Raw genomic sequence first — 56441 nt, forward strand, 5'->3', positions numbered from 1 at the left:
ACTCTATCGTAATGCGTTACAAAACAAGAACAGTACGATTCATTAAAACGCATCACCATTTAGATCATAAGCCACACTTAAACTTAGATATTTAATAAAAGGAGCCATGTGTATGGAAGAACGTTTCTTTCTGTACGACGACACTGTCGCTACAAAAACTCGTTTCGTTAGCTTTATGGGAGAAAATGAGCGTCATGATTTAGCGCTATTATACTCCGATCGTCATTACGGTAAAACAATTGTCCTTGATATGCAGCGTAATAAATTCGCAATCATCGGCGCTGACGATTTAAACGAACCAGGCTACTTAGAGCACGCATTTTCTATGACTGAAGAAATTGCAGAAGAACTACGCTCATTTTTATTTGAACTTATATAATTTATCTTAGGCACCAGCTTTTTAGCTGGTGCTTTTCATCAATAGAGTTTTGAATTTTCAATCTTTTATGTTATAATGAAGAATAAATCTATTTGGATAGAAAGGACGTTATCTACGTATGCCAACATCTACTTTGTAATGGACCAGCAATTGGATAGCATTACTCTCAAAAAAGCACCGTGCTTTTTCAAGGGAGTAGTCTGCCCATTCCCATTACAAAGGAACGTATTGCATCTGTAGTATGATGTTTACGGAGGTTCCTAAGGGAACCTCCTTTTATTTTTGTCTTTTATTTTTGTCTTTTCCTCATGTCTTCATACTACAAGACATCCAAATAGCTGTATTACGTTCCTTTACCACTACTATAAGAGGTGAAGGAAAATGCAGAAAGTACAACTTTCTTGGAGCTTATATGAAAATGAACAAGGTACAATTGAAAAATATTGTAAAAATTGCAGACGCACTACCCTATTTACTGACACAAATATTCGTAGGCATAATGCCAACGGAAAAAACATATACCGCTTTGCCATTTATAAATGTCCGAAAGATCATACGTGGAATCAAAAACTTCGTATTTATAAAGCATTTACTGATCACGTTGAAACAGTCGATATGACGCAGCAGGATCAACCAGAAACAACTACTACCATTTCCATTACACAACATAAAGAAAACGGCATAGCCGAAATCACGATCGTACTAGATATCGTTTTCGGTTCACACCGAATCGATAAAGCCTTATCCACATATATTTCCGACTGGAGCCGTACACGCATTGTGGATAAAATTAAAAATGGGGATATTCAATTGAACGGACAACAAATGAAACCAAACGCAATACTTTCTGAAGGCGATTCTATTTCAATTTGTTTGTGAGCAAGTAAAAAAATCCTCTTACAATCGTAAGAGGATTTTTTTACTTCTTCACTTTTCGTAATACGAAGTGTGCACAACCAAAGTTACAGTACTCGTATAAATACTCCGTTAACGTACTAATTTTCGTATCATATGTCGCACGCTGGTTACTATCATCAAAGAATCCGCGCAATCTAAGTTGCTCATAACCCCAGTCCCCAACGATGTAATCATATTTATTTAAAATTTCTGCATAGCGCTCTTTAAATGCTTCTTCACTAAAACCGTCACGAAAGTTTTTAATTACTTCGTACTGAACATTATTAATGCTCACCGTAGCATGAATCTCTTGCTTTTGCTCCATCATTAACTTCCTCTCTAAGCATTCTTCTTTTTATCGTATCACAAAGCATACCAACCAACAATTTCAAATACAAAAAATTGAAAATTAGTGCATGCTATGGAGAAGGAGGTGATACATCGTGAAAAAACAAATTATACTTTCTCTTCTCACTCTTTCCTTATTTGCAGGCTGCCAATCAACGAATAAAGCCGAAATGGAACGTGAAGAAGGAAGTCGTGTTCTTGTTTCCAATAAAAACGACATGTATCATACGGAAAATACAAATACACGGCTTACAAGAGTCGGCTATTCATCTAAACAAAAGCATGAAGTATCTAACAAACAAGTAGGAGCCATTAACCGTGAGAAAGTCGCTGAAATGATTACAAGTATGACAGTCAAACTTCCTGACGTTACAAACGCTGCTACACTCGTTACCGATGATGAAGTATTTGTTGTATACCGTGCAAACACAACAGATCCAAAACTCGTAGCGGATCAAGTATATAGAGCTGCTTTGTCCATCGTCCCTCGCTATTATAAAGCATATGTATCAACAGACCAAAAGTTGATTTCTCAAATTCAAGGCCTTCAATCTGGTGCCTTAAATGATACAGAATATACACAGAGCCTCGATATGTTAAAACGTGAAATGAGCAAAAATCCTCATTTGAACAATACGGGGGATCAGACTTTGAATGATATGATAAAAAAATAAAGAAGGTGGAGAAAACCTCCATCTTCTTTATTTTTTTACTATTTCTTACGATTTGCGTAAACCTCCATCGCATCACACATAAACTGAGCTAATCCTTCACCAAACTTATCGATATTTTTCGTAAAGCGCTCATCAGCGACGTACATTTGACCAAGTCCTTTAAAAGCATCTAATGAATATTCACCGAAGTTTTGCAAGTAATTGTACCATACTCCAATTGCTTCTTGTGCCTCTTTAGAATCTGGTGCGCCGTGTCTAAGCGCCGCTAAGTTTCTGTAAATCGTATTAAACTCTTCTTGATTGTCTTTTGACATACCTTTCGCATATTCATTCGCTTTATCTACAGCTGCGTCTCCCCATCTTTCACGCGCTTCTTCTTCGTACGGATTATGGCTGAAATCGAAGCCTTCAAATTTCTCTTTGTTCGTCATTTCAATCTCTCCTTTTGTATGCTGAATTGTCTTATCAATCGTCGCAATCACTTTATCTAACCGAGCACGCTTTTCAAGAAGCATTTTTTTATGAAGCTGCAGTGCCTCTTTCCGGTCAAATGATGGACTCATGATAATGTCTTTAATTTTCTTCAAAGGGAAGCCTAGTTCTTTAAAAAATAAAATTTGCTGCAATGTCTCTAAATTTTCATTGGAATACAGACGATATCCAGACTCTGTCGTCTCGTCTGGGGTTAACAACCCAATTTCATCGTAATGATGCAGTGTGCGCACACTAATTCCAACTAAACTAGCTACTTCTTTTACCTTCATTGTCATGTGTATCTCCCCCTTAATACATACGATAAAGTATGACGCAACGTTAGAGTCAATAAGTAAATTCATTATTTGTTAAAAGTTTCATCTCCACTATATTTCATGCATAATAGATATGTACATATATTAGAAAGCGGTGAAAGTATGGTTTCAAATACTGTAATTGCCAGCATCATATTTCAACTCGTTGTTTCGATTCTGGTCCCAATTATTGTACTCGTTTATTTCCGTAAGAAATACAATATTAATTGGAAAGTAGTCGGCGTTGGTGTTCTTATCTTTATCGGATTTACCCAAATTCTCGAAACACCATTCCACCTATTTATGCGCGGTAATCCAGCAATCGCTCCAATTTTAGAAAATCCATTTGTCTTCGCACTTTATGGGGGACTAACTGCTGGTATATTTGAAGAATTAGGACGCTTCGTTTCCTTCTTCTTCCTACTAAAAAAATATCAAGAATATAAAGATGGCTTTGCTTACGGAATAGGTCACGGCGGCATTGAATCCATTTTAGTTGGCGGATTCTCTGCATTCCAAGCACTTATATTTGCGAATTCAATTAACAATGGTAGCTTCGCTCAAATGGTTGAAAAAATGCCGGAGCTAAGCCGCCTACAGGACATGTTAATTCAGCAACCTGCCTACTTATATTTCCTTGGTAGCTTAGAAAGAATTATGGCTCTCGTGCTGCAAATCGCCTTTACGATGCTTGTTTTATACGCAGTAAAACAGAAGAAGTATATCTTCCTTGTGTACGCTATACTATTCCACGCACTTGTAGACTTCTTCGCGGCACTTTATCAAACGAAAACAATTAACATCTTTGTTGTAGAAGGAATTACCCTTCTCTTCACAATCGGTGCTATCATTCTTATTCGTAAAATGAAAGAGAAATTAATGAGTGTGCCGGAATAAAAAATAACCCGCCAATTGGTGGGTTATTTTTTATATGGATTATCATAGTGATGATAACTTTTGCCACTTTGCAGCTCCTTCTTTGTTTCTGCATCTATAACGATGTACTTGTGTAACTCTTCTACTTCATTTTGAGAAAAGGAAGCGAAAAAATAAACTTGGCGATCAGGGTGAACAAAAGCATCTTGAAGCACCACTTCACTCCGACAACCCACGGCTGTTTTTTGTAGAAAAGAAAGTTCTTCATCAGGGACTTCTTTAAATAAGATCTTTTTTCGAACACTATACGCTGCATTATTGTATTCTTTATACATTTTCTTATCTAACTGTTCGTAAAACACATCTTCGCTCACAAATGACTTATTTCGATTACTTGGATAATCTATTTTTTGATTGGATTGTGCATATGTTGTGGACATTTGCGTAAGAAAACAAATAATGAATACGGTATATATCATTTTTTTCATCATTGCACCTCAATTTTTTATTATCCACATTACTTTTCCACATGCTTAGATCATTATGTCGTTTCCAATAAAAAGGAATTTTTTCCACATTTGTCGAAGTATATAGCGTCAACTTGAAAGATGGGGATGAATTATGAAGAAATTGATTGTAATACGACATTGTTCAGCAACTGGACAAGAACGTGATGCCGAATTAACGACCGATGGAAAAAAACAAGCAAACACCCTTGCTACATTCCTTTTAGAAAACCAACTACAAATAGATCATATTATTTCAAGCCCATTTGTGCGAGCTATCGATTCTATTCGGCCCTACGCGTTCCAAGCTAGCTTACCTATCCAAGAAGATGAAAGATTAGCTGAACGCATATTAAGCAACGTTCCAATGGACGATTGGATGCAAAAACTAGAATCTACTTTTACAAATATAGATATTGCCTTTTCAGGCGGAGAGTCGACAAAACAAGCAACGGACCGTGCTATATCGCTTATCCAAAACGTTTTAAAATTAAACCATACTACAACACTACTCGTTACACATGGAAACTTACTTACGCTCATTTTAAAGCACTTTGATCATACGATTGGTTTTCATGAATGGCGAGCTTTAACGAATCCTGATATGTACGAAATTACAATTGATGAACAATGTAGCCTAAAACGATTATGGACAGCACCGTCCAAGTAATATCTCTTTCCAACACATTCAGTTGACGCCACGAGAAGAAACTGTACTAATAATAGAAAGGGGTATCACTCCATATGTACGAAGATGTACTTGCTTTACTACATAAAACAAATGTTTCTTATGAAAAATTCGAACACGAACCAGTACTCGATTATGAGACAGACCGGATCGTACGCGAGAGGCTTGGCTTACAAGGTACTCCAAGTAAAAGCTTATTTTTAAAATCAAAATCCGGAAATTATTACGTCTTTTTTACGTTAGAAGGAACTCGGCTCAACCGAGGAGAGATGAAAGAAATAACGGGAGAAAGCTTATCCCTCTGTTCACCTAATGAGCTAAGGGAAGAAACTGGTTGTACGCCAGGATGTGTAGCTCCTTTCGGTTATTCACAACATGTAGCGATTATTGTGGATAGCGCTATTTATACGTACGATAAAATTTTAATTACACCCGGTGTACCTGAATTTACAATTGAATTATCCACAGAGGAATTAAAAAAAATTTTATTAACATGTTCAAACACTGTTTTAGAGTACAAACAAAAAGAGAGCTAATCATTAGCTCTCTTTTTTCATTATTTTGCTTCTGCTGTGTTTTCTTTCGCAGAACGAACTTGCTCGTCCGCATGATAAGAAGAACGCACAAGTGGGCCAGCTTCACAGTGGCTAAAGCCTTTGCTAAGTGCAATTTCTTTTAGCTCTGCAAATTCTGCTGGTGGGTAATATTTAAGAACTGGTAAATGCTTCTTAGATGGTTGTAGGTATTGTCCAAGAGTTAAAATATCCACATTGTTTGCACGTAAGTCATCCATTGCTTCAATTAAATCTTCTCTCGTTTCACCTAAGCCCACCATAATGCTCGATTTAGTTGGAATATCAGGCTGCATTTCTTTTGCTCGACGTAAAAACTCTAATGAACGATCATATTTTGCTCTAGCGCGAACTCGGTCAGATAATCGACGTACTGTTTCAATGTTATGGTTTAAAATATCTGGTTTTGCATCCATTAACATTTTTAAGTTTTCTTCTACTCCACCCATATCAGATGGTAATACTTCGATTGACGTAAATGGATTTTTACGACGTACAGCGCGTACTGTTTCAGCAAAAACAGCTGCTCCACCATCTTTTAAATCATCACGTGCAACCGCTGTTATAACAACGTGCTTTAAGCCCATTTGTACTACAGAATCTGCTACGCGTTCTGGCTCTTGTAAATCAAGCTCAGTTGGTAAGCCTGTTTTAACCGCACAAAAACGACAAGCACGTGTACAAACCGCACCTAAAATCATAAATGTTGCTGTTTTTCTTACAGCCCAGCATTCATGAATATTCGGACATTTTGCTTCCTCACAAACTGTATGAAGATTTTTAGAACGCATCATTTTCTTTAAGCCTGTATAGTTTTCATTCGTGTTTAACTTAATTTTCAACCATTCGGGCTTGCGCTTATATTCTGTTTGTTTTGTCATGGTTATCAACTCCGCACAATATGAAATAGTTTACCGTGTTCGCTTCTTTCAATGTAACATATCTATTCTAACGTATGAAAGCGATTTGCTCAAATGAAGATTCTAAGATTTTTTCCAATCGTTCCCTATAATGAAATACTCCGTATATCCCACACTAAAAAGAGTGATGATGTGAAAGGAGTCTATTTCATGCTTCGAAAAATTTCTCTTTTGCTTTCGATTTGCTTTCTTCTCCACCAAAACATCGCTTACGGTGAAGATAATCAGCAAAGCATATACGAAAAGCGCATGGCACTATATAAAGAAACCGAGCAATCTTCAGGCATTCCGTGGTATTACTTAGCTGCAATGGATCAATACGAAAGAAATATACGGAGCGTAAGAAAAGATATTCCGAAAAAACCAGATGCCATCATTTCCCTTTATTTCAAACCAGAAATATGGGCTGGACCTGTTAATGGTAGCGACACTCTCCCCCATACAATTGCTCTATTTGGCGGATTAGGTTTAGATGGTGACAAAGATGGATTTGCAAATGCAAATAACGACCGTGATCTTTTGCATACAGCAGCAACAATTTTAAAGAAACAAGGAACGTCAGAAGAACGTATTAAAATCATGCTCTGGGAATATTATAGACGTGCAAAAACAGTTGATTTAATTACCGAATACGCCCAAATCTATAAACATTATGGACGTATTAATTTAGAAGGAAATGCTTTCCCTCTCCCTATTCGCAGTGACCATAGCTACCGAAGTACTTTCGGCGCTGGAAGAAGTTTTGGAGGAAGAAGAGTTCATGAAGGAACTGATATCTTTGCAGGCTATGGCGTACCAGTAAGATCCACTTGCTATGGCATTATTGAAACAAAAGGCTGGAACCGCCTTGGCGGATGGCGCATCGGTATTCGTGACCTTCATAACAATTATCATTATTACGCTCACTTAGGCGGATTCTCAAAAGAAATACAGCTTGGACAAATTGTCGAGCCTGGAAAAGTAATCGGATTTGTTGGTAGCACCGGTTACGGTCCTCCCGGTACAGCTGGAAAATTCCCGCCTCACTTACATTTCGGCATCTATAAAGACAACGGTTATACAGAATGGGCTTTCGATCCATACATGCATTTAAGTCTATGGGAACGAAAAGAACGCGCGAATACAAAACGATAACCGTAGCACATTGCTACGGTTATTTTTTAACTATGGCTAACTACCCGTTTTCTTTTTATCAGGTACAAAAACACTTCCGCTTCCATAATACGTAGGCACTTCCCCTTGAACGATACGCGTCGCAATCGGAACATCTTGTTTTACTTTTATTTCTTTCGTATGAAATGGAATAATCACTTGCAACGTCACTTCCATCTCCATAATAATTTGAATCGCAGTCGTATTGATTCCGTGCGGCTCAATTTTTTGTTTAATATCCGTATTTACATGACCAATCGTTGTGAAATCAATTGGAATGTCGGGTCCTATATTTCCAAGAAGCGCATTATTTGTTACACGACCAAACGGAACTGCCATCGTTGCCCCAGTCTTTTCAGAAATACCTAGCCCCTTCAAATCACCTTGTTCTACTTGCTGTAAATATTTTTCTATGTATGTGGTCGTTGATGTTACAATTTCATTTACTTGTTTTGTATTCAAATTAATTGTGGATACTTTCCCGTTTTTATCATTTTGTACTTTCATTAATGAATCGACATCGAATCCTTCATCGATTCTATCTTTTAGCGCCTTCGTCATAACCGCTGTCGCCATTTTATGTGTCTCTACTTCTCCATATTTCATTAATGTCGGCTGAATGCTGCTATTCACAATCCATAATCCTTGCACGAGTAATATGACAAAAAGAATAAACGACATAAGCAGTATGTGCCGAAAGGAAATAGGTCCCCTTCGAAAACGCGAATTTTTCGAACGAAATATACTCATACAAAACCCTCCTTCTTATATCATTTCTATGCAAGAAGGAGGGACGATATATGCTTATCTCATTTTTAATAATGCTTCTTTTCCGATTGTGCCAGCCGTAATACCTAACGCTTCGGCTTCAATCGTTACTGATTCTAGCGGTGCTTCAAGAAGTTGTTCAATCGTTCTTACACCAACCGCGCGACCAGCAATAATACCTCGATCCCCTAACTTCTCATTTAAAAGACCTACATCTAATGCACCGCACATAATATATCCTTTATCGCTCATTACAGCTAGCAAGTTTGTCTTTGGAAGTTTGACGCTAACCGCAATAAACGTATAATTATCAATTATAATTGGCTCCACGTTAACCATAGTTCACACTCCTCTCTTTCTTATCTGTATGACAAGAGAAAAATGAGTGTTACAAGTTAACTAGCCTATAGTTTGACGGAAGATGTATGAGTTATTAACATGTCTGTTAACACATCTCTAAGTAGTTCTGGCATATAATATTGTTTGTCAGAAAGTGTGGATAGCTCTGGGTATAAGTAGCCGAATGTAAACATATCAATCGTTCCTACTGTATATATACGATCTAATTCCAGCGATTCCCCGTTAATTAATACATCTTCGAGTAAAATTTTATTCCCAGGAATCGTATCTGGAATGACTTCTATACCAGCGTAAATCATTTTCCCCATCACTTTCCCGCGGAATCCGAATCCTTTTACCTCAAGGTTCTCCATATTCGGGCGACGTGCTTTCAAGATCACTTCTCGTAACGTTTTCCCCGGCACTTTCAATAAACATGGATTAATGGGATGTGGACAAATTCTGTGAATATCTCCGCGCGTCACAACGCCTTCTTCTAATCCTTCAAGAAGTACACCAGCGTTCACCATGCCAATCTCTGCACCGCACCACGTTTTTAGCGCATTTGCTAACATGTGCGAAAATGCTGTCTCATGAAACCAATTAACCGGTAATGATTCCTTTAAATGAACGACAGGCTCTTCCATAATATGTTCACTTTCTTCCTGCAGCGCTTCAATTGTGGATAATGGTTTGTTATAAGCACCTAAACGTTCAGTCTTAATCGCTCTACCATCCTTTTTCAACAGCTTCTTCGTCTCTTTATCCACAGTAAGTTGAACGTGCCCAACGTAACGTCCCCACTTCTCACAACAGCATAGTAACGTATGATTCATAAGAACACCACGCTCAAATAAATGATGCGTATGTGCCCCTAAAATAACATCTATATCATACTGCTCCGCCATATGCTCATCCATGCTTTTTCCAAGGTGAGAAAGGACAACCGTTATATGAGCCTCATCTCTCACTTCTTCTAAAATAGACTCTAAATGCTCAATTGGATCTTCAATATGCCAATCTAACATTTGATAAAACTCTGGATACGCAACCGTTAATCCGATAAAAGCAATCGTAATCCCATCTGTCGTTGTATGTAATTTATAAGGCTTTGCCCACTCTGGACGTACCCCTTCTTTTTCAAATAAATTCGCGACAAGCACCTCAAATCCAGCATCATCATATAGACGATTCAAATGCTCCTTCGCTAACGTAATTCCTTCATTGTTTCCGATCGTTACATAATCATATAACGCCTCATTTAAAAGCTTCGTATTGCCAAGCCCATTCGTCGCTTCCGAAATACTATGAAAACGATCCACATGATCGCCGATATCTACAGTCAAAACGGTCTCTCCCGCTCCCTGTCTTCGCTTTTTCTCTCCTTGTACAAACCGAGAAATTTGCGGCCAATTTTCAAAATGACTATGTATATCGTTTGTATGATAAAGGTGGATAATTGTTTCTTTATTTATATTCAGAGAAAAAACCTCCTCTCAGTTCCTTACTGCCATTTACGCTACACGTACGCAATAATCCTGTAAATACTTTTCGTCTTTTCTTGCTATTTTACATTGTACTCGCATTGTGAGAAAAAGCAAAAGATTGCCCTTTTTCATATGAGAAACTTTCTTTTTTTAGTTGTTGGGTTAGTTGGTAGAACGGGGGGATTTGTCAGAAAGTTTGTTGAGTGTTTTACAAGGAGTTTGGTGGGGTTCCTTGTGGGGATTTGTCAGTATCTTAGCCTCAACTACTTCCATTCGGCCACTTCATGCATATCATCTAAATATTGAGGGGTATACGCCCGCTCTACTATGTCGTAATTTGTTGATAAATCGATATTCCTTGTCGAATCGTCGATATATTGAAATAATCGCCGATATATTCCGAGTTGTGATCGATATATTTGAAAAATCGCTGATATATTTCAATATATACTAGCAGGGGTATACTCATGCACATATACCTTGTAACACGACATATGTCGTGTTACAATCTCATTATAAGGTGGTGAACCATAAAATGGATAAAGAGATATTAAAAGGAAGTATTGATATTTTACTTCTCTCCATCATTAAACAGCATGATACGTACGGATATGAAATTATTCAAAAGCTAAAAGAAAACAGCAATGATTTATACACAATGAGCCAAGGTACACTCTATCCAGCACTCAAACGTCTGGAGCAAAAGGATTTAATCAATTCCTACTGGGGTGAATCTGAAACGGGTATGAAACGAAAATTTTATCGCATTACTACGAACGGAAAGAAAATTTTAGAAGAAAAACTAACAGCGTGGGATTCAGTTACAGCTCTTATTAAAACTTGTCAGAAAGGAGCTTTAAATTAATGACGATTGAAAAATACATAAAGAGTATCGTTCAAAAAACAAACCTATCCCAATCTGATAGAGACGAACTATACTTCGAAATTTACGATCATCTTACAAGTTTAAAACAAGAATTTCTCGATCAAGGAAAACCTGAAGAAGAAGCTACTGCATTAGCCATTCAAAATTTTGGAGAAGCCTCAACTTTAGGAACCGAAATTGAAAAAGCGATGCAATCTTCTACGCAAAAATATGTACAGTGGATTGGTTGGGGATTGTTTTTACCCTATTCATTTGTTTTATTATTTAAACTATTGCTCGGGAGGTCAGCTTTTTACTTTGGTAATCTGAAGTACTTCTTTGAAACAGGTGACTGGCATGCTATACACGGTGGGTTAATAAACTTAGTTCCTTTCAAAAGTACAATCCGCTATTTAACTGAATTTGATTCTTATAATCTAGACATCGTACTTATGAATACATTAGGAAACGTCATCATATTTATCCCATTCGGCTTCCTGCTACCTTTATTATTTAAACAAATTAACAATGTAAAAATAGCATCCAAAATTTTTATTAAGTTTATTTTATTAATTGAATCGTTACAACTCCTTACCTTTACTGGTGTTTTCGATATTGATGACATCATACTCAATATGCTAGGAGCTTTAATTGGGTATGGTTCTTTTGTTGGGATGAAGTATATTTGGGAACGTGTTAAATCTGTGGATAAGGTGGATACGATTTAGGTTCGGGGTATACGGCCTGTTCTTCCTGTCGTAATTTGTTGATAAGTCGATATTCCTTGTCGAATCGTCGATATATTGAAATAATCGCCGATATATTCCGAGTTGTGATCGATATATTTGAAAAATCGCTGATATAGTTAGCCAGAAACCCACCTAGGTATCTCGGCTAACCCCACCCCAAACCCAGCTCACACAACATAAAAAAGCGCCCTGCACAGCAGGGCGCTTCTACTTTATCTATTAACCAATAGAACCTTCCATCTCAAACTTGATTAGGCGGTTCATTTCAACTGCGTATTCCATTGGAAGTTCGCGAGTGAATGGCTCGATGAAGCCCATTACGATCATTTCTGTAGCTTCTTGCTCAGAAATACCGCGGCTCATTAGGTAGAATAATTGTTCTTCTGATACTTTTGATACTTTCGCTTCGTGCTCAAGTGAAACGTAATCGTTTTTGATTTCGTTGTAAGGAATTGTATCAGATGTAGATTGGTTATCCATGATTAACGTGTCACACTCGATGTTAGAGCGAGAGTTTTTCGCTTTTGGTCCGAAGTGTACGATACCACGGTAAGTTACTTTACCACCATGCTTCGCAATCGATTTAGAAACGATTGTTGAAGACGTGTTTGGTGCTAAGTGAATCATTTTTGCACCAGCATCTTGGTGTTGGCCTTTACCAGCAATCGCGATAGATAATGTTAAACCACGAGCGCCTTCGCCTTTTAAGATAACTGCTGGGTATTTCATCGTTAATTTAGATCCGATGTTACCGTCAATCCATTCCATCGTTGCGTTTTCTTCACAAACCGCACGTTTTGTAACTAGGTTGTATACGTTGTTCGCCCAGTTTTGGATTGTTGTATAACGGCAATAAGCATCTTTCTTAATGATGATTTCTACTACCGCACTATGAAGTGAGTTAGTCGTGTAAACAGGTGCTGTACAACCTTCTACGTAGTGTACGTGTGCGCCTTCGTCTACGATGATAAGCGTACGCTCGAATTGTCCCATATTTTCAGAGTTAATACGGAAATACGCTTGAAGTGGTGTATCAACTTTCACACCTTTTGGAACGTAGATGAATGATCCACCAGACCAAACTGCAGAGTTTAATGCAGAGAATTTGTTGTCTGTTGGTGGGATTACTTTTCCGAAATGCTCACGGAAAATATCTTCGTTCTCTTTTAATGCGCTATCTGTATCTTTGAAGACGATTCCTAGAGCTTCTAGGTCTTCTTTCATGTTGTGGTATACAACTTCAGATTCGTACTGTGCAGATACACCAGCTAAATATTTTTGCTCAGCTTCTGGAATACCTAATTTATCAAATGTTGCTTTAATTTCATCAGGTACTTCATCCCAAGACTTCTCAGATTTCTCAGATGGTTTTACGTAGTACGTAATTTCATCGAAATCTAAGTCGTTTAAGTCGCCGCCCCATTGTGGCATTGGCATTTCGTAGAACTTATCCAGTGATTTTAAACGGAAGTCTAACATCCACTGTGGTTCTTCTTTCATACGTGAAATCTCTTCAACGATCTCTTTTGTTAAACCGCGTCCAGCACGGAAAATCGAAACGTCTTTGTCTTTGAAACCATATTTATAATCGCCGATATCTGGCAGTTGCTTCGCCATGTTGGTGTGTCCCTCCTTAGATAACCTCGTTTTTAGGAACCTTTAACATTACTTATCTTCGTTTAAGCCCTTTTCTAACGCTTTCCACGCTAATGTTGCACATTTAATACGTGCAGGGAACTTGCATACGCCTTGTAATGCTTCAATATCTCCTAAATCGATGCTGTCATCGTACTCTTTTCCTAGCATCATGTCAGAGAAAATTTTCGAAAGCTGAAGTGCTTCTTCAATTTTCTTACCTTTTACTGCTTGTGTCATCATTGAAGCTGAAGACATTGAGATTGAACATCCTTCGCCTTCAAACTTCGCCTCTTGCACAATACCTTCTTCTACTTTCATCGTAAGTTGAATACGATCACCGCAAGTTGGATTGTTCAAGTTAACGGTAACACTATCTTCTAATACGCCATGGTTACGAGGATTTTTGTAATGATCCATAATAACTTGACGATATAACGTATCTAAATTATTAAATGACATTTGTGAAATACTCCTTTGTCTTGATTAGCGAGTCAACAAATGTATCAATTTCTTCTTTTGTATTATATAAATAGAAGCTCGCACGTGCTGTTGAAGAAGCTTTTAGCCACTTCATAAGCGGTTGTGCACAGTGATGTCCTGCGCGAACTGCAATGCCTTCTACATCTAATACAGTCGCAACATCGTGAGGATGTACGTCTTCAATATTAAATGTAACAAGACCTGCGCGATGCTTTGGACCATAAATTGTAACGCCATCTACTTCTGATAGTCTTTCTAAAGCGTATTGCGCTAATTCATGCTCATGCTTTTCAATATTATCAAGACCGATTTCTTCTAGGAAATCAATTGCCGCACCAAGTCCGATTGCATTACCGATAATCGGTGTACCTGCTTCAAACTTCCACGGAAGCTCTTTCCAAGTAGATTCTTGTAAATCTACGAAATCAATCATTTCACCACCAAATTCAATTGGCTCCATATTGTTTAGCAATTCTTTTTTACCATATAATACGCCGATACCTGTAGGTCCGCACATCTTATGAGCAGATAATGCGTAGAAATCACAGTTTAAATCTTGTACATCCACTTTCATGTGAGGTGTACTTTGTGCACCGTCAACGACCATAATTGCGCCATTTTCGTGTGCAATTGCTCCGATTTCTTTTACAGGGTTAATCGTTCCAAGTACGTTAGAAACATACATGATAGAAACGATTTTTGTATTCGGTGTAATTGTTTGACGAGCATCTTCTATTGAAATTGTCCCATCTGGTTGAAGCGGAAGATATTTTAAAGTTGCACCAGTTTTCTTCGCAACTTGTTGCCACGGAATAATATTACTATGGTGCTCCATGTAAGAAATAACGATTTCATCGCCCTCTTTTACATTTTCAAGACCATAGCTAGCTGCTACTGTATTTAATGCAGTTGTCGTTCCGCGTGTGAAAATAATCTCTTCCATTGATTTCGCATTGATAAACTTGCGAACTTTCTCACGTGCACCTTCATACGCGTCGGTAGCTTTCGTACCGAGCGTATGAACACCGCGATGCACGTTAGAATTGTATTCTTTATAGTAACGCTCTAACGTTTCAATGACTTGAATTGGTTTTTGAGAAGTTGCTGCACTATCGAAATAAACAAGTTGTTTGCCGTTCACTTTTTGATCAAGAATTGGAAACTGTTTGCGTATTTCATGAATATTCATTAGCGAACTTTCCTTTCAATTACTTCAACAAGCTGTGCTTTTACTCCTTCAATTGGAAGCTCATTAACTACAGGTGCTAAGAATCCATGGATGACTAAACGTTCTGCTTCGCGTTTTGGAATACCACGGCTCATTAAGTAGTATAGTTGAGTTGGATCTACGCGACCTACTGAAGCTGCGTGACCTGCCATTACATCATCTTCGTCAATTAAAAGAATTGGGTTTGCATCACCGCGTGCTTTCTCATCTAACATAAGAACGCGAGAAGATTGTTGTGCATTTGATTTAGATGCACCGTGTTCAATCTTACCAATTCCGTTAAAGATAGATGTTGCACTATCTTTTTGTACACCGTGTTTTAAAATCCAACCTTCAGAGTGTTTACCGAAGTGAACAACTTTAGTTGTAAAGTTTTGCGTTTGGTTACCACGGCCAATTGTTACTGTTTTTGTATCAGCATATGAACCGTCGCCCATTAAGTTTGTAACGTTCTCTGAAATTGTGTTTCCGTCATTCATAAGGCCTAGAGCCCAATCAACACGGCCGTCGCGTCCAACAATACCACGGCGGTTAACGTAAGTTGTTACGTCTTTTGCTAATAGATCAACCGCACCGAATTTCACTTGTGCGCCTTGTTCCACGATTACTTCTGCTACGATATTTGCAATACCTTTAGCATTTTCATTTGCAACGTAGTTTTCTACATAAGTTGCAGTACTGTTCGCATCAGCTACGAATAATACGTGGTTATATACGTTAGCTTCTTCGCCGTCTACTAAGAATACAGCTTGAAGTGGAGTTTCAAGAACAACGTTTTTCGGAACATATATGAATGCACCGCCGTTGATTAATGCAGCATGAAGTGCAGTTAGACGATGCTCGTCTACCTTCACGCCGTCTTTCATTAAGTACTTTTGTACTAGTTCAGCATGCTCTGTTGCAGCTGTTACGATGTCTGTAAAAATAACACCTTTTTCTTTTGCTTCGTCTGCTAAAGAAACGAATGCAGTTGTACCAGTACGTTGCACTAATACGCTGTTATTTTCATCGATTAAGTTTTTCACTGCTTCTGGAAGCTCTGTTAAAGAACTTACAGGCTCTTGCTTAGCAGCGTCGCCTTTTCCGATAAAGTCCCATTTGTCAATTTTCGTTTTATCAGGCGTTGGCATTGGAAGTTCAGTTGCTTGTGCAAGAGCTTGTAAGCGGAACTCAGTCAACCAAGCTGCTTCGTTTACTTCGCTTGCGCGTTGACGGATTGTTTCTTGATCGAAAGGTAATGTACCGATTGTCATGTTTATGCTCCTCTCTTACGCTTCTTGCTCTGTTGTTTCGTCTTCAATACCTAATTCTTTTTTAATCCAGTCGTAACCTTCCGCTTCTAGACGTTGTGCAAGCTCAGGGCCACCAGATTTAACGATGCGACCGTTCATCATAACGTGAACGAAGTCTGGAGTGATGTAGTTTAATAAACGTTGGTAATGCGTAATCATTAGGCAACCGAAGTCTTCGCCGCGCATTTCGTTAATACCTTTAGATACAACTTTTAATGCATCGATATCAAGACCTGAGTCAATTTCGTCTAAGATTGCGATTTTTGGCTCAATCATCATTAATTGAAGAATTTCGTTACGTTTTTTCTCACCGCCAGAGAAACCTTCGTTTAAGTAACGTTGTGCCATTTCTGGATCCATTTCTAGGAATTCCATGTTTTTATCTAATGTACGGATAAATTTCATAAGAGAAATTTCATCGCCTTCTTCACGACGTGCGTTAATTGCAGAACGTAAGAAGTCAGCGTTTGTTACTCCGCTAATTTCACTTGGATATTGCATTGCTAGGAATAGACCTGCTTGTGCGCGCTCGTCTACTTCCATTTCTAATACATCTTCACCGTCGATGATGATGCTACCTTCTGTTACTTCATATTTTGGGTGACCCATAATTGCAGAAGATAAAGTTGATTTACCTGTTCCGTTAGGTCCCATAATTGCGTGGATTTCTCCACCTTTTACTTCAAGGTTTACACCTTTTAAAATTTCTTTGCCATCAATTGATACGTGTAAGTCTTTAACCGTTAATGTAGAACCAGCCATCTCAATACCTCCATTAATCCTATATATACATTTTAAAAATTCCTAAAACGTTCATATTCTCATTTTATTCTCATTCTAATTTTATATCAAATAAAATGATATCGCAAACGACGAAAAAAAGTAACAATTTTTTCACAAATGTATATAAGTATTTCCTTCACATCTTTCTATGATACACCTTTCTTCTTATTTATATAAAGAAAAAAGGACTGGTAATTTTCCAGTCCTTTCCTTATATTTATTCACTTACCGGAAGTACCGCACCTTTATATTCTTTATTAATAAAATCTTGAATTTCTTTTGAATGCAGTACTTCTACTAGCTCTTTAATTTCTTTTTTCTTCTCGTCACCTTTACGAACTGCAATAATATTTGCATACGGAGAGTCTGATCCTTCAATGGCAATTGCATCCTTTGTTGGATTTAATTTCGCATCAATTGCATAGTTCGAATTAATAAATAAAGCATCGCCTTCATTATTTTCATATAACTTTGGTGAAAGACCAGGCTCTACATCTGTTTTAAACTTTAAGTGTTTCGGGTTTTCTACAACATCTTTTACTGTCGCCTTAACAACATCTACTCCGTCTTTAAGTTTAATAACGCCGCCTTTTTGTAACAATGCTAGCATACGGCCACGCTCCGCTACGTTATTACTCATAATCACTGTCCCGCCATCCGGCAAGTCTTTTAAGCTTTTATATTTCTTAGAATAAATGCCCATTGGCTCTAAATGGATTTTTCCTGCGTTTACAATTTTATATCCCTTTTCTTGAATTTCTTTATTTAAGTACGGAATGTGTTGGAAGTAGTTCGCATCAATTTCCTTATCCGCTAACGCTTTATTCGGCAACACATAATCTTGGAACTTTTTAATTTCTAATTTAATACCCTTTTTCTCTAATATTGGCTGTGCTTTTTCTAAAATAACAGCGTGCGGCACGTTAGAAGCTCCAACAACAAGCTTATTCTCATCTTTTCCCCCGCAAGCAGCTAATGTAAATACAGATAGTGCTGTAACAACTGACAGTAAAATCTTTTTCATATGATGTCCCCTTCTCCCCAATAGTTATGTAGTTATAAAAAGGGCCGGCATACACCAACCCTTTGCAGCAATTATTCTTTTACAGGAACAACCGCTCCTTTATATTCTTTGTTAATAAAGTCTTCAATTTCTTTAGAATGTAATACTTCTACAAGAGCCTTGATCTCTTTCTTATCTTTATCACCTTTACGAACAGCTACTACGTTTGCGTACGGTGAATCATTTCCTTCAATTGCAATTGCATCTTTTTCTGGGTTTAACTTCGCATCAATTGCATAGTTCGAGTTAATTAAAACAGCGTCGCCTTCTTTATTGTTATACACTTGTGGTAATAAACCAGGCTCGATATCTGTTTTGAATTTCAAGTTTTTCGGGTTATCCGCGATATCTTTTGGAGTTGCTTTAACTGGATCTACTCCGTCTTTAATTTTTAAAATACCTTCTTTTTGTAAAATTGCTAAACCACGTCCATGGTCAGCAACTGAATTACTCATAATAATTGTCGCTCCGTCTGGAAGTTCTTTTAAGCTCTTATATTTTTGAGAATATACACCAATCGGTTCTAAATGAATTTTTCCTGCTACTTCAAAATCATATTTTTTATCTTTCATTTCTTTTTCTAAATACGGAATGTGCTGGAAGTAGTTTGCATCTAATTCCTTATCCGCTAACGCTTTATTTGGTAAAACGTAATCTTGGAATTTTTTCACTTTTAATTCAATTCCTTTTTTCTCAAGTAACGGTTTTGCCTTCTCTAAAATTTCAGCGTGCGGTACGTTAGAAGCCCCCACAACAAGTTTCTTTTCATCTTTATCTTTTCCGCCACAAGCAGCTAACCCAAAAATTGAAGTTGAAATCAATGCTGTAAGTAATAATTTTTTCATTTGAAACATCCTCCCGTTTGTTTATTATCGTTTATCTATTCGAGTCGTTACACGATCACCAATCCACTGAATGAAAAATACAACTAGTAATACACAAATTGTCGCAACGATTGTTACATCGTTATTCCCTCGTTGGAATCCTTCTAAGTAAGCAAGTGTTCCAAGTCCACCAGCACCAACAACTCCCGCCATTGCTGTATAGCCCACTAAAGCAATTGTCGTAACCGTAATACCAGATACTAACGCTGGTAACGATTCTGGAATTAACACTTTCAAAATAATTGTGCTTGTTTTTGCTCCCATCGCCTTTGAAGCTTCAATTACCCCTTTATCAATTTCACGAAGTGCAATTTCAACCATTCTTGCATAAAATGGTGCCGCTCCAATAATTAAAGCTGGAAGCGCAGCACTCGCTCCAAGAATTGTTCCAAGCAAAATCTTTGTGAATGGAATTAATAAAATAATTAAAATGATGAACGGTATCGAGCGAAAAATGTTTACGAACGCTCCAATCGCTGTGTTAACCGCTTTGTTTTCCCATAAATTATCTTTCGCTGTCATAAAGAGTAACAATCCTAAAATGAGTCCTAAAACAAATGTGGCAAGAGCGGCGATTGCCGTCATATATAACGTTTCACCAGTTGCTTCTAACATTTGATTCCAATCAACATTTGTGAGTAACTTATCCATGTGCAATCACCTCCAGCTCTACTTGATCTTGATGTATTCCCTCTATTGCTTGCTGAATCGCTGTTTCCTCACCATTTAAATGAACAACTAAACTACCGTAAGAGCCGTTATTCGTTTGTGCGATATTTCCTTGCAAAATGCTAACTTCTATATCACTGCGTTGCATTAATCTTTGAAGTACTGGTCTTTCTACCGCTTCACCGATAAACTGCAAACGAACTACTTTTCCATCTGGATATTTTTCAATTAAACTTTCAATCGTTTCATTTGTATCTTCAGAATCCGTTAACTGCTGTACAAATCGTTTCGTCATGTCTTGCTGTGGATTACGGAACACATCAAGTACTGGACCTGTTTCTACAATTTTCCCTTTCTCCATTACTGCAACACGATTACAAATCTTTCGAATTACGTGCATCTCATGTGTAATAAGTACAATCGTTAAACCGAGACGTTTATTAATATCTAATAATAAATCTAAAATTTGATCTGTCGTTTCTGGATCAAGAGCTGACGTTGCTTCATCACATAAAAGTACTTGCGGATTGTTAGCTAACGCTCTTGCAATCCCAACACGTTGCTTTTGGCCTCCACTCAGCTGAGATGGGTACGCGTCTCCTCTCCCTTCTAATCCAACAAGATGAATTAGCTCATCCACGCGTTTTCTTCTCTTCGCCTTATCAACACCTGCAATTTCAAGTGGGAACTCGATATTTTCACGTACAGTTCGTGACCAAAGTAAGTTGAAGTGCTGAAAGATCATTCCGATTTCTTGCCTTGCCTTACGAAGTTCGCTTCCTGTAATTGCTGAAATGACACGATTTGCAATTGTAATTTGGCCAGAAGTTGGTTTCTCCAACTGATTGAATAATCGAATTAAAGAACTTTTTCCAGCGCCACTATATCCGATAACACCAAATATTTCACCTTTATCTATTTTTAAATTGGCATTATCTACAGCAGTGACATCACCGCTTTTTGCTTTATATATTTTCTTTACATTCTCTAATAGAATCATGGTGTATCACCCCTTTTTTTAATAAAAAGCGTAAGCGGCTCGCTTAGAACAAGAGGGCGCCCAAATCCCAGACGTAGAGGCGCTTTTTGCCTCATAGGAAGGGATGAAACGACCGACTGTTCTAGCCGCTGGAGCTAGATTTTTGGTCGACTCCGCAATTTTTTATGTTTAATGCGTGTAGTCCACCATTATCACTACTTTTATTATTTGAATGTCCTCCACATTCAAACAACAAAAAAACCTTTCCGCTTTAGAGAAGCAGAAAGGTTTATGTGCGTATATAACAACATTATCCCTCTCTCTCATCTCTCAAAGCATTTGCTTTGCAGGAATTGGCACCATTTCAACATAAGTTGACGGTTGCCGGGCTTCACAGGGCACAGTCCCTCCACCTCTCTTGATAAGAGAAATCAGATTACATTTTCGTCTGATTTGTAATTTATGAAATTGTCTATATTTTATGAATTGAATTGTATCAATATCCACACACCATGTCAACAGAAATTTTCGCAAAAAATGAAACTTCAGAATTTTAAGCACCTACTGACATCGGTTTACATATATGAAACATCGATTCAACTAATAGCATCGTTCGATACGTTCCCGAATATTGTACACGTCCATCATTCATTAACATTTGCAATCGTACATTACCATTCACTAATTGTTTTACATCTTCTTCATCTGCACAAACGATTTGCTCCGTTCCTCTTTCTTCTTTCAACAGCTCTATATAATCTCTTGAAATTTGTAATGAACAACTTTCATCTCCAAAGCGGAAATTAACAGTTTTTTCTCCTTGTCTTAAAAGCGGCTCTAAATGATATTGACCATTAGCGTAATTTACAAATGATTGCAGCAAAGAATATAATTCCACTCTAAATCACATCCTTCATATCACTTTCTATTACACATACCATTCCCTCTCACTAAAGAGCAATCCTGTTACTTTCGCTCGACAAATACTGTAACCACCCTGCATCTCGACATATTTCCCGAGAAATATGTCGAGGCGGCAAAAACTTTGCCGCCTACTTTAATTCCGTATATAAATATTCAACCGAATGAAATGCGTATATCTTCTTCATCAGTGTCCCATTTTCAAAAACAAGTAAACAAGGTACACTTTCGATTCCATACTCTTTCGCGAAATGCGGAGCATAATTTAAATCCAACATTCCAATTTTCAAATCTTCAATTGTCATCTCAACAACCGTTAACATCTTTTTTGCTAATTGGCATGTTCCACACATTGGAGTATATACATATAACACTGTTTTTTCTTCATTCTCTATTAGGGCTGTAGCTTCGGCTCCTGTCCAGTCAATCACTTCTATCATTCCTTACCGTAAATATTCTGTATAAACGTCAATGTCAGCTCCCCATAATACATTTGCTAAGTGTGAAGATGGCGCAGTTGCCACTTCTCTGTACGAGCGATCAATATAAATATGCTCTGCTTGCGGAAATTCTTTACGGAATTGTTTCCTTAACTTTTCTCCAGCATCATCAGCATCCACTAGTACATACACATCCTTATCAAAAAACTGATCAATGAGCTCATCCATTTTCGACAAACCAATTGTACCATTTGTACAAACAATTTCCACCGGTTCACGAATAATAGATTCAATCTTTCTTCTATCTGATGTACCTTCTACAATAATGACTTTTTCTACATAAACCATATGTCATCACCCGATCACCATATACTATACAACCTTTAACTTAGTATATAGTATATTCGTTATTTTCATGTTGTTTCCTGTTTATTTTTGCAAAAGAAAAGCGGAAGCGGCTCGTTCAGATTGTGAGGGGGATGGAGCTTCTGACGTAAAGGCGCTTTTTGCCTTGCAGGAAGAAGCGAAGCCACCGAACAATCTAGCCGCTGGAGCTGGATCATAAAGAAAAGCGAGACCGACTGCTTAGCCCTGTTGGCTAAGGTTCTTTCGCACAGAAGACGCTTTTTGTCTTCTCGTGCGGAAGGTTCTTAGACATGAAGGGCTAGGAGGTGGAGCTGGACAATGAAAAGCGCAAGCGGCTCTTTCAGGTTGTAAAGTTCCATAAAACCTTACCGAAAAACATTCATTCCTATAATAGCTTATTCATTTACACTCGATTTTAAATGTATTATGTAACACAAAATAAAAAAGGACAGCACAAAGGCTGTCCTTTAGTCGACTATGATTAGTCTTGGTTTGTCATTTCTGCATATTTTTCAGCAGTTAATAACTTCTCAACTTGGCTTGCATCAGAAAGTTCAACTTTAACCATCCATGCACCCTCGTATGGAGATTCGTTAACAAGTTCTGGTTGGTCACTTAATTCTTCGTTTACTGCTACAACTTTACCGCTTACAGGTGCGTATAATTCAGAAACTGTTTTAACAGATTCTACGCTTCCGAATGGCTCGTCAGCTTCGATTGTTGCACCTACTTCTGGAAGTTCAACGAATACGATATCGCCTAGCTCACTTTGTGCAAAGTGAGTAATACCGATAACAACTTCATTACCTTCAGTTTTTACCCATTCGTGTTCTTCAGAGTAACGTAAATTATTTGGAATGCTCATGACTGTACCTCCAGTGAATGTATTAATTATGTAAAAATACCTTATTGGTACTTTTTCCACACACTTTCAAACTGCTCTTCGTTAAAACCAAGTGTTACCTTCGTTCCATCTGTTACAATTGGACGTTTAATCAACATGCCATCAGATGCTAAAAGCTCGTACATTTCGTCTTCACTTGCATCTTTTAGCTTATCTTTCAGACCAAGTTCACGGTAACGCATTCCACTTGTATTAAAGAATTTTTTTAATGGTAATTCACTTTTTTCATGTAAATTACGTAAATCTTCTTTTGATGGTGGATTTTCAACAATATGAATCATCTCATATGCTACATCGTTTGCCTCAAACCATTTCTTTGCTTTTTGACATGTGCCACACTTTGGATATGAATAAAATGTTACTGTCATAAATTCACCTACTTTTTTACTAACCTTTACCTTTATCATATAGAAAACGTTTTATTATTTCAAACGATTATTCGCTAAACTTTTACTTATTTCGTGATAATTTTTAATAATCCTGCAAATTTTTCTTATTTTTCCGCCATTTGTTAAGAAAAAATAAATTTATAAATTTTTTAGATCCTTTCCCAATTCCTTGCCGAACATATATCTTAAACAAACGTTTGATTAACTCACTATTTTTCTTTGTTCACCCTTGAGCTGCAACAATTTCTCCCTACCGAACATATCCCTTAAACAAACGTTTGATTAACCCACTATTTTTCTTTGTTCACCCCTGAGCTCCATCGATTTCTTCCTACCGAACATACATCTTAAACAAACGTTTATTTAACCAGTTCAGCCTAGTCACAAAATCTAGAAATAATTCACATGACAAAGGCGTACAGATAAAAGGAAATAATGATTTTGGCCGTAATAGTGAGAGTATTCCATGATGTTAAAGAAATTACTGCAAAGAAAAAAGACGCATTTAAATAGATGCGTCTTTTGGCGATGTTTCTTTTGTGAAATCATATAAAGCAATTGCGCCTAAAATAACCAATATACTTTCAGGGGCATCTAACAAAATAGTTCTCCAAGTTTCTGATACTATCCATTTAATACCTGCTGATTCAAGATATGCTTGAAAATAACTGATTGTAAAATCAATTACAAATAAACATACAAGTAATGTTAGACCGAATCGAATTAATTTCTTGTTTTTAAACATGTAACACCTCTCAAAATTCATTGGATATTTCTAATTTTAGTTCATTACATATAAAAATCTCTATATTTAATTTTAACACATAAAAATTCCAAATAAATACAATATGCATATTTGCATATTTCGTGTATCTTGAGGAATTACTGTTAATAAAAAAGCCCTACTAGTGTAGGACAAAATGGCTTTAGCAACCCCAACAAATAATCCCATAAATAACGAAATTATTTGAACCACTGTATAGTCAATCCCCGCCCTTGAAATACGGGGAAATCCCTGTTCCTGGCTACTAACCCTAATGAATAACCCACCGCATAACACTACGACGGATGGATACTATTGAGCTCATAATTAAGAAATTACTACAAAGAAAAGCAATGAATAAACATGACTTTCATAGCATAATCACTTCTATATTCAATACAAATTAAAGTGAATTATATTTCTTTACTTTTAAAGGAATAGATATTACATATAAATCTATAGCATAAGTAATAATCAAAATCCCTTTTCCTTCATCCGCAAATTTTGCTTGCAGAAACTTTTCTGAAACTTTCCTTTTTCCCCATCTCTTTGGAAGATATCCGAATCCTAAGAACATAATAATAGCCCGATACTCATTAACTTAACTACCTTTCTTTTTTCCATGATATTTCAAATTCTCCACCATGTTCTTCTGTTATAATTTTAACTTTATATGTATCATCTTTAGACACTTTAATATTATTTTTACTGTTTCCACTATTAACTTCCAGTATTGTATTATCATTTGAATCTAAAACATAAGCCTTTATGGTTCCTTGTTTAGTTTTATCATCAAAGGTAAATGTCCAGCTTTCACCTTTTTTTACATCCATATCTTGAGTTGCAAAACCTGTGAAACTTTTATACTTTCCATCTATACTATTTGAACCTCCATGAACCTTACCACCAACAATCGTTCCCTCTCTTGTAAAACAACCACTAAGAACCACCAAACATAGAACAAATAATAATGTATTTTTAATAATTTTCAACATCATTCCCCCTTATCCTCTTATTTACATTTTTTCTTTCATAAAGAAAAATGGACCTATGCCCCCGTAAATAACGTGATGAATCTTGACAATCCCCTTGTTAGAGTACCATATAAAAAATAAAAAGGAGTAATAAGCAATGAATATTAAAATAGTGGATATATCAGACAAATTATTAGATGGATATAAAGTTTTAGTTCAAGTAGATAGCAATCAATTTATCGCTGAGTGGGATGGCGATAAGCCAGAAAAATACGAAAACTATAATGTAGAAATACATATAGATGATGAATTTATATGGAATACAAATATAGCCTTTTCAGATAAAAATGCAAATGCAATAATTCAGAATAGTAAAGGCTTTAAAGTAATTGCTAAGCTAGATTATAACGTTGAGGATAACTTAGCAACACTACATATCTACGATAGTATAATACTAATTGATTTAGAAGAAATCGAGCAAGATATAGAAAATGAATGGGTAGAAATGCAGTGCACTTCAATTAAGATATTTAATACTAATTTTTAAAAGAAACCCATTACATAACTATGGCATAGTCGTTATGATGTAATGAGATATAGAAAGAGTAAACGAGTATATAAATAAAGGTGTTTATATGCATATGAATATCCTACTGCAATTCCTGCTCAAGCAGACGCCACTAACCAATACCAATTACAAAGGGAGATGTGGAACTAACATTATCACCCCTTAATAAAACGAGCTAATAATGGATGAGCTTCATTAAAAATTTATATTTAAATCCGCAATAGCTGATATAAAATTATAAATCGGTATCATTACATCTCGCATACGTTGTAAAGCTTGCATGAACTTCTCAATCATATTTTTATCTGTGCTTCTGCATAAAAAATAAGAAGCCTCGTTTACAGGCTTCTTTCTCATCTATTCAAATAATCTGCAATGGTTTGAAATACGACGATATACATATTATGAATGCTTTCTTCAGTATTTCCGCCATTAGATAAACCAACTGCCCATTGTTGTCCTTCACCACTTCCGATATTTGCAAACCCTTGCGTGTACATAGCATTTACATCTTTTCGGGCACTGTTATACTCTATCCCTTTTGTAATAAAAATCGAATACGATTTATCTTGTAAACCGATAAAAAACACTGGTTTCTTTAGTGATAAAAATACATTTTTATATTGCTCTGTTGAGGCTTCTTGAAAGTGATCTTTCATTATTAGAAAACCATCTACTTCCTTAGATTTCTTTTCCAGTTCCTCTAACTTCATTTCCTCAAACTTTACATTCCTAAACGTATCTTTCGGTTTTTCTCCAACAACTCCAATTACGAGTGCTCTTCCGTTATATTCTAATTTCTCTCCTTCTTTATCCTTTGCACACCCAGCACTCGCTAGGCATATCAATATAAAAACTAAGAAATACGATAAACGCTTCATTTAGCACCCTCCCCTTCTTTTCAGTCAAGTGACAAAAACGTAAGGTGAATTCAAGAAAATGTAAGCAAAATCGATAGCCCAAATTGCGTTTCTATATTATAATCAATTGAATTTACTTACATTACTAAACATAGGAGATTATCATGAAGAAATTTAAACTTTCATCTTTTCTTCCGTTAAGTTATATACTTCTACTCGTACTCGTAAGTCCCCTTTACGATGTATTAAATAAATCGGCTGTACACGCAGTAGATGTCACAACTGTAGTAGATAATTGGATTCCATTTGTGAAAGCATTTATTATCCCTTATTTACTTTGGTTTCCTTACTTATACGGCGCACTTATTTATTACTGCTTTGCAGATCGAAAGCAATATTATGTCACTTTAAGTAGTGTCATTCTTGGAAAACTTGCTTGTTTTTCTATTTATTATTTTTGGCAGACAACTGTACCACGTCCAACAGTCGTTGGATCAGACGTATTTTCCGAACTAGTCCGCTATATTTATAGTATCGATCAACCGGTAAATTGTTTCCCAAGTATTCACGTTCTTACTACATTTGTCATTATGCTAGCTGCCTTTAAACGTAGAGAACAACATGCATTTGAGTATTACATCCTTACGTTCTTCGGTACGCTTATTATTTTATCAACGCTATTTACGAAGCAACACGCATTTGTAGACGCCATTTCTGGAATGACGCTTGCAAGCATACTATACTTCGGCGTTCAACTTTTATTAGCAAAAGAAACCGTACGTGTTCCAGTAAAACAAAATCAAAAAATGTAAAAAGCAGACTGTGGCTTCTCAGTCTGCTTTTCTCTATATAAAGGGAGATTTTCAAGTTAAGATTGCGGTACAGTCATATCACCAGAGTGAATACGACCTGCTTTTTTAAGAGCAATGTAAAGTATATAAGAAACAGCTACTGGAATGACGATATAAGTGATTACCATCGCTGGGACAACTTCCCATCCTTCGCTGGAAATTAAATTAATTGGTGCGATAAGGGAACTTAATCCAAGACCTGCAATTTCTTTTCCTGCTTCCAGTTGGAAAATTAATGCGGATACTGGACCAACTATCGCACTGGCGACAACAGTTGGGACGAGAATCATTGGATTTTTAGTAATATTTGGCAACTGTACTTTCGGAGTACAAAGTGCTTGAGCTAATATGCCACCTAAATTATTTTCTTTCGCTGAGATAACAGAGAATCCGATAAACTGAGCAACGCAGCCTGCAAGAGCAGCACCACCTGCAACACCGTCTAAGCTAAGTGCGATCGCTAACGCAGCTGATGAAGCTGGAGAGATAAGTAATAATCCCCAAACGACCGCAATAACGATAGAAGCGATGAACGGGCTACCAGCTGAGCTATCTTTAATAAATGCTCCAACTGTATTTAAAACAGGAGTAATATTATGAGATAACCAAATACCGACTAAACCAGAACCTAATATTGCTGCAAATGGAACGAGCATCATATCTAACGCAGTTTTTCCACTTAAACGTTTACCAATATATACAGCTAAAGTCGCTGTTAATAATGCACCGATTGGCTCACCTGTTTTAATAATTAGACCTGCTTCAGTAATTGAAATGGATCCGGCACCAATTGCTCCAGCTACCATAGCCGAGAAAATTACAAGACCGTTTGCACCAAGCATAAAAGCAATTCCGGCACCAATTGCTGGTGCCATAAGTGATTTTGCAACAACTCCGATTGTAATAAGCAACGGAATATCAACAATTCTTCCTATATTTTCGATCAGTAAACCAATTCCGAGGGATACGAAAATACCTTGTGCAATTCCAGCAGAAGCTTTAAATACACGAGACATTATATATTCCTTCATTTGTTTCACCTTCTCCTATAAGTTAGTAACCAATTGTTTTCATATAATCACGTAAAATGTCGTTTGATTTTGCGAATCGAGATTCTTCATCTTCTGTTAAGTTTAGTTCTACAATTTCTTTTATACCGTCTCTAGTAATAATAGCTGGTACTCCTGTGCAAAGATCATATTCACCATACTCACCATCTAAAATAGCTGATACAGCAATGACACGGTAATCATCGTTAAAGATTGAGCTCGCAATATATGCTAGAGAATTTCCGATTCCGTAATAAGTTGTTCCTTTACGTTTATAAATTTCCCATCCAGCTTTTGCAGTCTTCTCAACGATTTCATCTAAATCTATTTCACCAAATCGTTCTTTTTGTTCTTCTAAGATTTGCAGAATTGGTTTTCCACCAACAGTTACGTGCGACCAAGCAACCATTTGAGAATCACCATGTTCCCCTAATGAATACCCGTGAATACTACGAGGATCTACATGTAACATTTCAGATAAAATTGTTCGTAAGCGAGAAGAATCTAGTGATGTACCAGTACCGATCACACGATTTCTAGGTAATCCAGATAATTTCCACACTTGATATGTAATAATATCAACTGGGTTCGATGCAAGTAAGAAAATACCGTCAAATCCACTTTCCATTACGCCACCAACAACACTTTCCATAATCTTTGCACTCGCTCCTAAAGTATCTAAGCGACTTTGCCCTGGCTTTGGTGCTGGTCCTGCTGTAATAATAACAATATCCATATCTTTGCAGTCTTCATAGCTTCCTGCATATACTTTTGTTCTTGTATTTGTAAAGTTAATGCAGTGTGATAAATCCATCGCTTCCCCAACTGCACGTTCATGATTTATATCAATTAATAATAGCTCTTCGCAAATGCCTTGATTCACAATAGAATATGCACAACTTGATCCAACTAATCCAGTACCGATAATTGCAATTTTTCTTGTATTTCGTTTCATAGCAATCTCTCCTAATTGATCATATAATCTATTTCTTTTGTTCTTTACACTCCTAATTATAGAGATTCCCACGATATAAACCATGGATACTTTGTGAAATATTGAGCAAAGTTTTTGTCCTTTTTGTGAATTGTTATATTCCATTTACGTCATATTTGTTACAACTGGAAAAATATTTATTATGTATTTATTGACATATACAAAAAGAAAACGAGCGAATAGATTCGCTCGTTTTCTTTTTTCTGTTATTCCGCACTTAATTGGCTTTTTAATTGTTGTACAATCATCGGATTTGCAGGTGCTGCCGGTTTGTAATAACTCTTTTGCTTTGCATACTCATACATATTACGTTGACGCATTTCATCTTGATTACGAATTTGAATTAACGTTTGGTGTAACTGTTCATTATCAGACTGAGCGATATAGTTTGCATAACTTGTTAAACTTGCATTTAATCCTGCTAAATAATCATTTACCATATCTTTTTCATTCATCTTTCGCTTCCTCCTATCCTAAGAAAGTCATTAATTGTTGTTTCGTATTTCGTGCATCTTGCGCATCTTTTTGTAGCATTTGTTTCAGTTGTGGATCCGTACACGTCTGTGCATACTGCTCCAACTTGTTAATAATTGTTGCATGTCCACCAATTAAATGACGTAAGTTTTCTACTTCAAGCTCTGTTAAATTTTGCATAGAATACTCCTACCTTTCTTTATTCGTTCACTGTTAGTATTTAGCTATTTTTTGATTGTATACATAAATTAACTTTTTCACGTGCATACAAAATAAAAGATGAATAGCTAAGCCATTCATCTTTTATACTGGTTATGTATTTATTTTTATAGAGATACAATCATACTTATACTCACAAGTAAGTTCCATACAATATGTAAAATAATACTAGGTATAATAGATTGTGTCTTTTTGTATAACATTGCAAATACCATTCCCATAATCGTTGCCGTAATTAGAAGACCTCCATGAAGAATTCCAAAAATGAAGGAAGAAATAATGATACTAACTAAAAAATTATATCTCTTTTCTAAAAATCGATATAAAATACCTCGAAATAGAATTTCTTCTTTAACCGGTGTAATGATAGCAACACTTAACACATATATAATACTTTGTATGCTATTTTGAAGGCTTAAACTTCCTAATTGTTCCTTTTGTTCTGCTGCACTTTCAAAACTAAATACATGTAACATTAAATATTGTGATACTGCAATGATAATAAAACCAATTAATAGATATAAATATGTCTTCCCACTCTTCAAAACGGATAAATCCCAAATAGATTTAATAAAATGAAGAACCGGTTTATAAGCTAATAAAACGATAGCAACAACAGATGCATCGAATAAGAGCAAATAATATCCTTCTAATTTAGTACTTAATGCTTCTTCTCCATAAATCCCAAAGGCTAAACCAAGGAATAATCCTCCTAGGAGTGAAATCCCTATAATCATTGCTATCATTACAAATAGATTTTTATATGTTATATTCTCTATTTTTCTTTCCGCACTATACGCTTCTAACACTGTTTTACTCACAGTATCCCTCCAGTTATTCTCATTTATATCATTAAAATCCTTTAATTTAAATATAAAGATAATATAACAAATTTTACAAAAAGAATAATATGCAATTTTACATATTATAAAAACTTTATATTTTATAGTTTTAGGAATAGAATTGCTATGCAATAATTATTATATGAAATTTCAAAAAACACTTCCTATTCACCATAACCCTCGCATCATATAAAACTTATTAGTTAAAGGAGCAATGAACATGAAAACACATGACTTCCTTACAGAAATCCAGAAGGGCTCTGAGCCTAGTCCATATCAAGATCCAATCTCATTTATTTTCGTTTGCCTTTCCTTAGCCATATACACATTTTTCAAACCTGCTAAATAATATTATTTAATAAGGAAAAACCTACCATTCTTTTGGAATCATATGCACTAAAAAAACCTTAGAATCATTTCTAAGGTTCCCGGCTATTCATATTCAAGACACTATACTGATAAGTAACGAAAGAATTAATAATCCAACTACCAATCCACCAGTTACTTGTGCTATAAATTTCTTTTGTGCGCCCGCACTTGAAACAATATATCGGAAGTATAATATACCACCTACTGCAATAAGAATACATTCCAATATGATACTAATAGCCGGAAATCGCCACAATCCAAAACCGAGCATAGGTAAGTCTCCGTAATTCCCCGGAAGTAACGGCAAATCAGCACGATGCACAAGTAAATCAAGAATCCAATGACTAAAAACTACAGCACCAACAACAAAACCACTCCGCTTGCCCCAAAACCTCATACCTACTATCCCTGCAACAAAAGCAATAAACAGTGCCCCTATTAAAGAGTGTGAATAATCCGCATGAATGATTGCTTCACCATAACCATTACTATAAATAGACTCAATTGTCTCTACTCCTAAAACATAAAGCGGCAAAAAAATGACATCCAACAATTGTGTGCTTAACATGAGAACCCAAAGTGGTAGTTTCGGTGACTTTGTTTTCACTACTGCTGCTAAACCAAAATGCCCTGCAAACATTTCATATCACATCCTTTTGCAATTTTGCCTCCAGTAAATCGCAGCCTACTATACAAAAAGCATGATTAATAACAAATTCATGTTTTCTCGCTTCTTATTCACTCTCTCATTCCATGTAACCCTTTGATAAACGTTTCCAATAATACATGTAAACTTATATCCAAATCTAACGGCAAACCAAATCCACCTTGCTGTTCAATCGACGCAAATCCATGACAAATACTTCTAAATCCACGTGTCGCATGAAGTGCATTCTCTCCTTCTAAGCCGTACTGTTGTAAAACCTGAAGACAAAGCTTTACAATTCCGTCACCTGCTTTCCTTACTTCTTCATCTCGTAAAAAAGTTGCTTCATACAGTCCAGGATGTTTTCGGACAAATGCTACATACGCTTCTCCTAAAGCATGAATTGCTTCATCCATCCGTTTACCTTCCGCCGCTTCTTCCAGTCTGTTATACAGCTGTTTGATTCCGTAAATACCAAGATGTTTCCGTACATCTTGTAAACCTTTCACATGATTGTATAGCGAGGGGGAACGTACCCCTAATGTTTGCGCTAATGAAGCTAACGTTACTTCTTGTATTCCATTTGTATCTGCAATTTCTGCTGCTGTTTCTACAATTTTCTGTAATGTAAGTCCGATTCTCGGTGACATCAATTAACCCTCTTTTCTACTTTCTATATTCCGCTTCGCTTCCTTAATAGCAAGCTCTATGACAGCCCCTGGATCGTTTATCATTTTTCCATGTCCTGCCGCAAGCAAGGACGGCTCATATTCTCTTAACTTCTCTGCACTTTGTAATGCAACTTCTTTACTCCACGTTGCCATCGCCGGAAACGGAAACCAAAATTTCATTTGTCCTGAAACAGCCATACCTCCTCTTGTTTGGAATGCATCCCCGACAATCAGAGCTTTATTTCTTATATCAAGAAACGACATGGAGCCTGGCGTATGTCCCGGTGTCATAATCGCAAGAAGCGATCCAACTCGGTCGCCATCTTCCAATAAAACATCAGGTACCGTTTTTACCTTTTTAGGTACACCGCCTTTTATCGGTATATTCGGTTCATCCTTTTGTAACGTCGTATCTCCTTCTAACAGCTTTGCGTCTCGCTTAGAAATATAGACTGGAACATGAGGAAGTACTTCCTTTAATGCGTCTAATGCACCGATGTGATCATCATGTGCATGTGTTAATACAATATTCGTAATTGGTTTTCCTATTTTCTCAGCCGCCTGTAAAATCCCTTTTGCGCTATATGGCAAAGCAGCATCAATTAAAGTTAAACCATCTTCTTCCTCCACAAAGTAACAATTTACAGGAAACACTCTTGGCAAAAATGACAATTGATATACCGTTTTTTCATGCATCATTCTCATATTCCCATCTCCCTTTTCACGAAAACTAATGCTATTAGTTTTATTATACTAATGGCATTAGTTTTATGTCACTAAAAATTTCTTTTTTTCAAAAAAAAATAACAGTAGTCGTTTATACGACTACTGTTATTTATAGATATTAAACTGTGTAACGCTCATCTTCTAAAATTTTCGCAGCGATTTCACGTTTCTTCGGAATTACGTTAAGTGGTGTGTGGCGAGTTAATTTACGTAATGATGATAACATCATGCGCAGCATGTCGCCGTTTTCAACTGCGATAAGTGTTTCTTTCGCATCTGCTTCGATTTCGTTAAATGCTTCTTGGCAGAATACTTCAGTGTATAACACTTTTTGTTTATTCTTTTCAAGACCAGTTGTTTTGATTGCTTTTTCTGTACGAAGAACAGCTGATTCCATTGCGTATAGATTGCTTACGATGTCAGCGATATTGACAAGAATTTCTTGCTCTTTATCTAATGCTTTACCGTATTTTTGAGCAGCTAATCCAGCTACCATTAAGCCGATTTTCTTCGCGTTAGTTACTAAATATTTTTGAAGTGCTAATGGCTCATCGCCTACTTCTTCTGGCATCATCATCATTAACTCTTCTTGTAATTTTTGTGCTTTCTGAAGAAGTGGTAATTCACCTTTCATCGCTTTACGTAAGAACGTACCTGGTACGATTAGGCGGTTAATTTCATTCGTTCCTTCGAAAATACGGTTAATACGAGAATCGCGGTACATTCTTTCAATCTCGTACTCTGCCATAAATCCGTAACCACCGTGAATTTGAACACCTTCATCTACTGTATAATCTAGTACTTCAGAACCGAATACTTTATTTAAAGAGCACTCGATTGCATATTCAGCGATAGAAGCTGCTACTGCTTTACCGTCTTTTACTTCTTCTTCAGATAATGTGCTCATGCGGCTTTCGAATAAACCTACTGTACGATATACAGAGCTTTCAGCTGCATATGTTTTTGCTGCCATATTCGCAAGTTTCTCTTGAATTAATGGGAAGCGAGCGATTGGTTGTTTGAACTGTTGACGTTGGTTTGCATATTGTGCTGAAATCTCTACTGCACGTTTCGCAGATCCAACTGTACCAACACCTAATTTATAACGACCGATATTTAAAATGTTGAATGCGATAATATGACCTTTACCGATTTCACCAAGTAAATTTTCTTTCGGTACTAACGCATCTTCTAAAATTAACGTACGAGTTGAAGAACATTTAATACCCATTTTCTTTTCTTCTGGGCTTGTAGATACACCAGCGTAGTCTTTCTCTACGATAAATGCTGAGAAATGCTCTCCATCAATTTTTGCATATACGATAAATACGTCAGCGAATGCAGAGTTTGTAATCCACTGTTTTTCACCATTTAATACGTAATGTGTACCTTCTGCATTTAAACGTGCCGTTGTTTTTGCGCCTAATGCGTCGGATCCGGAACCCGGCTCTGTTAATGCGTATGCAGCTAATTTTTCACCAGTTGCAAGTAATGGTAAATACTTTTTCTTTTGCTCTTCGTTACCGAATAACACGATTGGTAAAGATCCGATACCTACGTGAGCACCGTGAGTAATTGCAAAGCCACCAGCGCGAGAGAATTTCTCTGCGATTAACGCTGAACTTACTTTATCAAGACCAATTCCACCATACTCTTCTGGTACGTCAGCGCCTAATAAACCAAGTTCCCCAGCTTCTTTTAAAAGACGAACAGAACGATCAAACTCATGTTGCTCTAAATATTCAAGCTCTGGAAGAACTTCATTTACAATAAAGTCCTCTGTCGTTTTTGCAATCATTTTATGCTCAGATGAAAAATCTTCTGGCGTAAACACTTGATCAATCGTAATCTCATCTACTAAAAAGCTACCGCCTTTAACCGCATTTCCTACTGTTTTTTCCATGAAAATTTCCTCCTTCATATTTTCATAAGCCGCTTCTTCCGTTTTGAAAGAAGCTGGCTCTCCCGTTTATTTTTTATAAACCTTTGTTGCTTCCATTCTTTGCATTGGCAGCGTCTCGTTCTGAGCAAGCCGCCTCCACTTTTTTCATAATCCAGTTCCAGTGGCTAGAACAGTCGGTCGTTTCACCCCTTCCTGTGAGGCAAAAAGCGCCTCTTCGTCAGGGCTTCCAACGCCCTCCTGTTCTGAACGAGCCACCTGCACTTTTTTTATAGTAATTCAAACACTCCTGCTGCTCCCATTCCGCCGCCGATACACATTGTTACGATACCGAATTGTTCGTTGCGACGTTTCATTTCGTGAATAAGAGATAGTGTTAGTTTTGCTCCTGTACAGCCAAGTGGATGTCCAAGTGCGATTGCACCGCCGTTTACGTTTACTTTTTCTTCATCTAAACCAAGTTCACGAATAACTTGAATGGATTGAGAAGCGAATGCTTCATTTAGTTCGAATAGGCCGATATCTGATAGCTCTAAACCAGCTAATTTTAACGCCTTTGGAATCGCTGCAATCGGGCCGATTCCCATCACTTCTGGTGGTACACCAGCTACTGCAAATGAACGGAATTTCGCAAGTGGTTTCATGCCATCGCTCACTGCTTTTTCACGATCCATTAATAGTACAGATGCTGCACCGTCACTCATTTGTGAAGAGTTACCAGCTGTTACAGAACCGCGAACGTTAAATGCTGGACGTAATTTACCTAAAATGTCTAGCGTCGTTTCTGCTCTTACACCTTCGTCTTGTGCGAAAATGATTGTTTCTTCTTGCAGTTTGTTATTTGATCCAACAGTACGTAACGTTACATCTACAGATACTGTTTCATCAGCAAAGTTTCCTGCAGCTAATGCTTTCGCAGCACGTTGATGACTTCTTACTGCAAATGCATCTTGCTCTTCACGAGAAATTCCATATTTCACAGCAACTTGCTCTGCTGTATGTCCCATACCCATATAATATTCTGGAGCTGCCTCTACAAGGCGACTATTTGGACGAACAACATGTCCCATCATTGGAACTAAACTCATTGATTCCGCTCCGCCGGATAATACCGCTTCCGAGTGACCAAGCATAATGCGCTCTGCTCCGTAAGCGATACTTTGTAAACCTGAAGAACAGTAACGGTTAATTGTAATAGCTGGAACATCGTAAGAAAGTCCTGCTAATCCGCCGATATTACGAGCCATATTTAAACCTTGCTCTGCTTCTGGCATCGCACAACCGAAAATTAAATCATCGATTGGTCCTTCATAATTCGCACGCTTTAACGTTTCCTTTACTACTAACGCCCCTAGATCGTCAGGACGAACTGTTTTTAATGAACCCCTCTTTGCTTTTCCAATTGGTGTTCTTGCTCCCGCAACAATGACAGCTTCTCTCATGAACGATATCTCCCCTCGTTATTAGTTACGTAATGGCTTTCCTTTTACAAGCATGTGCTGCATTCTTGCTTGTGATTTCATCTCACTTACTAAGCTAATAAATGCTTCACGTTCTACATCTAATAAATACTGCTCATCAACTTCTGTTCCATACGGCACTTTTCCGCCCGCAATGACATATGCAAGTTTCTTCGCAATGTGAAGATCGTACTCTGAAATGTAACCAGATAAGTGCATTGCTTCTGCACCAAGTGCAAGAGTTGCATATCCTGTTTCACCAACAACCGGTATCTTTTTACGAATCGGTGCTTTATAACCAGCTTCATATAAAGCAAGTGCTTTCTGTTTCGCATCGTATAGTAAGTGATCACCATTCACACTAATACCATCTTTATCACCTAAGAAGTTATGAGAAACTGCTTCTTGTCCTGAAGTTGAAACTTTCGCCATTGCCACTGTTTCAAACACTTTATTTGCAACTTTTTGTAGATCAAATTCTACGCCGTTTGCCATTTTATTTAAGTGCTTAATGTATAGCTCTTTATTACCGCCTCCGCCAGGGATTAAGCCAACACCAACTTCTACTAAGCCCATATACGTTTCACTAGAAGCTTGAATGCTAGCTGCTGGTAAGCAAACTTCTGTACCTCCGCCAAGCGTCATACCATATGGTGCTGCTACAACTGGCTTAGAAGAGTATTTAATTTTCGTCATTGCATCTTGGAAGTTTTTCACAACCCACTCAATTTCAAAGTAATTGTCGTCTTGTGCTTCCATTAAGATCATTGCTAAGTTCGCACCAACGCAGAAGTTCTTCGATTGGTTACCGATAACAAGACCTTTATAATTCTTTTCTACTTCATCAACAGCGTAGTTAATCATTTGCGTAATATCCATACCGATTGCATTGCTCTTCGAATGGAATTCTAAACAAAGGATGCCGTCGCCTAAATCGATTAAGCTCGCTCCGCTATTTTTCTTTAATACGCCATTTTTCGCTTTTAATTGCTTAAGAGAAATTGCCTTTTTATTACGTTCGATTAGCTTATATTCGCCATTATCGTAATAGTAGCTATCTCCGTTATCATGTTTGTAGAAAGTAGTGAAACCTTTCTCTAACATTTCTTTCACCCAAGTCGGTACAACTACGCCGTTTTCTTCCATCTTTTGAACGGACTTTTCAACGCCGATTGCATCCCAAACTTCAAACGGTCCTTGCTCCCAGCCGAAGCCCCACTTCATCGCTTGGTCAATTGCAACGATATCGTCAGCAATTTCTTTATGAAGTTTTGCAGAGTATAAAAGAGTTGGTGTGATGATATTCCATAACAACTCTCCTGCGCGATCTTTCGCATATACAAGCGCTTTCAATTTATTCGATAAACCTTTTTCTTGTTTACTTAACTCGATCGATGCAGCTTTTAATTTTTTACGAGCTTCGTACTCCATCGTTTCTGGATTTAATTCTAAAATTTCTTTTCCTTGTTTTAAGAAGAATCCTTGACCTGTTTTGCTTCCAAGCCATTTTTTATCAAGCATGTCATGCATGAAAGCTGGTACTTTAAATACATCGCGCTCTTCTTCTTGTACGTTTTCATATACGTTATTTGCAACGTGTACGAATGTATCTAAACCGACAACATCTAATGTACGGAACGTTGCGCTCTTCGGACGACCAATAAGCGGGCCTGTTACTGAATCAACTTCCCCAATGCTATAGCCGCGTTTTACCATCTCTTGAAGAGTTACTAATAAACCGTACGTACCGATGCGGTTTCCAATAAAGTTTGGTGTGTCTTTTGCGATAACAACGCCTTTTCCAAGAACGTCTTCGCCAAATAGTTTCATGAAGCTTAATACTTGTGGATCTGTTTCTTTCGTCGGTATTACCTCTAGAAGTTTTAAATATCGTGGTGGGTTAAAAAAGTGTGTGCCTAAGAAGTGTTTCTGGAAGTCGTCTGAACGACCTTCTGCCATTTTTTCAACTGAAATGCCTGACGTATTCGAGCTTACGATAGAACCCGGTTTACGAACAGCATCTACTTTTTTAAATAATTTCTTTTTAATATCTAAGTTTTCAACTACTACTTCAATAATCCAATCTACATCAGCTAGACGCTCAAGATCATCTTCTAAGTTACCTGCTTCAATCAGTGCTAAATTTCCTTTCACTGTCAGAGGAGCTGGTTTTTGCTTTAATAGTTTTTGCAGTGCCGTATTACTAAAACGATTTCTCACACTTTTATGTTCTAATGTAAGTCCCTTCGCTTCTTCTTCTTTCGTAAGCGCAGGTGGTACAATATCAAGCAATAATGTCGGAATACCAATATTAGCTAAGTGTGCCGCAATTCCTGAACCCATTACGCCTGACCCTAGAACAGCAGCCTTTTTAATTTGGAACATCCAATTCTCCCCCTATTCTTGAATGAATGCTCATTCAATTTTTCGACATAAGTCGCAATCAATGAGTGAGCCTCTACTAATAAATATATGATACTATTTAAATTTTCGCAATATATTTATTGATAAAATTTTCTGAAATAAAGCAAAACTTTAATCAGTAAGGGTTTCCTTCATCCCCTACTGATTATTAGCCCTCACCAATCGGACTTTTATGGGCAGTTGATCCCCACCTAACTTCTTTGCTTTCGCTGAATTTTGAGATGAGGGTCTTACTGCCCATTAAAGTGGGATAAATATTTTTCTTTTATTTGCCCATGCTATATATGTATTTTCTTCACGAAAATACACTTTCCCTTTTTATAATCTGACGAAACTGGAGGAATATATATGGCAAAACTTAAGAAGAACCCTTCAAAGGCTGGAATTAGCGCAGCAAGTGTGACAGGAAACGCTGGCCCAACTGATCGAGGTGTAGAAAAAGGACGTCAAGGTAATAACCAACAATATAAGAAGCATAATATGGGCGAAAAATAACGCTATATTTTTGGGCAGAGAACGTGGCATAATGGGTAATGGCTGCTTTTTCTGCCCAATTTATTTGTAACAAATGAGGGAATTATAATGAAACGAACAATAGTTATGATTGTAATGATTGCCACACTCTTTACAGGGATGATTTTCTTCTCTTACGCACAAAGACAACAAACTGTAAGAGCCGATCAACCTAGCATCACTGGGCAATACGGAATTACAATCGATGCAGACACAGGTGAGATTTTGTATGGAAAACGAGAAGACGAACGCTCTTATCCGGCTAGTATAGCCAAAATGATGACAACCCTTCTTTTACTAGAGAATGTAAAAGAGGATGAGGAAATTACAGTTACAGAGAACGCAATTAAAACAGAAAGTCAAAGTAAGAAAATTAAACTTCGTGCTGGGGAAAAGTTAAAACGTGATGAGGCATTAAAACTGATGCTTATCATTAGTGCAGACCCAATAGCTGAATCCATCGCAGAACATATCGCAGGATCAAAAAATGAATTTGTAAAAATGATGAATGCTAGAGCGAAGGAACTCGGTACAAAGCATGCGACTTTCAAAAACGCAAGTGGTGCTGATGCACTAGGAAACAAAGTATCACCATATGACATTGCTATAATTACGAAAGAAGCATTAAAGTACCCAGTTGTTTTAGAATATATGAATTCAACGCGTACAACTCTACATACTTCAGAACGCTCTCCAAAGATTGCAAACTATGGACGAGAAGAACTATATGACGATCCATATGCAATTGGAAGTAAAAGCGGTCTATCAGCACTCGGAAAATATACAGTCGTAACAGTGGATGAGAAAGACGGTAAACGTGTCATTAATGTTGTATTATCTTCTACTCGCAAGCAACTGTATCCTGATACAAAGAAAATGGCACATTACGCATTTCAGCAATTAAAATAACCAAGGAGTATTTTCTCCTTGGTTATTTTTTAACCATACCTTTTAATACGAACGCAACGTTTGCTGGACGCTCTGCTAGACGACGCATGAAGTAGCCATACCAGTCGTTTCCATAAGGTACGTAAACACGCATTTTGTAACCTTCTTTTACTAGCTCAAGTTGACGCTCATTACGAATACCATATAACATCTGGAATTCAAATTGATCCCTTGGAATGTTGTGTTCTTCGGCAAGTTTTTTCGTATATTCAATAATCGCTTCGTCATGTGAAGCAATTGCAGTATAATTTCCATTTAATAAGTGCATTTTAATAATCTTTTTATAATTGTCATCTACATCTTTCTTGTCCGGGAACGCCACTTCTTCAGGTTCTTTATAAGCCCCTTTTACAAGACGTAAATTAGGATTATAAGCATTTAAGTCCTCAATATCTTTTTCTGTACGATATAGGTAAGCTTGAATAACAGTACCAATATTATCGTACTCAGACTTTAACTGTTTAAAGATATCAATTGTCTTTCCACAGCGTGTATAATCTTCCATATCAATTGTAACGAACACACCATTTTCTTTTGCAGCTTCTAGAATGCGGCGCATATTGTTCATTACGATTTCATCAGAGATATCTAATCCCATAGAAGTCATCTTTAAAGAAAGTTGCGAATCAAGACCTTCTCTTCCAATTGCACGGATTGCTTCAATCGATTGGTTAGCCATTTCATTTGCTTCCGCTTCATTATCAACGAATTCCCCTAAATAATCGATTGTTACGCAAAGTCCTTGCTTGTTCAATTGTTTAATAGCTGCTGTCGCTAATTCAATTGTCTCCCCTGCGACAAAGCGACCTGCACCAAAGCGTAAACCGTACTTTTTAGCCAGCTTTGTTAGCGCTTTATTTTTAGATAAGAAAAGAAACGAATTTCGCATTAATTGTTCCATGTAATTCACCCCTATGACTTGATTTATCTGTTTTTTACCCCTCTTCAAAATTATATCATTGTTTAAAATTATTGGATACAAATAATTATTTAGATAATTTATAAAATACTATAAAAACATTTAAAACCCTATATTCTCGCTTATAAATATGACTAAAATATTTTTCGACATTTAGAAAAATGGAGTTTACTAGGCGCAAAATAGGCATGTCGAAAATATTCGACATACCTATAAAACCCTTTATATTCCATGTAAATTATATAAGGATATTAATACAGAAAACTTGAGATTATATTTTCTCCAAGCTTTTTTATTGCTCATTTCTCTTTTCTTCATTCAGCCTTTTAATATCTGTAATTAACTGCACCATCTCTTCTTTTGCATCCGGATATGTTTCATTCCAATGCTTCACTAAAGCCGGCATCGTCTTCGCTATGTAAGAATACAGTGCCCACTTCTGCACCTGTTCTTTTCTCTCTTCATTGCTCTCTCCAAGTAATAGTTCCGTGTATTTCTCTAACAACCCGTCAAATTGTTCATTAAACTTTTCACTCATCTTATCTACCTCCTATATGAAAAAAGCAGCGAAAATCGCTGCTTTTCTTTATAATTTTGATCGAACAGAGTTTAATTTTTTCTCCATTGTGCTTACTTTATCACGACGATCATCAATACGAATTGTTGTTGCAACGCGCTGTGCACCTTTCGTATATGGAACTTCATGCATTTGTTGAATAACTTCTAGAATGACAGGAAGATCTCCTTCAATAACTGTATTCATTGGTGTTAATTGATACTTCACGCGATCTGCATTTTTCTCTAGCACCTTTTGTACTTCTGCTACATACTCACTAACACTTGGATTACCTGTTCCTACTGGAATAATCGATACGTCAACAATTGCCATAGTAGTCTTCCTCCTATACTTGCTTCTTATATATATCCATTGTCTATTTTACCGAAATACGCAGCATTTTACTAATTTGTTATTCCTCTATTTTAAATTGCTCAACCAATCTTTCTAAGTCTCTCATATGCTCCGTCAAGCTTTCCATCGTATGAGCTACCTTTTCTAGATGATTCACTTGTGATTCAGTCGCAGCATTTACCTCTTCCGAAACCGCTGCGCTTTCTTGACTCGTACCGGCAATTGTATGCATTACCGCTGTAATTTCTCCTTGCTCGTGACCGATGTTATGTACCTCTTCTACAATTTGTTCCACTGAAGTACTAATCGTATTTACAACTGACATAATTGTGCGGAATTCTGTTTCTGCCTCTGTCGTAACTGTATTTTGTATATCCGCGATATCTTTCAATTTACTTACAACTTCTACAACTCGCCTTACCTCTACTTGTACATCACCAATCATCGTCGCAATTTCTACTGTTGCTTCTTTTGATTGTTCCGCTAATTTTCGAACTTCTTCAGCAACAACAGCAAAACCTTTACCTTGTTCGCCCGCACGTGCCGCCTCGATTGAAGCATTTAAAGCAAGTAAATTCGTTTGATCCGAAATCCCCTTTATAAGCTCTACCACATTTTGAATCGAGCCAACTCTTTGTTCTAACTTTCCGGATGCTTCCTCTGTATGAACAACAATCGAAGATGATTGACCCCTTGTACGAACTAAATTACGCATCGTATTTAGCCCTTGCTTAGATGCCTCTTCCGCTTTGCCAGCCACCCCTTTTATTTCACCAACAGAGTTATTCATTTGTTCCACTGACTGCGCCATATTCTCGAGCTGTTCTGAAACTTCATCTACACTATTAGCAAGAGTGGACGCTCCTCCGCTCACATCATCCATTGCCCCTGACACTTCTCTACTAGCAGCTACAGTTTCATTCGTTAAATAATGTAGATTATTCGTTGATTGCTGCACAGTTGATACACTATTTTTAATTTTACTTACCATTTCATTCATTTGCTCAACCATATGATTAAAATGGTTCGTCAGTTCTCCAACTTCATCCTTACTTGTCACTTTCATTTGCAACGTTAAATCACCTTCTGCTACTTTTTGAACGTGATTCGTTAATAGTTGCAGTGGTCTTGCTAGCCTTCTTGAGAACAAGTATGAAGCTACGATTCCAACTAATAAACTAATACATGCCATTATAATGACTGTATTTCTCGTACTATTTAATAGCCCATCAATCGTTTCTTTCGGATAAACAATCCCAATTTTCCATTTCATCTTATCAAACAGTTGACTATAGGCTACTACATCTTTTCCGCCTAATGTTGTCACCGCAAATTTTGTTTCATCTTTATTCAAACTTTTTAAAAGAGGTTCCTTTGAAACATCTTTTCCTACTTTCTCTGGATATACAATGGCAATATTTTTATCATTTACGATAAACATTTCTCCGCCGTTATTATATTGAATATTGTGGAGTAGCTTTTGAATTGTTCCTAGTGATACATCCATTGCTACTACTCCTAATACAGAACCATCTTGTCCGACAATGGCTTTTGAAACCCCAATGCTTAACTTACCTGTCGCAATTTCATATTGTGGTTGTCCCCAAATAATTGATTTTGTATCGGATTCAGATGCTTTATACCACTGACGACTTGTTGGATCATACCCTTCCGGTACTTTTCCTCCGTCAGCAAGATTTGCACTCAATGTTTTTTTATCTTTTGTCCCAATGTATACATCTAAAATATCAGGATGGTTCTTTTTAAATCTTGAAAACTCTTTTAAAATAAAGCTCTCTTCTTCTACAGTAACTCCATCTTGTAACATGTTTTGAATATCATCATGACTTCCATAATGACCCATATCTTCTTCAATTCGCTGCATAAATGCAGTTAACTGCTCTGTCACAAGATCCATCGTATTTTGAGAATACTGGTCTAAGGAGCGCACTTCCTTCTCTTTCTGTAATTGATACATAGCTGTACCTAATATTACGAACATCATAGAAATAAGTACCGAAAATACTACCGCAATTTTTAAACGTAAACTTCTTAACATCTTCCCCCAAGCATCCCCTTCGTATTGAATTCAATTCTTATTAATCATTATATTAAGTATAATAGATAAAATTAAAAAATTGAAATTAATTCTCACCTTAATACAATTAGAAAACTGACTACCACTTGTGCAAAAACAAATAGTTCATTATCCTTAAAATATAATCTCATTCGTTCGGAGGTAACTATGTTACAAAAATTCGGTTTCTCACAATATGAAAGCCAAGCTTACGAAGTTGTCGTATCAAGCAACGAACCATTAGATGCTACAACGATTGTGAAGCATTCTGGTGTACCAAAAGCCAAAATATATGAAGTGCTTGCACGCCTAATCGATAAAGGAATGGTAATGGATTCTGTTTCGGAGAAGAAAAAGATGTATACAGCATTACCACTCAAGCTAGCAATTGAAAAATTAACGACAGAATTTCAATCCAACATTAAAGAATTAGAGACAACTATATCGAAAAAATCATTTACAGATGACCGTGTATGGAGCTTAAAAATGCAATCGTCTATTCGCGTTCAAAGTAAAGAACTCATCGAAAGTGCAAAAGAATCGATTCGCATTTCAGCTTGGAACGATACTCTTTTAGAATATCTTCCGTTATTAGAAGAAAAGGCAAAACAAGGCGTCAAAACCGAGTCCCTTATAGTTGGAAAAGTAGAAACAGACTTAGAAAACATGCATTTTCTAATCCCAGCCGAAGAGCCTAACGCGCTAGAGCGATACTTACTGCTCATCGTTGACGACCGCGAAATTTTATTTGCTGGCGTAGAACAAGAGTCATGGCAAGCAATGAAAACAATGTCACAACCATTCGTGAAGTTCTTTACAGAATTTTTCTATCATGACGTTGCACTTGCAAAGATTACTCAGAAACACCATGACCTCTTTATGGAAGATGAGGAAATTAAGAGTTTGTTGATGAAGTTGAGATACTAAAAAACGCCTCTATTACAAGGCGTTTTTTTCTACATTTCTTTTCTATTTTTCATCTTTAACACATAAGCTCCTGCAATAATAAAACCAAGTCCTAGAACAAATAAAACCGTAAATTCATTACCGACGCCGCCAGTAGCTGGCAAACGCACTTCATTATGAGTATTAGGTTGTTGCATCGGCTTCACATCAGCGGAAGGTTTCACTTCTCCATTCGGTGTTGGCTTATTTGGCTTAGAAGGAAGCGATGCCTTTTCTTCTTTCTTATTTTTCACAATATGTTTAATAATTTCTCCATCCTCTTTTATTTCAAATGCGAATGTCTCTTCATTTATTACATATCCATTTGGTGCTATTGTTTCTTTATACGTGTACTTTCCGTATGGTAGTTTGAATTTCGCTATACCTTTTTCATCCGTTTTTCCTTTTACTACTTCTTTCCCTTGTTCGTTGTAGATTGTAAACTCTGCATTTGGTAATTTCGTATTCCCATCCGCTACATCTACTTTCGTTATTTCTAACTCACCTTCTACCTTCTTATCTTGAACGATATGTTTAATAATTTCTCCATTCTCTTTTATTTCAAATCCGAATGTCTCTTCATTTATTACATATCCATTTGGCGCTATTGTTTCTTTATACGTGTACTTTCCGTATGGTAGTTTGAATTTCGCTATACCTTTTTCATCCGTTTTTCCTTTTACTACTTCTTTCCCTTGTTCGTTGTAGATTGTAAACTCTGCATTTGGTAATTTCGTATTCCCATCCGCTACATCTACTTTCGTTATTTCTAACTCACCTTCTACCTTCTTATCTTGAACGATATGTTTAATAATTTCTCCATTCTCTTTTATTTCAAATGCGAACGTCTCTTCATTTATTACATATCCATTTGGCGCTATTGTTTCTTTATACGTGTATTTTCCGTATGGTAGTTTGAATTTCGCTACACCTTTTTCATCCGTTTTCCCTTTTACTACTTCTTTCCCTTGTTCGTTGTAGATTGTAAACTCTGCGTTCGGTAACTTCGTATTTCCATCCGCTACATCTATTTTCGTTATTTCTAACTCACCTTTTACATTTTCATTTTTCAACTCTAATACAGCAGTTTCACCAGTTTTCACTTCAATTTTTTTAACGCTTCCGTCTAACACATATCCAGCTGGCGCTTGAATTTCTTTGACGCTATATATACCGATTGGAAGATTACCTAACTCCGCAATCCCCTTATCATTAGTCGTAACATTTTGTTTAAAGTTTTCATTAGAAACTTCAAACACCGCCCCTTTTAATAATTCCTTTTTTTCTCCTAATTTCATAATCTTTAAAGAGCCTACTGATTCCCAATTTACAACTAAATCTGTACTGATTTTCTCACTATTTCTTTGTAACAATACCGTTGTATTTTGAACTTTTTCCGGTCCTTTAAAAGCTATTGCTTGTAAATTTGTTAAAGTAGACTTCACTTTCATTTTAAAATTACCACTACTCGTATCTTTCGGGATTAAGATTTTGAATTTTTCGTTAATTGATAATGTGCTTTTCTCTTCTCCATTTTCATTTACAATTCGAAGCCCTTTAGGAGCATTTTCAGGAAGAATTGTATAAGAGCCAGAAACCGCATTTGTTTGCACTACATAAAATCCTGTTTCTAAATAATCACCTTTTTGTGTAGCAGTTTGTGAATCGACAGGATTAACTTTAAAAAATATATCTTGTGATCCAGTTTCTTTTTTTGAAGCCTCTACTAAACGCTTCATAAGATTATGTACACGTTCATTTTTTGCAACTAAATCTTCTTCCGTTAATTCATTTGCTGCAATCCATACTGCTAATTGTGTAGCATAATGCGCTTCTTCCATTGTCGCTACCCCTAATTCAGATGGGCTTTTTTGAGGATATCCATTTAATAAAACACGATATACGGCATCAGATGTTTTCCCCATCTCAGGCAAATCATCCCCATTGGGCGAACGTAAATCTGGCGTTAAACAATACGCAATACTACCCGAAGCCGTTTTAATTATTTCGGTCTTTATTTCACGCTGTTTCGAATTACTATAGCTCCAATCCATCTTATATGTTTCTCTGTTCATTACTTCTGCCTTTACTTGTGGCATTGCAATTCCTAATAAAATAATAAGAGCACTTAAAAAACTAAACCATTTTCCTGCCATCTTTCGTTTCATTCTCTCCACCACCATATATAAATTTCTACATGAATCAATCTTACTGTTTCATTGTACTTATAGTGAAAAAAAGAGAATAGGTGGTTTTTTTGTAGTATCTTGTCGAATTGTTGAGAAAGTTTCATAGTAATAAGCAACTTTAAAACGGTTTGTTGTCATGCTGCTATTGACAAATAAACATTACATGTTTCCAATTTTCAAACATAATAAAAAAGACACTTTATAAGTGCCTTCATATCTTACGAGAAACAAATTTCAAACGAATACATATTACTTATCTTTTTCCTTTCTCTCCGTCAACAGCTCAATAATTTTCTCATTTTGCTCCACTTGTTTCTCAGAGTTTTGATAGATGAAACGAACCCATCTTAATACAAAAACAACTATCAATATCGGTAGTAGCGCAATTATCATGCCGAATACCGAGAAATTAGACATCATTTTCCATCACCTCGCTATATACACCTTTCTCCATCCACCCACCAAATCCTTCCATTTTTTACAAATAAAAAAGAACCTATCAAACGATAGATTCTTCCTTCGCAAACTGAGTAGAACGTCCTCTCGTAATCGAGAAAATTGCGCAAAGCAACGCTAATATAATAAAGCCGCCGCCTACCCAAGCATTATATATAACAGATGATTTCTCAATAACAACTCCGCCTACTGTTGAACCGAGCGCAATCCCTAAGTGAAGGGCAGAGTTATTTAAACTTTGCTGAATACCAGCTGATTCTGGTGCAATTTCAATCAAATAATTTTGTTGTGCTGGCGAAATAGCCCAGCTCAGCATACTCCAAAGTCCCATCATCATAATGAACAGCGGGAATGAGAATGTCATCATTGGCAATATGAAGATTGCACACGCAAATACGATAATAATTGAGATAATACTTTTCTTCGATCCCCATTTATCAGCAAGCCAGCCTCCGAAGCCGCCCCCAATTACTGCTGCGATTCCGAAGATGAAGTAAAATACACTAATCCAATTCGCTCCCACATGCATAACATCTTTTAAAAATGGTGTTAAATATGCATATAGTGTTAAATGACCCGTTAAAAATAAGAATGATGTTAACTGTGCACTTACGATTTTTTTATCTTTTAACGTAGCAATTTGCTCTCTTATTGATAATACCGATGTTGGTGGTACTTTCGTTAAGAATAATGAAATACAAGCGATTGCCATCACTGTTAAGATTGAAATGAGTACAAATGGTGCACGCCATCCATATGCGTTTCCAAGTACAAGACCAAGTGGTACTCCAAGTACAAGTGATCCACTAATCCCCATGAAAATGATTCCAATTGCACGCGCACGAAAATGCGGTTCTACAACGCTAGAAGCAAGTGTTACTGACAGTGCAATAATAAGCGAACCACTCGCCGCACAAATCACCCTTGAGAACATTAACATCCCGTAATTCACACTACATGCTGAAATAATATTTCCGATTAAGAAAATTGATAATGCCCCAACATACAATGTTTTTCTTTCAAATTTCCCTGTTAATGCTAATAAAACAGGACCTGATAAAGCAAATACTACTGAAAATATTGTGATAAGCTGACCGGCTGCACTAATAGATACTCCTAAATCATCGGCAACTAAATCAAGCGTTCCTCCTATAATTAGCTCAACCGTTCCGACTACGAAGGCCGCGATAGCTAAAATATACACACGAAAATTCAAGTCTTTCCCCACGCTTTCTATTTTGGTTACTACGATTATAGTAACCAAAATAGAAGTTGAACACAAGTACAATTTTTTTACATTAAAAAAGGTAGGCGTATGATACGCCTACCCTTCACTCATGATACTTCATTTTTATTCTTCTTATTTAAATACCAATATACCGGAAGCCCCGTAAAGACAATTCCAATGGATAAGAAACAACTTATCGGATCATTGATAATTGCACTACCAATTACAAAGAACGAACCTAAAATCGCAACGATTGGTACGATTGGGAATAACGGTACACTGTATGCACGCTCTTTATTCTTATTACGTTTTCTTAAAATGAAGACACCAATAAACGTCATTACATAGAAAATATAAATAATGAATACGGAAATCTCAGATAGCTTATTCGGATCACTAATAATCATTAAAATAATTCCTAAAATGATTTCAACAGTAATCGCATTTGCTGGTGTTTTAAATCTTGGACTTTCCTTTGCAATAAACTTAGCAAATGGAAGTTGTCCACGTTCTGCCATCGACATCGGGATACGTGGGAACGTTAAAATCTTTCCATTTAAACAACCGAAAATAGAAACGATAATACCGATACTAATAATTTTTCCGCCATATTCTCCAAGTAGCATTCCTGCAGCTGTCGCTGTTGCATTTTCTCCAAGGTCTACAATTTGCGTTGCTGGTAATACATTCAATAACGCCAAATTAATTAATACATAAGCAGCTGTTACAATTAAAATCCCAACTGTCATTGCTTTCGGTAATAACTTTGTTGGATTCTTCATTTCTCCGCCAATCGAAGCAAGTAAAATCCAGCCGTCATAAGCAAATAACGTTGCTAAAATCGCCATCCCGATACTTTGATTTTCTGATATCGGTACAACTACGTTAAAAATATCGCTATTCCCTTTCCAGAAACCTAACACAACAATTAATACGATTGGAATCATCTTTCCGATTGTCGTAATTGTTTGGACGATACCTCCGTATTTTGTTCCCATACTATTTACAACGCCAAGGAACACAACTGTTCCAATTGCGATTGGTAAATTCCATACTTTATCTAAATAGAAAAAATTAATCATTAAAGAACTAAAGTATAACCCTAATGTTCCAATAATAGCTGGCCCATAAACAATCGTTTGCATCCAGCCTGATAAATATCCCCAAAAACTTCCGTAAATCTCCTCTAAATACGTATACAACCCACCATTTTTCGGGATTTGCGCTCCAATTTCAGCTACTGTCAAACCACTTGCTAACGTCAACAGACCACCAATTATCCAAGCAAGAATCGCCATATTAGAACTCCCTGAGTAATCTAATACGCTGCCTGGTTTCATAAACACACCAGACCCAATAATCGTTCCTACTACGATAGAAAGTGCTACCGTTAAACCAATTTTGTTCTTCTCATCATGATGCATGCTGCGTATCCTCCTTCCAATCCTAGTGTGATGCAAAAATGAAATAAAAAAACACTCCTCCCTAAAAAAGGGACGAGTGTTATATTCGTGGTTCCACCCTTGTTTCAATTCGCAAAGTAACACACTTCACCAATTTCTCAAGTCTAAAATAACGGTTTTTGCCGGCAAGCAATTACTAGATGTTCGTTCACTGCTGCAGTTCAGAGGTGGTAATCTATTTTTCCGTATTAGGAAGCTCACAGCCAAAGGCCTCCCTCTCTGAGAATCGTAAAAAATTGATCGTGTCCTCATCATCACTTCTTGATGTCGAATTTTGTAGTTATTGTTCATTATATTGAATTGTTAGAAAAAATCAATATATTTTTTATATAACATACGAAATATTTCTCTTCTTATATTATAACAGAAGTTACGCCACTTCTCTAATCCCCTAAAAATGGTATACTCCATATAGGAGGTGCATCAATTATGATTGCTGTTTTTTGTATCATCGCTACAGTTCTTTCTGTTCTATTCGCTATCATATATCGACATAATTATCCTGGTTATAGCATTTTAGTGGTAGCTATTATACCAGCTGTTTCCTTCTATGTATTAGGTAAATATCAATATACGGAAGTGTTTATCGGTTTTGCAATCTTCTACTGCGTCTTTGGATACATACTAACAATGAAAAAAATTTCATTGAATCATTAAAAGGGACCGATTTCTGCTGACAGAAATCGGTCCTCGCACGTATCTTCCGGTTGCCCACACGAAAGATACGTAATTCAATTATTTATCTTCTTTGTTCATAAAAAACTTATGATGCGGAAGATCCACATTTAATGCCTCTAATTGTTTCTTTTCATTGTCTAAAATCGCTTTTGCTTTTGTTTTTGTTGCTTCATCTAATCCCGCAAAGATATCTTCATGCTTCTCTTTCTCTGGGAGTTTCACACCTAGTTTTGTTAATTCTTCTTTTGCTTGCTCATGCGTTAATTTCCCGGACTTTTCCTGTTCAAAAATAGACTTTGCTTTTTCCTTTGTTGCTTCATCTAAGTTAGCAAGTATGTCTTTATGCTTACCCTTCTCTGGCATTTTCACGCCTAACTTCGTTAATTCCTCTTTTGCTTGTTCACGTGTTAATTTGCCTGATTTCTCTTGACCTAAAATTGATTTTGCTTTTTCTTTTGTTGCTTCGTCTAAGTTAGCAAACATGTCCCCATGTTTACCCTTTTCCGGGAACTTCACGCCTAATTTTGTTAATTCTTCTTTTGCTTGTTCACGTGTTAATTTCCCGGACTTTTCTTGCTCTAAAATTGATTTTGCTTTTTCTTTTGTTGCTTCGTCTAAGTTAGCAAACATGTCCCCATGTTTACCCTTTTCCGGGAACTTCACGCCTAATTTTGTTAATTCTTCTTTTGCTTGTTCACGTGTTAATTTCCCGGACTTTTCTTGCTCTAAAATTGATTTCGCTTTTTCTTTTGTTGCTTCATCTAATCCCGCAAACATTTCTTTACGTTTTTCTTTCTCTGGAAGCTTTACACCTAGCTCCTCTAACTGTTTCTTTGTATCATCCATAATCGTTTTTACTTTTTGTTTTGTAGCGTCATCTAAATCTTTTTTCGCCGTTTTTGTCGCTTGCTCAGCTGCTGGAGTATTCGTTGCCGCGAATGCCGGGATACCGACTCCTCCAATGATTCCGAATGATAAAGCACCTGCAATCGCTAAATACCCAACTGTTTTCTTCTTCATAGGAAATTTCCTCCTTCATATTTCTAATGCATGTACACTTGCGTATACACTGCCTATAGTAATGTTGGTTTCTTAAAATTTCCTTAACGACTTAACAAAAAAACACCGCTCATGATGAGCGGTGTTTTTCTATGCTTTTTGTAATTGTAATTCTTCACGTTCCATTATTTTTCTTAATACAATTGTTTGTGTCATTGTAAATAAATTACCTGTTATCCAGTACAACACAAGTCCTGATGGTGCTGCGAATCCCATAAATAGAATCATTGCTGGCATCATAATTTGCTGCATCTTTAGCATCTGTACTTGTTCTCCAGCTGTAATATTAGACTGGAAAACCTTCATCTGAATAAATGTCGTTAACGCTGCAATAATCGGTAATATATGATAAGGATCTGCATGTCCTAAGTTCACCCATAAAAACGAAGATGTGCGAATCTCTTCTGTTCGGCTAATCGCATAATACAAAGCAGAGAAAATCGGCATTTGTATAAAGATTGGCCAGCAACCAGCAAGTGGATTCCAACCGCCTGATTTCATTAGTTCTGACATTTCTTTTTGATACTGTTTTTGTTTTTCAAGATTTTTACTTACATCACCATATTTTTTCTTTAGCTTCTGCAATTCAGGTTGCATTTTCTTCATTTTCGCTTGGCTACGATATTGCGAAACAGCTAATGGAATCATTGCTGAACGAATAACGAGCGTCATAATAATGATAGCAATCCCGAAGCTAGCTCCCGGTATATGATGAGCAACAAATTGAATCATAAACGAGATTGGATATACAAAATAATGATCCCAAATTCCCGTACTATGTGCATCAATTGGGGCTGTATTACTGCAACCAGATAAAACAAAAACAAGTAATAATGATAAACTAACGAGCGCAGTTCGGTATGATTTTAACATGTTCATTCCTCCAATGTTTCGTAATTATTTAGCGAAACATTGGTGTATACGGACCGACCTCGTCATTCTCTTCACTCGATTCTTGTCTGCGTACAGAACGAATCATTCCATATTTATAAAAAATCGAAAATAGCGGTACATTTCCTGCACTATCTTCACACGTATCAACTAACGCAAATGCTCTTTGTCTACCGCTTGATGCTTGCTGACGCACAAAGCGAGAAACGTTAGCAAGGAAGAAAACTTCTAATAAACAAAGTGCTGTCGTTACAAACGATATATATAGAATTGCATCCTGCAATAAAAATTCCATCGCTTCACATCCTTAATAAGGTCATTTTAGCACATTCGGCAAACATTCTCTATTTCCTTTTATCGTCAAAAAAAGTATTTTGCATATTTTCTCAAGAAAACAATAATTAAGAAACATTGTATTCGCTTTCTTTAGTATATTCACACACCTCAATGAATAGGCTTGATTTATTAGAAATTTATAAAATTTTTGCATTATAATAAAACTATTGCCAGTTTTTGAAAAAACCTTTATTCTCTTCTTGTAATCAAAAATGAATATGGAGATGAAACATACTATGGGTCAACTAGGAGACGCCGATTACGTTCCCGACACCGCCTTTTTATCCTTCCCAGCAGCTAAAACATTTCACTTAGAATTTATCATACAGTTGGTTGTTATTTTCGTAGCTTCTATTTTGTATGCAATTTCTATGAATATGTTCTTTATCCCGCATAACATGATTAGTGGTGGATTCGCTGGAGTAGGGATGATTATCGGTTATTTAATGCACTACAATATCGGTGCACTTATCTTTTTACTAAACATTCCTCTTCTTATTTTAAGTCACTTTTACTTAGGCAAGAAGACAACCTTTTTAACAGCGTACTTTGTAGCTGTATCATCATTAGCGATGAACATTATCCCTGTACACCAAGTTTCAGACGATATTTTACTATCTTCTGTATTCGGCGGTGTAATCTGCGGAGCAGCTTCAGGAATCATATTCCGATTTGCTTCTTCAACAGGTGGATTTGATGTCGTTGGATTGATTGTAGCGAAATATCGTGATGTTTCAATTGGAGCAATCATATTTGTATTCAACTTAATCTTACTTGTTGTAGCAGGATTTATTTTCGGATGGGATATTACACTTTATACGTTAATTAGTCGATTTGTAGTCAGCAAAGTGATCGATGCTGTGCATACGAAACATATTAAATTAACGATAATGACAATTACAGAAAAAGGCGAGGAAATAAAAAGCGCCCTACTACATCACGGCATACGTGGCGTGACGATGGTAGATGCTGTCGGCGGCTATACAAACCATAAGAAAAAAATGATTTACACTGTCGTGACTCGCTATGAGTTAGGCGAAATGAAACGTATTATCCGTCAAGTGGATAACAAAGCATTTATGAACATTACTGAAACAGTTGAAATTGTCGGCCGTTTCAAACGTATATAAAAAAGGTCAATACATTAAAGGGCATAACATATTAGTCATATATAATATGTTATGCCCTTTGTTATTCAACTAACGCACCCTTTAGCATAATACAATTACTACGTTTATTACTACAAATCGGAGGATAGCATTCCATATACAATACTATCTGTCCACTCACCTTTATTCCAAAAATCTTGTATGAAATGGGCTTCCTTTCTCATGCCTATTCGTTCACACAATTTTTGTGAAGCTGTATTACGTGCATCAAGATTAGCTTGTATACGATGTACATTACATTCATTAAATAATTTAAATACCAAACTACTTACTGCTTCTGTTGCCAACCCTCTCCCAGCTACTTCATTTGAAAAACTATAACCAATCTCAACAGTGTCTTTCATATTTGTGTACCATACAGATAAATCACCAACTACTTTCGTTTTGTATATAACTGCCAAACTTAATATTGAGTCTTTAGTAAGCACATTATTTGCTAGCTTTTTATTAAATCTTTTCTGCATGTCTTCATGAGTCCACTTATTATGTAATAGGAACTTACATGTATCATCACTATTATAAATAGCAAATACATCCTGTAAATCAGTACTTTTAAAAGGTCTAATTATTAATCTTTCTGTTGTGATCTCCAAGTTAGCTCTCCTCCCTTACATTCATGCCATAAAACATTTTTTATAGTATTAAGCCTCCTTCTTAGATCTCACCTTGATTACATATTTCATCAAAATACATTAAAATCCTTCTTCCACTAAACCGCACCGTTAATGGTATTTCCTTGCTTTTTTTATTTTTTACACTTATTACAAAATCAGATAATTCTATTATTATGTCTCTAAATGTGTTATAATGAAAACAGACTCACAAA

General features: G+C 36.6%; 65 protein-coding genes, 1 riboswitch and 1 other annotated feature (1 of these 67 running past the window's edge). Of the genes, 18 read left to right on the forward strand and 47 right to left on the reverse strand.

The genetic code is table 11. From position 1 onward, the window contains the following. From glpX to AC0NJG_RS09820, 3 genes are all read left to right on the forward strand, one after another. A protein-coding gene (gene glpX, locus AC0NJG_RS09810) for a class II fructose-bisphosphatase (RefSeq protein ID WP_000439091.1) crosses the window boundary here: on the forward strand, positions 1–95 show its end. 877 nt of this gene lie to the left of the window's left edge; 95 of the gene's 972 nt are visible here — the last part of the coding sequence; the start codon falls outside the window, past its left edge; the stop codon is at positions 93–95. Between the two features lie 17 nt (positions 96–112). Then, complete coding sequence (locus AC0NJG_RS09815; protein ID WP_000392606.1) at positions 113–379, forward strand: DUF3055 domain-containing protein; 267 nt, start codon at positions 113–115, stop codon at positions 377–379. A gap of 381 nt (positions 380–760) precedes the next feature. Further along, positions 761–1258 (forward strand): DUF1062 domain-containing protein, encoded by a 498-nt coding sequence (locus AC0NJG_RS09820; protein WP_087995174.1) that lies wholly within the window; start codon positions 761–763, stop codon positions 1256–1258. A 40-nt stretch (positions 1259–1298) separates the two neighbouring features. On the opposite strand, the gene AC0NJG_RS09825 is transcribed toward AC0NJG_RS09820, so the two are convergent. Then, positions 1299–1601, reverse strand: coding sequence for a YutD family protein (locus AC0NJG_RS09825; protein ID WP_000435943.1), 303 nt, complete (start codon positions 1599–1601; stop codon positions 1299–1301). 118 nt (positions 1602–1719) lie between these two features. Here AC0NJG_RS09825 and AC0NJG_RS09830 point away from each other — a divergent pair, with 118 nt between their 5' ends. Further along, positions 1720–2298: a YhcN/YlaJ family sporulation lipoprotein gene (locus AC0NJG_RS09830; RefSeq protein ID WP_000744038.1), complete on the forward strand. Its 579-nt coding sequence runs from the start codon at positions 1720–1722 to the stop codon at positions 2296–2298. A gap of 38 nt (positions 2299–2336) precedes the next feature. Here the strand turns inward: AC0NJG_RS09830 and AC0NJG_RS09835 are convergent, their stop codons facing one another. After that, the gene (locus tag AC0NJG_RS09835; RefSeq protein ID WP_000178117.1) at positions 2337–3068 is read right to left on the reverse strand and encodes a MerR family transcriptional regulator; all 732 of its coding nucleotides are present in this window, start codon (positions 3066–3068) and stop codon (positions 2337–2339) included. 99 nt (positions 3069–3167) lie between these two features. Here AC0NJG_RS09835 and AC0NJG_RS09840 point away from each other — a divergent pair, with 99 nt between their 5' ends. Then, positions 3168–3983, forward strand: coding sequence for a YhfC family intramembrane metalloprotease (locus AC0NJG_RS09840; RefSeq protein WP_474063010.1), 816 nt, complete (start codon positions 3168–3170; stop codon positions 3981–3983). Between the two features lie 23 nt (positions 3984–4006). On the opposite strand, the gene AC0NJG_RS09845 is transcribed toward AC0NJG_RS09840, so the two are convergent. Then, on the reverse strand, positions 4007–4450 hold the full coding sequence (locus tag AC0NJG_RS09845) for a hypothetical protein (RefSeq protein WP_087954996.1): 444 nt from the start codon (positions 4448–4450) through the stop codon (positions 4007–4009). 133 nt (positions 4451–4583) lie between these two features. On the opposite strand from AC0NJG_RS09845, the gene AC0NJG_RS09850 reads away from it, so the two are divergent. Both AC0NJG_RS09850 and AC0NJG_RS09855 read left to right on the forward strand, forming a co-directional pair. Further along, on the forward strand, positions 4584–5138 hold the full coding sequence (locus AC0NJG_RS09850) for a histidine phosphatase family protein (protein WP_087954997.1): 555 nt from the start codon (positions 4584–4586) through the stop codon (positions 5136–5138). A 74-nt stretch (positions 5139–5212) separates the two neighbouring features. Further along, positions 5213–5692, forward strand: a complete 480-nt coding sequence (locus tag AC0NJG_RS09855; protein ID WP_087954998.1) for a YbaK/EbsC family protein — start codon at positions 5213–5215, stop codon at positions 5690–5692. A gap of 20 nt (positions 5693–5712) precedes the next feature. Here AC0NJG_RS09855 and lipA read toward each other — a convergent pair whose 3' ends face one another. Beyond that, positions 5713–6609 carry a lipoyl synthase gene (lipA, locus tag AC0NJG_RS09860; protein ID WP_000166370.1) on the reverse strand — a complete coding sequence of 299 codons (897 nt, stop codon included), beginning with the start codon at positions 6607–6609 and terminating at the stop codon, positions 5713–5715. Positions 6610–6798: 189 nt separating this feature from the next. Between lipA and AC0NJG_RS09865 the strand changes: the two genes are divergently transcribed. After that, positions 6799–7782, forward strand: a complete 984-nt coding sequence (locus AC0NJG_RS09865; RefSeq protein ID WP_087995175.1) for a M23 family metallopeptidase — start codon at positions 6799–6801, stop codon at positions 7780–7782. A gap of 36 nt (positions 7783–7818) precedes the next feature. Here AC0NJG_RS09865 and yunB read toward each other — a convergent pair whose 3' ends face one another. The 3 genes from yunB to AC0NJG_RS09880 all read right to left on the reverse strand — a co-directional run bounded on the left by yunB (position 7819) and on the right by AC0NJG_RS09880 (position 10388). Continuing rightward, on the reverse strand, positions 7819–8550 hold the full coding sequence (gene yunB / locus AC0NJG_RS09870; RefSeq protein ID WP_087955000.1) for a sporulation protein YunB: 732 nt from the start codon (positions 8548–8550) through the stop codon (positions 7819–7821). A 54-nt stretch (positions 8551–8604) separates the two neighbouring features. Then, complete coding sequence (locus tag AC0NJG_RS09875) at positions 8605–8907, reverse strand: YunC family protein (protein ID WP_000248463.1); 303 nt, start codon at positions 8905–8907, stop codon at positions 8605–8607. 65 nt (positions 8908–8972) lie between these two features. Continuing rightward, complete coding sequence (locus tag AC0NJG_RS09880) at positions 8973–10388, reverse strand: bifunctional metallophosphatase/5'-nucleotidase (protein WP_206766604.1); 1416 nt, start codon at positions 10386–10388, stop codon at positions 8973–8975. Between the two features lie 541 nt (positions 10389–10929). Between AC0NJG_RS09880 and AC0NJG_RS09885 the strand changes: the two genes are divergently transcribed. After that, positions 10930–11259 (forward strand): PadR family transcriptional regulator, encoded by a 330-nt coding sequence (locus tag AC0NJG_RS09885; RefSeq protein ID WP_000356633.1) that lies wholly within the window; start codon positions 10930–10932, stop codon positions 11257–11259. Continuing rightward, positions 11259–11987 (forward strand): VanZ family protein, encoded by a 729-nt coding sequence (locus tag AC0NJG_RS09890; protein ID WP_474063011.1) that lies wholly within the window; start codon positions 11259–11261, stop codon positions 11985–11987. Before AC0NJG_RS09885 ends, AC0NJG_RS09890 begins: the two co-directional genes overlap by 1 nt. 240 nt (positions 11988–12227) lie before the next feature. Here the strand turns inward: AC0NJG_RS09890 and sufB are convergent, their stop codons facing one another. The 12 genes from sufB to AC0NJG_RS09950 form a co-directional block, all read right to left on the reverse strand. Continuing rightward, entirely contained in the window at positions 12228–13625 is a 1398-nt protein-coding gene (sufB, locus tag AC0NJG_RS09895) for a Fe-S cluster assembly protein SufB (RefSeq protein WP_001118827.1), read from the reverse strand. 48 nt (positions 13626–13673) lie between these two features. Beyond that, on the reverse strand, positions 13674–14105 hold the full coding sequence (gene sufU / locus AC0NJG_RS09900) for a Fe-S cluster assembly sulfur transfer protein SufU (RefSeq protein ID WP_000009523.1): 432 nt from the start codon (positions 14103–14105) through the stop codon (positions 13674–13676). Next, positions 14095–15315 (reverse strand): cysteine desulfurase SufS, encoded by a 1221-nt coding sequence (sufS, locus tag AC0NJG_RS09905; RefSeq protein ID WP_001020760.1) that lies wholly within the window; start codon positions 15313–15315, stop codon positions 14095–14097. The genes sufU and sufS overlap by 11 nt, the downstream gene beginning before the upstream one ends. Then, positions 15315–16607: a Fe-S cluster assembly protein SufD gene (gene sufD / locus AC0NJG_RS09910; RefSeq protein WP_087955003.1), complete on the reverse strand. Its 1293-nt coding sequence runs from the start codon at positions 16605–16607 to the stop codon at positions 15315–15317. Before sufD ends, sufS begins: the two co-directional genes overlap by 1 nt. A 15-nt stretch (positions 16608–16622) precedes the next feature. Further along, a complete protein-coding gene (sufC, locus tag AC0NJG_RS09915; RefSeq protein ID WP_061129185.1) occupies positions 16623–17408 on the reverse strand; it encodes a Fe-S cluster assembly ATPase SufC in 786 nt (261 codons plus the stop codon). 238 nt (positions 17409–17646) lie between these two features. Further along, positions 17647–18453, reverse strand: a complete 807-nt coding sequence (metQ, locus tag AC0NJG_RS09920) for a methionine ABC transporter substrate-binding lipoprotein MetQ (protein ID WP_087955004.1) — start codon at positions 18451–18453, stop codon at positions 17647–17649. A 71-nt stretch (positions 18454–18524) separates the two neighbouring features. Beyond that, on the reverse strand, positions 18525–19337 hold the full coding sequence (gene metQ / locus AC0NJG_RS09925; protein WP_087955005.1) for a methionine ABC transporter substrate-binding lipoprotein MetQ: 813 nt from the start codon (positions 19335–19337) through the stop codon (positions 18525–18527). Positions 19338–19361: 24 nt separating this feature from the next. Further along, entirely contained in the window at positions 19362–20027 is a 666-nt protein-coding gene (locus tag AC0NJG_RS09930) for a methionine ABC transporter permease (protein WP_000359556.1), read from the reverse strand. Then, positions 20020–21045: a methionine ABC transporter ATP-binding protein gene (locus AC0NJG_RS09935; protein ID WP_088326906.1), complete on the reverse strand. Its 1026-nt coding sequence runs from the start codon at positions 21043–21045 to the stop codon at positions 20020–20022. The genes AC0NJG_RS09930 and AC0NJG_RS09935 overlap by 8 nt, the downstream gene beginning before the upstream one ends. 299 nt (positions 21046–21344) lie before the next feature. Then, positions 21345–21452: riboswitch (SAM riboswitch) on the reverse strand. 125 nt (positions 21453–21577) lie between these two features. Continuing rightward, positions 21578–21922 carry a hypothetical protein gene (locus AC0NJG_RS09940; RefSeq protein WP_087955006.1) on the reverse strand — a complete coding sequence of 115 codons (345 nt, stop codon included), beginning with the start codon at positions 21920–21922 and terminating at the stop codon, positions 21578–21580. Between the two features lie 154 nt (positions 21923–22076). Continuing rightward, positions 22077–22385: a thioredoxin family protein gene (locus AC0NJG_RS09945; RefSeq protein WP_001998544.1), complete on the reverse strand. Its 309-nt coding sequence runs from the start codon at positions 22383–22385 to the stop codon at positions 22077–22079. A gap of 3 nt (positions 22386–22388) precedes the next feature. Further along, on the reverse strand, positions 22389–22733 hold the full coding sequence (locus tag AC0NJG_RS09950; RefSeq protein WP_087955007.1) for a toprim domain-containing protein: 345 nt from the start codon (positions 22731–22733) through the stop codon (positions 22389–22391). 67 nt (positions 22734–22800) lie between these two features. On the opposite strand from AC0NJG_RS09950, the gene AC0NJG_RS09955 reads away from it, so the two are divergent. After that, the gene (locus AC0NJG_RS09955) at positions 22801–22950 is read left to right on the forward strand and encodes a hypothetical protein (protein ID WP_176398059.1); all 150 of its coding nucleotides are present in this window, start codon (positions 22801–22803) and stop codon (positions 22948–22950) included. A 282-nt stretch (positions 22951–23232) separates the two neighbouring features. On the opposite strand, the gene gcvH is transcribed toward AC0NJG_RS09955, so the two are convergent. From gcvH to AC0NJG_RS09975, 4 genes are all read right to left on the reverse strand, one after another. Next, complete coding sequence (gene gcvH / locus AC0NJG_RS09960) at positions 23233–23616, reverse strand: glycine cleavage system protein GcvH (protein ID WP_000026900.1); 384 nt, start codon at positions 23614–23616, stop codon at positions 23233–23235. A gap of 41 nt (positions 23617–23657) precedes the next feature. Further along, the gene (locus AC0NJG_RS09965; RefSeq protein WP_000218967.1) at positions 23658–24023 is read right to left on the reverse strand and encodes an arsenate reductase family protein; all 366 of its coding nucleotides are present in this window, start codon (positions 24021–24023) and stop codon (positions 23658–23660) included. Between the two features lie 526 nt (positions 24024–24549). Beyond that, positions 24550–24789, reverse strand: a complete 240-nt coding sequence (locus AC0NJG_RS09970; RefSeq protein WP_071722402.1) for a DUF3937 family protein — start codon at positions 24787–24789, stop codon at positions 24550–24552. A 623-nt stretch (positions 24790–25412) separates the two neighbouring features. Beyond that, positions 25413–25802, reverse strand: coding sequence for a hypothetical protein (locus AC0NJG_RS09975; protein WP_140168493.1), 390 nt, complete (start codon positions 25800–25802; stop codon positions 25413–25415). Positions 25803–25938: 136 nt separating this feature from the next. Here AC0NJG_RS09975 and AC0NJG_RS09980 point away from each other — a divergent pair, with 136 nt between their 5' ends. After that, positions 25939–26328, forward strand: a complete 390-nt coding sequence (locus AC0NJG_RS09980; RefSeq protein WP_070807095.1) for a hypothetical protein — start codon at positions 25939–25941, stop codon at positions 26326–26328. Between the two features lie 374 nt (positions 26329–26702). On the opposite strand, the gene AC0NJG_RS09985 is transcribed toward AC0NJG_RS09980, so the two are convergent. Continuing rightward, entirely contained in the window at positions 26703–27230 is a 528-nt protein-coding gene (locus AC0NJG_RS09985) for a hypothetical protein (RefSeq protein WP_087955010.1), read from the reverse strand. Between the two features lie 143 nt (positions 27231–27373). Here AC0NJG_RS09985 and AC0NJG_RS09990 point away from each other — a divergent pair, with 143 nt between their 5' ends. Next, positions 27374–28021, forward strand: a complete 648-nt coding sequence (locus AC0NJG_RS09990; protein WP_087955011.1) for a phosphatase PAP2 family protein — start codon at positions 27374–27376, stop codon at positions 28019–28021. Between the two features lie 56 nt (positions 28022–28077). Here AC0NJG_RS09990 and AC0NJG_RS09995 read toward each other — a convergent pair whose 3' ends face one another. The 11 genes from AC0NJG_RS09995 to AC0NJG_RS10045 all read right to left on the reverse strand — a co-directional run bounded on the left by AC0NJG_RS09995 (position 28078) and on the right by AC0NJG_RS10045 (position 39795). After that, positions 28078–29091 carry a PTS sugar transporter subunit IIC gene (locus AC0NJG_RS09995; protein WP_000666177.1) on the reverse strand — a complete coding sequence of 338 codons (1014 nt, stop codon included), beginning with the start codon at positions 29089–29091 and terminating at the stop codon, positions 28078–28080. A 22-nt stretch (positions 29092–29113) separates the two neighbouring features. Then, a complete protein-coding gene (locus AC0NJG_RS10000) occupies positions 29114–30064 on the reverse strand; it encodes an L-lactate dehydrogenase (RefSeq protein WP_087955013.1) in 951 nt (316 codons plus the stop codon). A gap of 245 nt (positions 30065–30309) precedes the next feature. Further along, complete coding sequence (locus AC0NJG_RS10005) at positions 30310–30558, reverse strand: spore coat protein (RefSeq protein WP_001002987.1); 249 nt, start codon at positions 30556–30558, stop codon at positions 30310–30312. Positions 30559–30571: 13 nt separating this feature from the next. Continuing rightward, entirely contained in the window at positions 30572–30757 is a 186-nt protein-coding gene (locus AC0NJG_RS10010; RefSeq protein ID WP_001180555.1) for a hypothetical protein, read from the reverse strand. Between the two features lie 146 nt (positions 30758–30903). After that, the gene (locus AC0NJG_RS10015; protein WP_087955014.1) at positions 30904–31617 is read right to left on the reverse strand and encodes a CPBP family intramembrane glutamic endopeptidase; all 714 of its coding nucleotides are present in this window, start codon (positions 31615–31617) and stop codon (positions 30904–30906) included. A 463-nt stretch (positions 31618–32080) separates the two neighbouring features. Further along, positions 32081–32647, reverse strand: a complete 567-nt coding sequence (locus AC0NJG_RS10020; protein ID WP_088326914.1) for a permease — start codon at positions 32645–32647, stop codon at positions 32081–32083. A 98-nt stretch (positions 32648–32745) separates the two neighbouring features. Then, positions 32746–33303 (reverse strand): TetR/AcrR family transcriptional regulator, encoded by a 558-nt coding sequence (locus tag AC0NJG_RS10025; RefSeq protein WP_087955016.1) that lies wholly within the window; start codon positions 33301–33303, stop codon positions 32746–32748. A 3-nt stretch (positions 33304–33306) separates the two neighbouring features. Continuing rightward, positions 33307–34029: an MBL fold metallo-hydrolase gene (locus AC0NJG_RS10030; RefSeq protein WP_087955017.1), complete on the reverse strand. Its 723-nt coding sequence runs from the start codon at positions 34027–34029 to the stop codon at positions 33307–33309. A 139-nt stretch (positions 34030–34168) separates the two neighbouring features. Continuing rightward, entirely contained in the window at positions 34169–35953 is a 1785-nt protein-coding gene (locus tag AC0NJG_RS10035) for an acyl-CoA dehydrogenase family protein (RefSeq protein ID WP_000416282.1), read from the reverse strand. Positions 35954–36219: 266 nt separating this feature from the next. Further along, positions 36220–37392 (reverse strand): acetyl-CoA C-acetyltransferase, encoded by a 1173-nt coding sequence (locus AC0NJG_RS10040; RefSeq protein WP_001206342.1) that lies wholly within the window; start codon positions 37390–37392, stop codon positions 36220–36222. 21 nt (positions 37393–37413) lie between these two features. Continuing rightward, the gene (locus tag AC0NJG_RS10045) at positions 37414–39795 is read right to left on the reverse strand and encodes a 3-hydroxyacyl-CoA dehydrogenase/enoyl-CoA hydratase family protein (RefSeq protein ID WP_474063012.1); all 2382 of its coding nucleotides are present in this window, start codon (positions 39793–39795) and stop codon (positions 37414–37416) included. Between the two features lie 387 nt (positions 39796–40182). On the opposite strand from AC0NJG_RS10045, the gene AC0NJG_RS10050 reads away from it, so the two are divergent. Both AC0NJG_RS10050 and AC0NJG_RS10055 read left to right on the forward strand, forming a co-directional pair. Beyond that, positions 40183–40329 carry a YuzL family protein gene (locus AC0NJG_RS10050; RefSeq protein ID WP_001096347.1) on the forward strand — a complete coding sequence of 49 codons (147 nt, stop codon included), beginning with the start codon at positions 40183–40185 and terminating at the stop codon, positions 40327–40329. A gap of 87 nt (positions 40330–40416) precedes the next feature. After that, on the forward strand, positions 40417–41256 hold the full coding sequence (locus tag AC0NJG_RS10055; protein WP_087955019.1) for a D-alanyl-D-alanine carboxypeptidase family protein: 840 nt from the start codon (positions 40417–40419) through the stop codon (positions 41254–41256). Between the two features lie 22 nt (positions 41257–41278). Here the strand turns inward: AC0NJG_RS10055 and AC0NJG_RS10060 are convergent, their stop codons facing one another. The 4 genes from AC0NJG_RS10060 to AC0NJG_RS10075 all read right to left on the reverse strand — a co-directional run bounded on the left by AC0NJG_RS10060 (position 41279) and on the right by AC0NJG_RS10075 (position 45183). After that, positions 41279–42196: a proline dehydrogenase family protein gene (locus tag AC0NJG_RS10060; protein WP_000436772.1), complete on the reverse strand. Its 918-nt coding sequence runs from the start codon at positions 42194–42196 to the stop codon at positions 41279–41281. A 310-nt stretch (positions 42197–42506) separates the two neighbouring features. Then, entirely contained in the window at positions 42507–42752 is a 246-nt protein-coding gene (locus tag AC0NJG_RS10065) for a YusU family protein (protein ID WP_001290594.1), read from the reverse strand. Between the two features lie 48 nt (positions 42753–42800). After that, positions 42801–43103, reverse strand: coding sequence for an MTH1187 family thiamine-binding protein (locus tag AC0NJG_RS10070; RefSeq protein ID WP_001018862.1), 303 nt, complete (start codon positions 43101–43103; stop codon positions 42801–42803). A gap of 79 nt (positions 43104–43182) precedes the next feature. Further along, the gene (locus tag AC0NJG_RS10075) at positions 43183–45183 is read right to left on the reverse strand and encodes a methyl-accepting chemotaxis protein (RefSeq protein ID WP_087955021.1); all 2001 of its coding nucleotides are present in this window, start codon (positions 45181–45183) and stop codon (positions 43183–43185) included. Positions 45184–45369: 186 nt separating this feature from the next. Between AC0NJG_RS10075 and AC0NJG_RS10080 the strand changes: the two genes are divergently transcribed. Then, entirely contained in the window at positions 45370–46128 is a 759-nt protein-coding gene (locus tag AC0NJG_RS10080) for a TrmB family transcriptional regulator (RefSeq protein WP_000939491.1), read from the forward strand. A 29-nt stretch (positions 46129–46157) separates the two neighbouring features. Here AC0NJG_RS10080 and AC0NJG_RS10085 read toward each other — a convergent pair whose 3' ends face one another. The 4 genes from AC0NJG_RS10085 to AC0NJG_RS10100 all read right to left on the reverse strand — a co-directional run bounded on the left by AC0NJG_RS10085 (position 46158) and on the right by AC0NJG_RS10100 (position 51443). Then, positions 46158–48314, reverse strand: coding sequence for a SpaA isopeptide-forming pilin-related protein (locus AC0NJG_RS10085; RefSeq protein WP_474063013.1), 2157 nt, complete (start codon positions 48312–48314; stop codon positions 46158–46160). A 270-nt stretch (positions 48315–48584) separates the two neighbouring features. Continuing rightward, positions 48585–48752, reverse strand: a complete 168-nt coding sequence (locus AC0NJG_RS10090) for a hypothetical protein (RefSeq protein WP_173601758.1) — start codon at positions 48750–48752, stop codon at positions 48585–48587. Positions 48753–48834: 82 nt separating this feature from the next. Continuing rightward, positions 48835–50019, reverse strand: a complete 1185-nt coding sequence (locus AC0NJG_RS10095) for an MFS transporter (RefSeq protein ID WP_143881648.1) — start codon at positions 50017–50019, stop codon at positions 48835–48837. 107 nt (positions 50020–50126) lie between these two features. Beyond that, positions 50127–51443 (reverse strand): APC family permease, encoded by a 1317-nt coding sequence (locus tag AC0NJG_RS10100; protein WP_000546300.1) that lies wholly within the window; start codon positions 51441–51443, stop codon positions 50127–50129. A 65-nt stretch (positions 51444–51508) separates the two neighbouring features. Beyond that, positions 51509–51746: a binding site (T-box leader), on the reverse strand. A 165-nt stretch (positions 51747–51911) separates the two neighbouring features. Here AC0NJG_RS10100 and AC0NJG_RS10105 point away from each other — a divergent pair. Next, a complete protein-coding gene (locus tag AC0NJG_RS10105) occupies positions 51912–52139 on the forward strand; it encodes a hypothetical protein (RefSeq protein ID WP_143881649.1) in 228 nt (75 codons plus the stop codon). 78 nt (positions 52140–52217) lie between these two features. Here the strand turns inward: AC0NJG_RS10105 and AC0NJG_RS10110 are convergent, their stop codons facing one another. From AC0NJG_RS10110 to AC0NJG_RS10120, 3 genes are all read right to left on the reverse strand, one after another. Beyond that, positions 52218–53180: a hypothetical protein gene (locus tag AC0NJG_RS10110; protein WP_087994660.1), complete on the reverse strand. Its 963-nt coding sequence runs from the start codon at positions 53178–53180 to the stop codon at positions 52218–52220. 129 nt (positions 53181–53309) lie between these two features. After that, complete coding sequence (yidC, locus tag AC0NJG_RS10115) at positions 53310–54092, reverse strand: membrane protein insertase YidC (protein WP_087955027.1); 783 nt, start codon at positions 54090–54092, stop codon at positions 53310–53312. A 28-nt stretch (positions 54093–54120) separates the two neighbouring features. Continuing rightward, a complete protein-coding gene (locus AC0NJG_RS10120; protein WP_000394930.1) occupies positions 54121–54405 on the reverse strand; it encodes a hypothetical protein in 285 nt (94 codons plus the stop codon). Between the two features lie 277 nt (positions 54406–54682). On the opposite strand from AC0NJG_RS10120, the gene AC0NJG_RS10125 reads away from it, so the two are divergent. Then, entirely contained in the window at positions 54683–55576 is an 894-nt protein-coding gene (locus AC0NJG_RS10125) for a YitT family protein (RefSeq protein WP_000530037.1), read from the forward strand. A gap of 110 nt (positions 55577–55686) precedes the next feature. On the opposite strand, the gene AC0NJG_RS10130 is transcribed toward AC0NJG_RS10125, so the two are convergent. Beyond that, positions 55687–56208, reverse strand: a complete 522-nt coding sequence (locus AC0NJG_RS10130) for a GNAT family N-acetyltransferase (RefSeq protein ID WP_087955028.1) — start codon at positions 56206–56208, stop codon at positions 55687–55689. Positions 56209–56441: the final 233 nt, after the last annotated feature.

Source organism: Bacillus sp. SSR7 (assembly GCF_055902415.1).

Coding starts and splice junctions, on each gene's coding strand:
- AC0NJG_RS09815 (WP_000392606.1), top strand. CDS start 113: ATGGAAGAACGTTTCTTTCTGTACGACGACACTGTCGCTACAAAAACT.
- AC0NJG_RS09820 (WP_087995174.1), top strand. CDS start 761: ATGCAGAAAGTACAACTTTCTTGGAGCTTATATGAAAATGAACAAGGT.
- AC0NJG_RS09825 (WP_000435943.1), bottom strand. CDS start 1,601: ATGGAGCAAAAGCAAGAGATTCATGCTACGGTGAGCATTAATAATGTT.
- AC0NJG_RS09835 (WP_000178117.1), bottom strand. CDS start 3,068: ATGACAATGAAGGTAAAAGAAGTAGCTAGTTTAGTTGGAATTAGTGTG.
- AC0NJG_RS09840 (WP_474063010.1), top strand. CDS start 3,168: ATGCATAATAGATATGTACATATATTAGAAAGCGGTGAAAGTATGGTT.
- AC0NJG_RS09845 (WP_087954996.1), bottom strand. CDS start 4,450: ATGAAAAAAATGATATATACCGTATTCATTATTTGTTTTCTTACGCAA.
- AC0NJG_RS09850 (WP_087954997.1), top strand. CDS start 4,584: ATGAAGAAATTGATTGTAATACGACATTGTTCAGCAACTGGACAAGAA.
- AC0NJG_RS09855 (WP_087954998.1), top strand. CDS start 5,213: ATGTACGAAGATGTACTTGCTTTACTACATAAAACAAATGTTTCTTAT.
- lipA (WP_000166370.1), bottom strand. CDS start 6,609: ATGACAAAACAAACAGAATATAAGCGCAAGCCCGAATGGTTGAAAATT.
- AC0NJG_RS09865 (WP_087995175.1), top strand. CDS start 6,799: ATGCTTCGAAAAATTTCTCTTTTGCTTTCGATTTGCTTTCTTCTCCAC.
- yunB (WP_087955000.1), bottom strand. CDS start 8,550: ATGAGTATATTTCGTTCGAAAAATTCGCGTTTTCGAAGGGGACCTATT.
- AC0NJG_RS09875 (WP_000248463.1), bottom strand. CDS start 8,907: ATGGTTAACGTGGAGCCAATTATAATTGATAATTATACGTTTATTGCG.
- AC0NJG_RS09885 (WP_000356633.1), top strand. CDS start 10,930: ATGGATAAAGAGATATTAAAAGGAAGTATTGATATTTTACTTCTCTCC.
- AC0NJG_RS09890 (WP_474063011.1), top strand. CDS start 11,259: ATGACGATTGAAAAATACATAAAGAGTATCGTTCAAAAAACAAACCTA.
- sufB (WP_001118827.1), bottom strand. CDS start 13,625: ATGGCGAAGCAACTGCCAGATATCGGCGATTATAAATATGGTTTCAAA.
- sufU (WP_000009523.1), bottom strand. CDS start 14,105: ATGTCATTTAATAATTTAGATACGTTATATCGTCAAGTTATTATGGAT.
- sufS (WP_001020760.1), bottom strand. CDS start 15,315: ATGAATATTCATGAAATACGCAAACAGTTTCCAATTCTTGATCAAAAA.
- sufD (WP_087955003.1), bottom strand. CDS start 16,607: ATGACAATCGGTACATTACCTTTCGATCAAGAAACAATCCGTCAACGC.
- sufC (WP_061129185.1), bottom strand. CDS start 17,408: ATGGCTGGTTCTACATTAACGGTTAAAGACTTACACGTATCAATTGAT.
- metQ (WP_087955004.1), bottom strand. CDS start 18,453: ATGAAAAAGATTTTACTGTCAGTTGTTACAGCACTATCTGTATTTACA.
- metQ (WP_087955005.1), bottom strand. CDS start 19,337: ATGAAAAAATTATTACTTACAGCATTGATTTCAACTTCAATTTTTGGG.
- AC0NJG_RS09930 (WP_000359556.1), bottom strand. CDS start 20,027: ATGGATAAGTTACTCACAAATGTTGATTGGAATCAAATGTTAGAAGCA.
- AC0NJG_RS09935 (WP_088326906.1), bottom strand. CDS start 21,045: ATGATTCTATTAGAGAATGTAAAGAAAATATATAAAGCAAAAAGCGGT.
- AC0NJG_RS09945 (WP_001998544.1), bottom strand. CDS start 22,385: ATGATAGAAGTGATTGACTGGACAGGAGCCGAAGCTACAGCCCTAATA.
- AC0NJG_RS09950 (WP_087955007.1), bottom strand. CDS start 22,733: ATGGTTTATGTAGAAAAAGTCATTATTGTAGAAGGTACATCAGATAGA.
- AC0NJG_RS09955 (WP_176398059.1), top strand. CDS start 22,801: ATGTTGTTTCCTGTTTATTTTTGCAAAAGAAAAGCGGAAGCGGCTCGT.
- gcvH (WP_000026900.1), bottom strand. CDS start 23,616: ATGAGCATTCCAAATAATTTACGTTACTCTGAAGAACACGAATGGGTA.
- AC0NJG_RS09965 (WP_000218967.1), bottom strand. CDS start 24,023: ATGACAGTAACATTTTATTCATATCCAAAGTGTGGCACATGTCAAAAA.
- AC0NJG_RS09970 (WP_071722402.1), bottom strand. CDS start 24,789: ATGTTTAAAAACAAGAAATTAATTCGATTCGGTCTAACATTACTTGTA.
- AC0NJG_RS09975 (WP_140168493.1), bottom strand. CDS start 25,802: ATGTTGAAAATTATTAAAAATACATTATTATTTGTTCTATGTTTGGTG.
- AC0NJG_RS09980 (WP_070807095.1), top strand. CDS start 25,939: ATGAATATTAAAATAGTGGATATATCAGACAAATTATTAGATGGATAT.
- AC0NJG_RS09985 (WP_087955010.1), bottom strand. CDS start 27,230: ATGAAGCGTTTATCGTATTTCTTAGTTTTTATATTGATATGCCTAGCG.
- AC0NJG_RS09990 (WP_087955011.1), top strand. CDS start 27,374: ATGAAGAAATTTAAACTTTCATCTTTTCTTCCGTTAAGTTATATACTT.
- AC0NJG_RS09995 (WP_000666177.1), bottom strand. CDS start 29,091: ATGAAGGAATATATAATGTCTCGTGTATTTAAAGCTTCTGCTGGAATT.
- AC0NJG_RS10000 (WP_087955013.1), bottom strand. CDS start 30,064: ATGAAACGAAATACAAGAAAAATTGCAATTATCGGTACTGGATTAGTT.
- AC0NJG_RS10005 (WP_001002987.1), bottom strand. CDS start 30,558: ATGAATGAAAAAGATATGGTAAATGATTATTTAGCAGGATTAAATGCA.
- AC0NJG_RS10010 (WP_001180555.1), bottom strand. CDS start 30,757: ATGCAAAATTTAACAGAGCTTGAAGTAGAAAACTTACGTCATTTAATT.
- AC0NJG_RS10020 (WP_088326914.1), bottom strand. CDS start 32,647: ATGTTTGCAGGGCATTTTGGTTTAGCAGCAGTAGTGAAAACAAAGTCA.
- AC0NJG_RS10025 (WP_087955016.1), bottom strand. CDS start 33,303: ATGTCACCGAGAATCGGACTTACATTACAGAAAATTGTAGAAACAGCA.
- AC0NJG_RS10030 (WP_087955017.1), bottom strand. CDS start 34,029: ATGAGAATGATGCATGAAAAAACGGTATATCAATTGTCATTTTTGCCA.
- AC0NJG_RS10035 (WP_000416282.1), bottom strand. CDS start 35,953: ATGGAAAAAACAGTAGGAAATGCGGTTAAAGGCGGTAGCTTTTTAGTA.
- AC0NJG_RS10040 (WP_001206342.1), bottom strand. CDS start 37,392: ATGAGAGAAGCTGTCATTGTTGCGGGAGCAAGAACACCAATTGGAAAA.
- AC0NJG_RS10045 (WP_474063012.1), bottom strand. CDS start 39,795: ATGTTCCAAATTAAAAAGGCTGCTGTTCTAGGGTCAGGCGTAATGGGT.
- AC0NJG_RS10050 (WP_001096347.1), top strand. CDS start 40,183: ATGGCAAAACTTAAGAAGAACCCTTCAAAGGCTGGAATTAGCGCAGCA.
- AC0NJG_RS10055 (WP_087955019.1), top strand. CDS start 40,417: ATGAAACGAACAATAGTTATGATTGTAATGATTGCCACACTCTTTACA.
- AC0NJG_RS10060 (WP_000436772.1), bottom strand. CDS start 42,196: ATGGAACAATTAATGCGAAATTCGTTTCTTTTCTTATCTAAAAATAAA.
- AC0NJG_RS10065 (WP_001290594.1), bottom strand. CDS start 42,752: ATGAGTGAAAAGTTTAATGAACAATTTGACGGGTTGTTAGAGAAATAC.
- AC0NJG_RS10070 (WP_001018862.1), bottom strand. CDS start 43,103: ATGGCAATTGTTGACGTATCGATTATTCCAGTAGGAACAGGTAATCCA.
- AC0NJG_RS10075 (WP_087955021.1), bottom strand. CDS start 45,183: ATGTTAAGAAGTTTACGTTTAAAAATTGCGGTAGTATTTTCGGTACTT.
- AC0NJG_RS10080 (WP_000939491.1), top strand. CDS start 45,370: ATGTTACAAAAATTCGGTTTCTCACAATATGAAAGCCAAGCTTACGAA.
- AC0NJG_RS10085 (WP_474063013.1), bottom strand. CDS start 48,314: ATGAAACGAAAGATGGCAGGAAAATGGTTTAGTTTTTTAAGTGCTCTT.
- AC0NJG_RS10090 (WP_173601758.1), bottom strand. CDS start 48,752: ATGTCTAATTTCTCGGTATTCGGCATGATAATTGCGCTACTACCGATA.
- AC0NJG_RS10100 (WP_000546300.1), bottom strand. CDS start 51,443: ATGCATCATGATGAGAAGAACAAAATTGGTTTAACGGTAGCACTTTCT.
- AC0NJG_RS10105 (WP_143881649.1), top strand. CDS start 51,912: ATGATTGCTGTTTTTTGTATCATCGCTACAGTTCTTTCTGTTCTATTC.
- AC0NJG_RS10110 (WP_087994660.1), bottom strand. CDS start 53,180: ATGAAGAAGAAAACAGTTGGGTATTTAGCGATTGCAGGTGCTTTATCA.
- yidC (WP_087955027.1), bottom strand. CDS start 54,092: ATGTTAAAATCATACCGAACTGCGCTCGTTAGTTTATCATTATTACTT.
- AC0NJG_RS10120 (WP_000394930.1), bottom strand. CDS start 54,405: ATGGAATTTTTATTGCAGGATGCAATTCTATATATATCGTTTGTAACG.
- AC0NJG_RS10125 (WP_000530037.1), top strand. CDS start 54,683: ATGGGTCAACTAGGAGACGCCGATTACGTTCCCGACACCGCCTTTTTA.